Source organism: Neobacillus rhizosphaerae (genome assembly GCF_937468385.1).
GTDB classification, from domain to species: Bacteria; Bacillota; Bacilli; order Bacillales; family Cytobacillaceae; genus Neobacillus; species Neobacillus rhizosphaerae.
Genome location: NZ_CALBWS010000001.1, coordinates 403,701 through 461,371, shown reverse-complemented (window position 1 = coordinate 461,371; position 57,671 = coordinate 403,701). Strand labels below are relative to the sequence as shown.

The window sequence follows — 57,671 nt, the reverse complement described above, 5'->3', positions numbered from 1 at the left end:
CAGGAAGAATTAACGTTGATTGAAGGTCATGTTGGAGAATTGAAACGTTATAAACCAGAGAAAAATGAAACGGATATGGAACTTGCCTTAAATTGGGCATTAGGGCAGAATCCAAGTATAGTCCGATTGTTTGGAGCAACTGGAGGCAGACTCGATCATTTATTTGCCAATGTGCAGCTTTTGTATAACCCACTGAAAGCAAATAAATCAGCCGCCATTTATTTAATAGACCGTCATAATACTGTCTTTTTAAAAGAACCAGGTACCTATAACATAAAAAAAAATCTGGCTGAAAAATATATTTCCTTTGTTCCTTTAACGTTAAATGTTACCAATCTCACACTAGAAGGCTTTAAATTTCCTTTGAAAAATCGTCATATTTCACTCGGCTCTACACTATGTATTAGTAATGAACTTATTAGTGATTATGGTACTTTTTCATTTTCCGAAGGCATATTAATAGTGATAAGAAGTAACGATTAATAGGCATGACTTTTTTGGTACTGATTTCGTTCGGTGGAATAAAATGTAAAGTGTACGAAAAAAGTTAATTTGAATATGCAGTGGGAGATTTGTGAGGAGGGACAGTATGAAATTCTATACAATTAAACTGCCGAAATTTTTAGGTGGACTTGTCCGAGCGATGATTGGTGTGTTTAAGAAAAACGAATAGAACGTTTATCCGCTGGCACCCATTATATATTTGGGTGTTTTTTATTTTTTTGATTGGGAATGATAAAAAGTAAAAGAAAAAGCACCCTTATGTAGGATGCTTTGTTCTTAATTGTCAAGCTCTACCACCAAACTGCAAGTGAACAAGCGATTTGGCGCTACCGCTTTACTTATTATACGCGTTCAACTTTACCGGATCTTAACGCTCTTGCAGAAACCCAAACACGTTGAGGTTTTCCATCAACAAGAATACGTACTTTTTGTAAGTTAGCACCCCATGTACGTTTATTAGCGTTCATAGCGTGAGAACGTGCGTTACCAGTTGTTGTTTTTCTTCCAGTGATTACACATTTACGTGGCATAATGATTTCCCTCCTTAACTACCAAAAGCTTTATACAGCAATCTTTAAGATGCTTCATCTGGATATAGAAAATTGGCTTGACCAAATTTTCTAGTCTTGAGATACCTTAATAATTTATCATACAACTTATTTGAATGCAATAGTTGAATAAAAACCTTTCAAGAAAAATACCTTGACATAGGCAATATTAAAATACGCTTTTTTTATTCAGGTAGGAATGACTTTCAATATTTGAGTGACTATAGTAAAATGACTGTAGTCAAGGAGCAATAATCCAAAGGGGGAACGATTCATGTCCATCGAATTAAAAACAAAGTACGGACAAATTGATATATCAAACGAAGTAATCGCTACCATTGCCGGAGGAGCGGCAATCGAATGTTATGGAATCGTAGGTATGGCCTCTAAGAATCAAATTAAAGACGGAATTACGGAAATACTGCGAAGAGAAAATTTTACTCGAGGAGTAATTGTACGGCAGGAAAATGAGGCATTACATATTGATATGTACATAATTGTTAGTTATGGAACGAAAATTTCCGAAATTGCCCACAACGTGCAATCAAAAGTTAAATACACCCTCGATAAGACAGTTGGACTTGCCGTTGACTCGGTCAATATTTACGTTCAGGGAGTTCGTGTGACGAACCCGTAGTGAGGAGGAAGGTTTGTGTCAATAACAGCATTAGATGGAAAACGTTTTGCCGAGATGGTGATCCAAGGTGCCAACCATTTGGCTGCAAATGCAAAAATGGTGGATGCGCTCAACGTTTTTCCTGTGCCCGACGGTGATACTGGAACAAATATGAATTTATCAATGAGCTCCGGGGCAAAGGAAGTAAAAAATAATGTTCAGGAACATATTGGAAAAGTTGGAGTGGCTCTTTCCAAAGGCTTGTTGATGGGAGCACGCGGAAATTCAGGGGTCATTCTCTCCCAGTTATTCCGTGGATTTTCTAAGGCAGTTGAATCGAAGGAAAAAATTTCCGGTAAAGATTTTGCTCAGGCCTTTGAGGCTGGAGTGGAAACAGCTTATAAAGCTGTTATGAAGCCTGTAGAAGGAACGATTTTAACAGTCGCGAAGGATTCTGCAAAGAAAGGCGTTCAGGCTGCCCAAAATTCAAACGATATTATCGTGATTATGGAAGAAGTATTAAAGGAAGCAAAGGCTTCTTTAAAGCGTACCCCTGATTTACTACCGGTATTAAAAGAAGTTGGTGTCGTGGATAGCGGTGGACAGGGTCTTGTTATCGTTTATGAAGGCTTTCTCGCTGTCCTGAAGGGTGAAAATCTTCCAGAATCATCTGATTTACTACCTTCCATGTCTGAAATGGTAAGTGCTGAACATCATAAAAGTGTCCAAGGTCATATAAACACGGAAGATATTGAATTTGGATATTGTACGGAATTTATGGTGAGGTTTGAACAGAATAAAGTGGGCAAGCAGACATTCAATGAAGAAGTATTTCGAAATGACTTAAGCAAATTTGGTGATTCATTATTGGTTATTGCTGATGAAGATGTGGCCAAGGTACATATCCATTCCGAGCAGCCTGGCGAAGTATTAACCTACGGACAGCGTTACGGCAACTTAATTAATATGAAAATCGAAAACATGCGTCAGCAGCATTCTAATATTGTTGGTGAGACCCAAACTGCTTCAGAATCCCAACGCCCTGACTCTCTAAAGGAAGTTCAGGAATATGGGATTGTCACGGTTTCGATGGGGGCAGGGATTGCCGATTTATTTAAAAGTATTGGAGCACATGCCGTTATTGAAGGCGGACAGACGATGAATCCAAGTACGGAGGATATTGTCAAAGCAGTAAAACAAGTAAATGCTAAAAAGGTATTTATTTTGCCAAATAATAAAAACATCATTATGGCTGCTGAGCAGGCTGCCGATGTTTCAGATGAAGAAATATACGTGATACCGTCCAAAACAGTCCCACAAGGGCTTTCAGCGCTATTAGCGTTTAATCCTATCGCAGATGTGTTGGCAAATGAAGCGGCGATGAAGGATGCACTAAACCATGTTAAGACTGGTCAAATTACTTTTGCTGTAAGAGATACTCAAATTGATGGGTTAGAAATCGAAAAAGATGATTTCATGGGTATTGCCGAAGGGAAAATAATCGTTAAAAACAAGGATAAAGGAAAAGTGGCGGAAGACCTTCTGTCTAAATTGTTAGATGAGGATTCCGAAATTTTAACGATTATTTATGGTAATGACGTTACAGAAGAAGAAGTCAAACATCTAACTGATTTTGTAGAAGAAAAGTTTTCTGATGTTGAAATAGAAATCCATAATGGGCAACAGCCACTTTATTCTTTTATCTTTTCAATTGAATAAGGAACCGCTAAAATGAGAAGGGGACCCCTAAGGTCGGGACCCTTCTTTTTTTATCTGCTTAAGGGTTGGAGCTCTGCAAAAACGAATCATAATATCCATTTTGTGTGAAAAATGTACATTTCAATAAATTAAGTGAAGCTAAAGCTCTGCTCACACTTTCTTTATTATGTTGACTGAAGAATAATAGTAATTAATTACATACAATGCATAAATGGATAAATTTGCACAAAGGGGAGTATCTGAGTGAAATATAGAAGCGTGTTTGATATCATTGGACCGGTTATGATTGGTCCATCAAGTTCACATACAGCAGGGGCAGCAAGAATAGGGAGAGTGGCCAGAAGCTTATTTGGCAGGGAGCCAAAATGGGCAAATATCTCTTTATACGGTTCGTTTGCAAAAACCTATAAAGGGCATGGGACGGATGTAGCAATTGTTGGAGGATTATTGGATTTTGATACTGACGACGTAAGAATCATTCATGCGATTGATATTGCCAATGAAAAAGGGATTAAGCTTCGATTTATTGAGGAGGATGCGATAACAGATCATCCGAACACTGCTAGAATTATTGTTGGCGACCATCAAGGCGAGCTTGAATTAGTCGGAATTTCCATTGGCGGCGGGAAAATTGAAATTACTGAGCTTAATGGCTTTGAATTAAAGCTATCTGGAAATCATCCAGCAATCCTCGTTGTTCATAATGATCGGTTTGGAGCCATCGCAAGTGTTGCTAACACCTTGGCGAAAAACGAAATAAATATAGGGCATATGGAGGTTTCTCGTAAAGAAATCGGGAAACTAGCCTTAATGACGATTGAAGTGGATCAAAACATTGATGAACTAATTTTAGAAGAACTAGAAAAACTTCCTAATATATTAAAAGTTACCAAGATTGTTGATTAGTTTGAAAAGCGGATGCGCCTGAGCGCTGAAGCTCGCAATACTAAAGAGGGGGAAGGTTTGTGTTTCGTAATGTAGCTGAATTAGTTGGACTCGCAAATAGTCAAAATAAAAAAATATCTGAAATCATGATTGAGCAGGAAGTAACTGTAACAGGGCGTTCCAGGGAAGATATACTGTCTCTTATGAATCGAAATCTTACTGTGATGGAAGAAGCTGTTGAAAGAGGAATAAAAGGTGTTTCATCCCATTCGGGATTAACGGGTGGCGATGCGGTCCTTCTGCAAAAGTATATCGAAAAGGGCAATTTTTTAACAGGTGAAACGATTCTCGATGCCGTTAGTAAAGCAGTCGCAACAAATGAAGTAAATGCTGCGATGGGGACCATCTGTGCCACGCCGACGGCCGGGTCTGCCGGTGTCGTTCCAGGGACCTTGTTTGCAGTCCAAAAAAAGCTTAACCCATCGAGGGAGCAAATGATTTCATTTTTGTTTACGGCCGGGGCATTCGGATTTATTGTCGCCAATAACGCTTCAATCTCTGGTGCTGCCGGTGGCTGCCAGGCAGAGGTTGGTTCGGCAGCGGGAATGGCGGCGGCTGCAATTGTGGAAATGGCAGGCGGCACCCCCGACCAATGTGCGGAAGCGATGGCGATTACATTAAAAAACATGCTGGGATTAGTATGTGATCCTGTAGCCGGCCTTGTTGAGGTCCCGTGTGTGAAACGAAACGCCATGGGGGCAGCCAATGCCATGGTAGCAGCCGACATGGCGTTAGCAGGTATTACGAGCCGCATTCCATGTGATGAAGTCATTGATGCAATGTTTAAAATTGGCCAATCAATGCCAACAGCTCTAAAAGAAACAGCGCAAGGAGGGTTGGCGGCTACGCCGACAGGTCGTGAACTCCAAGCCAAGATCTTCGGTATACCGCTAAAAAATAGTGAATCCAAATCTTAATCAATCACTAACCGCTATCAGGGGAATTGGGGAAGAGACTGCTGAATCTTTCGCGGAAATGAAAATTTTTACGATTCATGATTTATTGGAGTATTTTCCATATCGATATGAAGATTATCGCATCCGCGAAATGACGGACGTACAGCATGATGAGAAAGTGACAATCGAAGGGAAGGTTCATAGTGAGCCTTCTCTTGTCTATTATGGAAAAAAGAAATCTAAGCTGACTATCAGGCTTTTCGTCGGGTCTTACCTTATTAAAGTAGTCTTTTTTAATCAGCCCTATTTAAAAAATAAAATGATCATAAATGAAACTATTACGGTAACAGGAAAATGGGATGCACATCGGCAAACCATTACGGCCAACGAAATGCAGGCAGGCCCTAACGCAAAAACTAATGATTTTGAACCAGTTTACTCATTAAGAGGCAAATTAACGACAAAAGGAATGAGGAAATTCATTAGTATTGCCTTTCAACAATATGGGCATTTCATAGAAGAAACACTTCCTGAAATCTTTTTAAAAAAATACCGGCTCTTAAACAAACATGATGCAGTGAAAGCGATGCATTTTCCTGGGAACCAAGAGGATGTGAAGCAAGCGAGACGCCGTTTTGTTTATGAGGAATTTTTGTTGTTTCAATTAAAAATGCAAGCCTTGAGGAAATTTGAACGGGAGCATTCCCCAGGAATCCAACAAAACTATGATTTGGCCAAATTGAATGAGTTTATCAATCGTCTGCCCTTTCCGTTAACAAATGCGCAAGAACGGGTGGTCAATGAAGTGTTAGCAGAACTTAAATCTCCGTTCCGCATGAATCGTCTTTTGCAAGGGGATGTTGGTTCCGGAAAAACAGTGGTGGCGGCAATTGGATTATATTCATCCGTGACTGCGGGTTTTCAAGGAGCTTTAATGGTACCAACAGAAATCTTAGCTGAGCAGCATGTCGAATCACTGAAAGTCTTACTTGAACCTTTTGGTGTAAAGTGTGAGCTTTTAACTAGTTCCATCAAAGGGAAACAGAGACGCGGAATCCTCCAAGAATTAGCAGAAGGAAAAGTTGATATATTAATTGGTACACATGCCTTGATTCAGGATGAGGTTACTTTTAAAAGACTCGGTTTTGTCATAACTGACGAGCAGCACAGATTCGGTGTTGAGCAGCGTCGAGTATTGAGGGAAAAGGGAGAAAACCCTGATGTACTGTTTATGACAGCAACACCAATTCCTAGGACATTGGCAATCACGGTTTTTGGTGAAATGGACGTCTCGATTATTGACGAGATGCCAGCTGGCAGAAAGTCGATTGAGACCTACTGGGCAAAGCCGGAAATGCTTGAGCGAGTGCTCGCCTTTGTCGAAAAAGAATTAGTCAAAGGGCATCAGGCCTATATCATTTGTCCACTCATTGAAGAATCGGACAAACTTGATGTGCAAAATGCAATTGATGTGCATACCACGTTAACGCATTATTTTCAAAATCGCTATAAGGTCGGTCTCATGCATGGCCGCTTAAGTTCCGATGAAAAGGATTCGGTCATGAAAGAGTTTAGTACAAATGAAGTGCAAGTGCTTGTATCGACCACAGTTGTTGAGGTCGGTGTGAATGTGCCTAATGCCACGATGATGGTCATCTATGATGCGGAACGATTTGGACTATCACAGCTACATCAGCTCCGCGGTCGTGTTGGCCGTGGGAGTGATCAATCCTATTGTATTTTACTGGCAAGCCCAAAGTCGGAAGTTGGTCAAGAACGAATGAGGATCATGACAGAAACGAACGATGGATTTATTTTAAGTGAAAAAGATTTAGAGTTAAGAGGACCGGGGGACTTTTTTGGAAAAAAACAAAGTGGAGTTCCAGAATTTAAGGTAGCCGATATGGTCCATGATTATCGAGCATTAGAAACTGCGAGGAATGATGCGGCTATGCTTATCCAGTCGGAAACTTTTTGGACAGCTCCCGACTATAAATACCTGAGAGAGCAACTAGAGGAATCGGGTGTTTTAGAGGGAGAGAAACTCGATTAATGAGGAAAAGCAGAGAAGAGGAGAGAAATTTATCCTTGCAATCTGCTTTTTTAAATTTTATACTACTCTTAGTACCTAGTCATAATATCTCGGACGGTGTGAAATATGAAAAGAAGTAAAAAAGAACGCCAACAGTTGTTAAACTTAACCATAAAAGAGAACCCTTTTATTACGGATGAAGACCTGGCAGAAAAATTTCAAGTGAGTGTCCAAACAATTCGTTTGGATCGGTTAGAATTATCGATTCCGGAACTCCGTGAACGGATAAAAACGGTGGCCGAGAAACGGTTCGAGGATGAAGTCCGCTCCTTACCATTAGAAGAAGTCATTGGTGAAATTATTGATATAGAATTAGATAGTAGTGCCATTTCAATTTTGGATGTAAAACAAGAGCATGTCTTTAAACGAAATAATATAGCCCGTGGTCATCATGTTTTTGCTCAGGCCAATTCCTTGGCTGTGGCCGTTATTAACGATGAATTAGCGCTGACTGCCAAAGCGAATATTCAATTTAAGCGTTCGGTAAAATTACATGAACGGGTTATCGCTAAAGCACGGGTAATCAAAATTGATGAGGTTGTTGACAGAACGTTTGTCGAAGTGACAAGTTTTGTGAATAATGAGCTTGTTTTTACCGGAGAATTTGAAATGTACCGTTCGAATAACCGTTAAAGGATGAGGCAAATTGAAACTAGCAATTGACGCAATGGGCGGCGACAATGCCCCGAAAGAAATCGTCTTAGGTGCGATGAAAGCCGTAAATGCATTTTCTGATATACATATCACCCTAGTCGGGGATGAAAATAAAATTAAAGAAACGTTAATAGGTCATGAGCGGATTTCGGTTGTCCATACAACTGAGATTATTCTTGGAACCGATGAACCTGTTAGAGCAGTTCGTCGTAAGAAAAATGCCTCGATGGTACTGGCAGCACAGCAAGTTGCAGATGGATTAGCGGATGCCTGTATCTCTGCAGGTAATACAGGAGCATTAATGGCAGCCGGTCTTTTCGTTGTTGGTAGAATTGAAGGGATTGACCGACCTGCTTTAGCACCTACACTTCCAACTATTGGTGGAGAAGGGTTTCTGCTCCTTGATGTAGGAGCAAATGCTGATGCCAAGCCTGAGCATTTGCTGCAAAATGCAATAATGGGCTCCATCTACAGCGAACAGGTAAGAGGTATAGAGAAACCAAGAGTCGGACTTTTAAATATCGGGACCGAAGAAAAAAAAGGCAATGAACTAACTAGGCACGCCTTTGACCTATTAAAAAATACAAATTTAAATTTTGTCGGTAATGTTGAGGCACGAGATTTACTTGAAGGAGTTGCTGATGTTGTCGTTACCGATGGATTTACTGGAAATATGGTCTTAAAAACAATTGAAGGTACCGCTCTTTCCATGTTTAAAATGCTAAAGTCAGCTTTAATGAGCAACTTTAAGAGTAAATTAGCTGCAGCAGTGTTGAAACCAAATCTCATGACCTTGAAAAACACCCTGGATTATTCAGAATATGGCGGTGCTGCCCTTTTTGGCTTAAAAGCACCAGTTATCAAGGCCCATGGATCTTCCAATGGTCAATCAATTTTCAGCGCCATCCGGCAAACAAGAGAAATGGTAAGTAATGATGTCGTTAGTTTAATAAAACAAACAGTTGAAAATGCAAATATTGTTAAAGTAGATCTTTAAAGGAGTGTTGAAATGAGTAAAATAGCATTTGTGTTTCCCGGACAAGGATCACAAGCGGTTGGAATGGGCAAAGAGTTAGCAGAAAAACACTCTGATGTAATGGATTATTTTACCAAAGCAGACAAAACACTAGATGTTCAGTTAAGTAAGCTTATTTTTGAAGGGCCAAAGGAAGAGTTGACATTAACCTTTAACACACAACCTGCGTTGTTAACGACAAGTATTGCTATTTTAGATTTCTTCCGGAAATCTGGAATTAATGCGGACTTTGTAGCGGGCCACAGTTTAGGTGAATATACCGCTCTTGTTGCTGCAGGCGCTCTTTCCTTTGAAGAAGGAGTATTTGCCGTTCGGAAGCGGGGAGAGTTCATGGAGAACGCCGTTCCTAATGGTGAAGGATCCATGGCTGCTGTTTTAGGTCTTGACCGTGATCCTCTTTCCGCAGTAACAAAGGAAGTAAATGACTCAGGTTTCCCTGTGTCTTTAGCTAATATAAATTGTCCTGGGCAGATAGTCATTTCCGGTTCGCGAAGTGGTGTTGAACTTGCTGGAGGAAAAGCAAAAGAAGTTGGGGCAAAAAGGGTCCTGCCTTTAGAAGTAAGTGGTCCATTCCATTCTCCATTAATGAAACCTGCCGCCGACCAGCTGCGAGAAGTGTTAGATGGTACAGATATGCAGGATGCCAAAATACCTGTTATTGCCAATGTAACGGCAGAGCCAATCAGCTCAGCTTCTGAAATAAAGGATAAATTAATTGAACAACTCTATTCCCCTGTCTTATGGGAAGATTCTGTCCAAAAAATGATTGCTTTGGGTGTCGACACGTTTATTGAAATTGGTCCGGGAAAAGTTCTTTCCGGCTTAATCAAGAAAGTCGATAAAACAGTTAAAACGTATTCTGTATCGGATGAGGAAAGTGCTCTTGCGGTAGTAGATGCGCTTAAGGAGGAAGAACGATGATTTTAGCTGGAAAAGCTGCCCTTGTTACGGGTGCATCAAGAGGTATTGGTAGGGAAATTGCCTTGGAGCTGGCAAGACAAGGTGCTGATGTGGCCGTGAATTTTGCCGGCAGTGAAGCAAAGGCTAATGAAGTAGTCGATGAAATCAAAGCTCTGGGAAGAGAAGCCTTCGCAGTCAAATGTGACGTATCGAATGTCGTAGAAGTGACAGAGATGGTTAGAGAAGCGATTGATCGCTTTGGCAAGCTTGATATCCTTGTTAACAACGCTGGTATTACCAAGGATAATTTATTAATGAGAATGAAGGAAGAAGAATGGGATGATGTAATCAACATTAACCTAAAAGGTGTTTTCCTTTGCACAAAAGCAGTAACAAGACAAATGATGAAGCAACGGGTTGGCCGCATCATTAATATCGCTTCAATTGTCGGGGTAAGTGGGAATCCGGGGCAAGCGAACTATGTCGCCGCAAAAGCTGGTGTCATCGGTTTAACCAAAACAACTGCTAAGGAGTTAGCTTCAAGAAATATTACTGTAAACGCGATTGCGCCAGGCTTTATTACCACTGATATGACAGATAAATTATCTGAAGATGTAAAAACGGAAATGCTAAAACAAATTCCTTTAGCAAGATTAGGAGAGCCAAAGGATATTGCGAAAATAACAGCATTTTTGGCATCAGATGACACATCGTATATTACAGGTCAGACGTTGCATGTTGACGGTGGCATGGTAATGTAATTTTAATTTTTCTTTCATTTATTAATTGAAAGAAATACTCTATAATAGCTTGAGGGGAGGTGAACAAGCATGGCAGAGGTATTAGAACGTGTTACAAAAATCATCGTTGACCGTTTAGGTGTAGATGAGTCTCAAGTTAAGCTTGAAGCTTCATTTAAGGATGATCTTGGCGCTGATTCCCTTGACGTAGTTGAACTAGTAATGGAATTAGAAGATGAGTTCGATATGGAAATTTCTGACGACGATGCTGAAAACATTAGCACTGTTGGTGACGCTGTTAATTACATAAATAGCAGTAAGTAGTCTCGTTAGATTTATTCAAAAAAAGCTCCGTTTTCAAACGGGGCTTTCTTCCTGTATGATAGAACTTGGTAGAACTAAACTATCTGCCAAGTTTCTTTGCGTTTTCTGAGAAACTTTTTTAAACTCTTATTAGGTAAGTGTGTAAATAAAATGCAAGGTGGAGACTTTATGCGCAAGAATAGTAAAGAAAAAGAATTGTACAATCGCGCTAAAGAAAATCAATTCAAGGATTTTCAAAACCAAATCGGAATTACGATTGAAAATGAGAAATTATTAAAACAAGCTTTTACTCATTCATCCTATGTGAATGAGCATCGCAGAAAGCCTTTCGAAGATAATGAAAGACTTGAATTTTTAGGAGATGCCGTACTAGAGCTGACTGTTTCACAATTCCTCTTTAAAAAATATCCAACCATGACGGAAGGAGAATTGACGAAGCTGCGAGCAGCGATTGTTTGCGAACCATCCCTTGTTTGTTTTGCCAACGAGCTAGACTTTGGAAAATTGATTTTGCTCGGCAAAGGGGAAGAGATGACGGGCGGAAGAGAGCGCCCGGCCTTACTTGCAGACGTATTTGAGGCGTTCATTGGGACTCTTTATTTAGATCAAGGAATTGAAAAAGTTATTGAATTCCTTGAAAAAGTAGTCTTTCCTAAAATAAATGCAGGTGCTTTTTCTCATGTGATGGATTTCAAAAGCCAATTACAGGAACTTATTCAAAGGGATGGAACAGGTCCACTTGAATATCGTGTTCTTCAAGAAAAAGGACCAGCACATAATAAGGAGTTTGTTTCCAAAGTTTCCTTAAACGGAAAAGAACTAGGAGTGGGAACGGGGAAATCAAAGAAAGAAGCGGAACAGCATGCTGCCCAAATGGCGTTGGGCGTATTAAAAGCAAAAACAACCTAGATTTACCAAATATTTTAAGAGGAGAAATCCCGGGCATTATAGGGAGGATAAATAAATGTTTTTAAAACGGTTGGACATTATTGGTTTTAAATCTTTCGCTGACCGCATCGGCGTTGATTTTGTTCCTGGAGTAACGGCCGTCGTTGGCCCAAATGGCAGCGGCAAAAGTAATATCACTGATGCAATCCGCTGGGTACTGGGGGAACAGTCGGCTAAATCTCTTAGAGGCAGTAAAATGGAAGATATCATTTTTGCCGGCAGTGATACCAGAAAAGCGCTTAACTTTGCCGAAGTAATACTCACATTGGACAATGAAGATCAAGGATTAGGAATCGATTACAATGAAGTAAGTGTAACAAGAAGGGTGTCACGTTCCGGTGATAGTGAATTTTTCATCAATAAACAGCCATGTCGACTCAAGGATATCATTGATTTATTTATGGATTCAGGGCTTGGCCGGGAAGCCTTTTCAATTATCAGTCAAGGTAAAGTAGAAGAAATTTTAAATAGTAAGGCTGAGGACCGGCGAACGATTTTCGAAGAGGCTGCAGGTGTATTAAAATATAAAAACCGCAAGAAAAAAGCGGAAATTAAATTGTTTGAATCACAGGACAATTTAAACCGTGTGAATGATATATTACATGAGCTTGAAAGCCAAGTAGAGCCGCTTAAAATTCAAGCATCTATGGCTAAGGACTATCTGGAGAAAAAAGAAGAACTTGAAAAAATAGAAGTTGCCTTAACGGTTTATGAAATCGAAGACCTGCATCAGAAATGGGAAAACTTCTCCCTCCAGCTAGAAGAACATCAGCAGGAAGAGCTGAAGCTTTCTTCAGATTTGCAGGTAAAAGAAGTGAAGATTGTCGAAACAAGGGATCAAATTTCTGCCTTAGACGAGTCCATTACGGACCTACAGAATGTTCTGCTTCATGCAAGTGAGGAGCTTGAAAAGTTAGAAGGCCGAAAAGAGGTTCTCAAGGAACGGAAGAAAAATGCTTCCCAAAATAAAGAGCAGCTTCAAGCAAATGTTTCGGAACTATCAGAACGAATCAGCCAGTTGAAAAAAAGTCGCGATATCCAGGCTGAGGCCGTAACAGACCTTGGTGAACAGGTGAAAATTTTACAAGCCAAGCTAAAAGAAAGACAAGAAAAACTACAATTATTTACTGAGAATATTGATCAAAAAATTGAAAGTTTAAAAAGTGAATATATCGAGCGCTTAAACAATCAAGCTGGTGCCAATAATGAAGTAAAATACATTGACCAACAGTTGGAGCAACAGGAGAGAAAAAGCTCCCGCCTTGATGCAGACAATGAGAAGTTCATTCAGGAACGAGAAAACGCGCAAAATAAAAAGAGAGAAATTCAATCTGCCCTAGAAGAAATTCAAGAAAAGTTAGCGAATCAGGTTGTTACGTTTCGTGATCAGCAGCGGATGCTTGAGACAGTAAAAAATAATTATCAAAAACAAGAAAAGACATTGTATCAAGCCTATCAGCTTCTTCAGCAGGCTAAATCAAGAAAAGAAATGCTGGAGGAAATGGAAGAGGATTACTCAGGTTTTTTTCAAGGTGTAAAAGAAGTCCTAAAGGCGCGAGGAAGTAAGCTTAAGGGAATTGAAGGGGCAGTGGCAGAGCTTGTAGCCGTTCCAAAAGAGTACGAAACAGCTCTTGAAATTGCCTTTGGTGGTGCACTTCAGCATATTGTTGTCGATACCGAACAAAATGCACGAACGGCTATACAATACTTAAAACAAAATTCTTTTGGGCGGGGAACCTTTTTACCGTTAAGTGTCATCAAAGGAAGGACATTATCTGCGGCACAGATTTCAGCGATTCAAAATCATCCTTCATTAATTGGGGTTGCTGTCACCCTTGTGAAATTTGATCAAAGGTATGCCGAGGTAATGAATAACCTTTTAGGGAATGTCGTAATTACTAAAGACCTACAGGGTGCCAATGAATTGGCGAAAATTCTTCAATACCGTGTTAGGATGGTAACACTTGATGGTGATATCGTTAATCCCGGCGGTGCAATGACTGGCGGTGCTGTAAAACAAAAGACATCTTCTTTATTAACACGAAAAGGTGAGCTTGAGCAGTTAAAAGAAAATCTTGCCATTATGGAGGAAAAAACAGCTGGATTAGAGCAGGCTGTTAAACTCTTAAAAGAAGAAGTTCAACAGTCAGAAGATCATCTTGAAGAAATGCGCAAAAATGGTGAAGCGTTACGGTTAAAAGAGCAGTCGATAAAAGGTGATCTGCGCGAAGCGGAGCTAGGAGAAAAAAATATCAATGACCGTTTAGCCATTTATGATCTTGAAAAAGGGCAATTTTCTGATGAAAAGAACACCTTATTGAAAAGAAAAACTGAATTAGTTGAAGCGATTGAGAATTACAAGGACTCAATTGCCGAACTTGATCGTTATATCATGAAACTTACGGAACAAAAGACAAATGATATGACATCGAAAGAAGCCTTAGCAAATGAATTAAATGACCTTAAAGTGGAGTTCGCATCTAAAAATGAGCAATTTACAAATAAGAAGGAACTCTTTGCACTATTAAACGCTGATTTAGAGGAAAGTGAACAAAAGCTGGCTATTTTTAGCGAGGATCTTAACTTGTTAACAGCGGAAATGACGAACAGTTCATCTGGAGAGGAACAATTAGAAGCAGCGGCAAAGAGAAAACAGCAAGATAAAGAAGCAACCTTACAATTAATTACTATAAGAAGACAAGAACGCCTACAGTTGCAGGGGGCATTGGAAGAAATAGAAATAGCAGCCAAAGAGCTTAAGAGACTCCACAAAGGAATGATTGTTGTATTAAAGGATGAGGAAGTCAAAATCAATCGCTTAGACGTGGAGCTTGAAAATCGATTGGAACATTTAAGGGAAGAATACCTTTTATCATTTGAAGGGGCAAAGGAGCAATATCCATTAACCATTCCTGTGGATGACGCTAGGAAAAAGGTCAAGCTGATTAAGCTAGCCATTGATGAACTTGGTAATGTTAATCTGGGCTCGATTGAAGAATATGAACGTGTCTCTGAGCGATTCGAGTTCTTAAATGAACAAAAGACAGATCTCCAGGAAGCAAAGGACACCCTTTTTCAGGTCATTGAAGAGATGGATATCGAAATGAAGAAACGCTTCGAACAAACCTTTAATGGGATTCGTGAGCATTTTGAACCGACATTCCGTGCCCTTTTCGGTGGGGGGAGAGCGGATCTTGTTCTCACAGTGCCAGAAGATTTATTAAATACAGGCGTTGAAATCGTGGCACAGCCGCCTGGGAAAAAGCTGCAGAATTTAGGCTTATTATCAGGAGGAGAGCGTGCCTTAACAGCTATTGCCTTATTATTTTCCATTCTAAAGGTTCGCCCTGTACCGTTCTGTATTCTGGATGAGGTTGAGGCTGCCCTTGATGATGCTAATGTCTACCGCTTCAGCCAATATTTAAAACGATACAGCTCCGAAACTCAATTTATCGTCATCACACATCGTAAAGGGACGATGGAGGAAGCAGATGTCCTCTACGGGGTAACTATGCAGGAATCAGGCGTTTCAAAGCTGGTTTCTGTCAGACTAGAGGAAACAAAGGAGCTTGTAGAATTATAAATTAAGGGAAGTGAAATCATGAGCTTTTTTAAAAAATTAAAAGAAAAAATTACGAAATCGACAGATACTGTGACGGAAAAGTTTAAGGAAGGTCTAACGAAAACAAGGGATAATTTCTCAGGAAAAGTCAATGACCTTGTTGCCCGATATCGAAAAGTCGATGAAGATTTTTTTGAAGAGTTAGAGGAAATTTTAATTCAGGCCGATGTCGGTTTTGACACAGTCATGCAACTGATTGAAGAGCTGAAGATGGAAGTCAAGCGTCGAAACATCCAAGACCCACAGGAAGTACAAAGTGTCATTTCTGAGAAGCTCGTCGAGATATATAATGCTGGAGAAGGACAGTCCTCAAAATTAAACCTCCAAGAGGATAGTCTGACCGTCATTCTATTTGTTGGGGTAAATGGGGTTGGGAAAACAACGACGATTGGCAAACTTGGACATAAGTTTAAGAGCGAAGGCAAGAAAGTATTGATGGCTGCCGGTGATACTTTCCGTGCCGGTGCTATTGAACAGCTTGAGGTTTGGGGTGAAAGAGTAGGCGTTGAGGTAATTAAACAGGCTGAAGGATCTGATCCTGCAGCGGTTATGTATGATGCCATTCAGGCTGCTAAATCCCGCCAGGCAGATATATTGTTGTGTGACACAGCTGGCCGTTTGCAAAATAAGGTGAACCTAATGAAGGAGCTTGAAAAAGTAAAGCGGGTCATTGAAAGAGAAATACCCGGTGCCCCGCATGAAGTGATCCTTGTCCTTGACGCCACAACTGGACAAAATGCCCTTATCCAGGCGAAAACCTTTAAAGAAGTGACTAATGTAAGTGGAATCGTCCTTTCCAAATTAGATGGAACAGCAAAAGGTGGTATTGTCCTTGCGATACGGAATGAATTAAAAATTCCGGTAAAATTCGTTGGTCTAGGTGAAAAAATGGATGATCTTCAAGAATTTGATGCAGAAAGATATGTATATGGTTTATTTGCCGATCAAGTTGAAAAAACAGAATAATAATTAGTAATGATAAAAAAAGCAGTTTAAAGCTGCTTTCAGGCTGTCGAAAAACCTTCGACAGCCTTTATTTTTTATGCCACTTTAGCATTTCACTGCGTTAATTCGTTTTGATAATATTCATGCAACATGTCTGTTGATTTGCGCTCAGGCGCTTCGCTTTCCGCGGGCGTGCCGGGGAGCCTCCTCGGCGCTAATGCGCCTGTGGTGTCTCCCCTGCCCCGTACTCCCGCAGGAGTCTTCGCGCCTTCCGCTTCAATCAACAGGTGCAAATTCAATAATGTCCACACACAACCAAAAAAATCTTCCCAAAGTGAATTTGAATTTGTGTCTATTGATGAATTATTTCCTGCTGATCACCTCCTTCGTTTGATTGATAAATAGATTGATTTTTCGTTTCTTCTTGAAAAAGTTCGCCCTTATTATAGTGATGATAACGGCCGCCCATCTGATCCCCTAATTTTGTTTAAAATGATCTTTATTGGTTATCTTTACGGTATAGGTAAGGTTAAATCGCTTATCTAAATCGGGGAAATTGCTTTATAAATTTAGAAAGGAAAAAATGGAGCGAAGCTTCGCAGACTCAAAAGAGCTGCATGGTCTTCGCTACTGCCGGTTAGGGGGATTAAAGAATGCAAGTGAACAGGCTCTCCTTACAGCAGCCTGCCAAAATTAAAAAAAAATTGCGACACACTTAGCCAGGTTAGAAAAAGTGTGTGGCAATTCTTTAGGTTGATTTGTCACCCTGTTGATTGGAGTGGAGGGCACTCGACTCCTGCGGGATAGAGAGGTCACGGGAGACCCCGCAGGCGCCAATAGCGCCGAGGAGGCTCCCGGACCTCCCCGCGGAAAGCGAGTGCCCGGAGCGGAAATCAACAGGCCAGTTAGCAGGGTCAATCCATTATTAAAAAATTGCCGAGAAAAATACTCTTTTTCGACAATCTGAGCAGTTTAAAACTGCTTTTTTTTGTCTTACAAGGAAAATATTCCATAACTGATTGCATTTTTTTGTCAAAGGTGTAAAAATACACTAAAGAGAACTGTTATTGGAAGTGATGTGGTTTTGAAAAATAGAAAATAAAAAACTTTAAACATTGTAGTGCAATAGAGAGTAATATTCGTCTATTTTATAGTCATGTATTTATAGGGGGAATTGATTTGTTAAAGAAGAAGGTATTATTTGTTTTTTTATTGTGTCTGGTTATATTAACCCAAGCAGTCCAACCCACAAAGGCTGAAGGAAGTTTTATTAAAATATCCGTTAAAGAAGGCTATGCAGGAAAGGTAAAAAGCGGCCGCGGCTTCCCAGTTCAAGTGACGGTTGAAAACAGCGGAGCAGATTTTACCGGCGATATCCTTTTCAACTTTGCATCATCCTATAATTCAAACGGAGCAAAAGTTTTATCAATAGATGTGCCGAAGGGGAGCAAAAAAACGTATTCGCTTTCATTACCTGCCTTTTCAGAAGAGTATTACAATAATAATACTCAGGTAAAACAATCAATCTTTTTATACAAAGGAAGCTGGAAGGACGATCATGAGCAAGCCTTTATCGGAGATAAAAAACTAAAGCCAAAATATATAGACCAGGGTAGCCGTACGCTTGGGATGTTAAGTGAGGATTCCGATCGTCTTAAAGAATTGAAAGTCATGGCAACGAGCAATCAAATCGAAACGATTGTTCTAACTGAAGAGATGATTCCTGATGATGAACTTGGCCTTGATTCACTAGATTACATAATGATTGATGAGTTTGGTATTTCCAAACTAAAAAACACAAAACAGCAAGCGATCCTGAAATGGGTTCAAAATGGCGGCAAATTAATTGCCGGTGCAGCCCCAAATGCAGCTGGTTCTTATGGAAGCCTGTACCAGGTATTGCCGATGAAACCAGATAAAGAGGTGCTCACGGATACAAAGTTTTTTCAAGCAACACCGACATTACCCCCTTTTAAAGACATTCCTGTCTTTGTTGGCCAGTTGGATAAGGGGGCAAATGTTGCCGTAAAAAGCGGAGATTTACCGATGGTTGTTCATAAAGGTTATGGTTCAGGTGAAATTTGGCAAACAGCCTTTTCACTTGGCGATGAACCACTCTCCTCGTGGAAGGATTATGGTCACTGGTTTGCCGTCAGCCCTATGCTAAAAGGTACTTCTACTTTTCAATTTCAAAAGGGTGGACCAAACCCCTTTGACATGTTGTTCAATGAATTTGCAGAAGTAAATGAATACTTTGCGTCATCACAATTTTCAATAGGGCAGATAAGTTTGTTCCTTTTGGTGTATCTTTTGCTGCTCGTTCCATTTCTATATTTCTTGTTAAAAAGGCTGGATAAACGCGAGCATGCATGGTGGATTATTATGGGTGTGGCATTCATTTCATCTGTGGGTATCTTTGTCATCGGAGCAAAAGACCGAATTGCTAAACCGCAAATGAACCAAACAGGAATTTATAAGACAGAAAATGGCCAGTTAAATGGTTTCGAGGCAGTTACCTTCCTTTCTAATACTGGCGGTGATTACCAGCTTGACTTTTCCAAGGGGAAGTTCTATGGGGTACCGGGTTCATCGATGATGCCAGTTAATGATGGAAAACGATATGCTGTTTTAGAAAATGGCAGAAAAACCAATAGTGTCACTTTTCCGAATGTGGAATATTGGTCAACTAGAACCTATTTTGGGCAGGCTTCCAAACAAAACGCCGGTCAATTTGATATCAATCTCTCCTATGAAAATAAAAAACTATCCGGAAAAATTGTCAATCATTTCCCATACGATTTTGAAGAATTATATATTTGGTCAGGCGGGAAAAAAATCAAGGTGGGACCAGTAAAAAGTGGGGAAAGTGTATCTGTTAACGAAACAATGCAACAGGATTATTTGGCTGGACCTTATAGCCAGGGGAATTCCTACAAACAGCCCACTTCCCAGCAGGAGGTGGATGAATTAAAAAGAGAAAAAATGGAATATGCTGCCATTGAATTTCTTTACAACAACTCGCAATCAGAAAATCAGCCGATTCTATATGGCTATACAAAAGATTCTGTCATCAAGGCAGATATAAAGGGAAAAAACGAGGCGAGAAAAGGCCTAAGTTTAATCTACCAAACACTAAATATACAAACGAAGCTATCCGGTTCATTCACCATAAAGGATGACATGCTCAAGAACCACATTAATACCATTCGTGGTGGGATTATCAATGATATGACAGGTAGACGCAACGAAATGGAGCTTGATGATGGCGAGTATGATTATGTCTTAGAACTCCCTAGTCAATTGGCGAAAATGAATCGTAAGCTCAAAGAATTAGAAATCACTTGGCAAGGTGCTAATGTCACCTACTCGCTTCTCAATCATAAAACGGGCACGTTTTTACCATTACCTAAATCACATACAACAATAAAAGAACATCTTGATCAATATATTTCCGAGGATGGAGCAATCATTATCAAATTAATAAAAGCAGGACAAGGTGACCCTCTCGTAAGGATGCCTGAGCTTTCAATAAAGGGGGAAATCAACTCATGATTGAAATCGTCGACTTAACCAAAAGGTATGGAAAATTTACTGCGCTTGATTCATTAAATCTTACCATTGAAAAAGGCTCCGTTTTTGGCTTTGTCGGACAAAATGGTGCTGGTAAATCTACCACTTTTTCCATTTTAGCCACATTGCTGTCTCCAACCTCGGGAACAGCATATATTAATGGTTATAATATATCTAAGGAACCTAAAGCAGTCCGCAGACAATTAGGGTATATGCCCGATTTCTTTGGCGTGTATGACCAGTTAAAGGCAGTAGAGTATTTGGATTTCTATGGGGCAAGCTATGGAATTAGCCAGAGCGAAAGAAGCAAATTGATTCCCCAACTTCTTGAATTAGTGAATTTAACGCACAAACAAGATTCCTATGTTGATGTGCTTTCAAGGGGAATGAAGCAGCGACTTTGCCTTGCAAGGTCATTGATTCATGATCCAGAGGTACTCATTCTTGATGAACCTGCATCCGGTCTTGACCCGAGAGCACGAGTGGAAATGAGAGAAATCTTAAAAGAATTAAAGAATATGGGAAAAACCATTTTAATCTCTTCACATATTCTTCCTGAACTTGCGGAAATGTGTGATTCTATCGGAATTATTGATCAGGGACGATTAGTAGCACAAGGATCAGTTGCCGAAATCCAACAACGTCTCCAAGGAGAAAAACTAATAATTGTCAAGCTGTTCCATGAATTAGACAGAGCGGTAGCTTTTTTCGAAGACCAACCGCTTGTGAGCCAATTAGCGAAAAGGGATGATGAAGAATCGCTCCAATTCATGTTCAAGGGTAGTGTGCAAGAACAGGTACAATTGTTAAAAAATGCTCTTTTGCATGAAATACCGATAATCAGTTTTTCTGAAATTGAAACGAATCTGGAAGATGTCTTTATGGAAATAACGAAAGGAGTGGAGCTATCTTGAGAAATTTTCTTCTTAATCCCGTTTTAAATAAGGAATTTAAGCTAAGGTTCCGCTCATTTAAAAGTTTTCTAGGTCTTGCTTGTTATTTACTGGCACTTTCCATTTTGATTATTGGGTTTATTTATTTAGTAACTCGGAGCTCTCCGCTGGGCTTATTTCGACCAGATCAAAGTAAAACGATGTTTATGCTGTTGTCTTTTATCCAAATGGGATTAATTCTTTTTATTACTCCAGGGTTAACCGCAGGAGTAATCAGCGGGGAACGGGAAAAGCAAACATTAAACATTTTATTAACAACGAATCAAAGTTCCACAAGTATTATCTTGGGAAAACTGATTTCGTCTGTTTCGTTTTTATTACTGATGATATTGGCAAGCATGCCTATTTATAGCATTGTCTTCCTGTTTGGCGGGATTTCCCCCGGACAAGTAATCACCATTCTTGGCTACTATATCTTTACCATACTAGCTTTTGGAAGCATTGGTATCTTTTTCTCCACCCTGGTCCGGAGAACCATTATTGCGATGATTAGTACGTACGGAGTAACCCTTTTCCTGACTGCGGGAACAGCCTTTTTGTTTTCGATTTCGTTGTCTGTCAATCAAATGGGCATTACCACTAATAATCCCGTTCCCTATTTCTTTGCTATGCTCAATCCGGCGATGATTTTATTCAGTTTTCTAGAACCGGATGCATTTAGAGAACTATCTAGTCAAACCGGGATGGGAATCGATTTTCCATTATGGGCAGCCTATTTGATTTCTTATACGATTATTTTTCTTGTTATGATGTTTATAAGTATCCGGAAACTACGTCCAAATATGAAAGTAAAGTCTAAAGGATAAGGATGAGGTAAATGGAGGAAAAAAGGCAGTTTTATCAATTGCTGAAGCCTGTTCGCAGACAGCTCCTAATCAAAAGGTCGTTCGTGCAGTTCCACTACTGGCTTCTAGCAGCCTCAGTCTTCACGGTGCTACTCCTTTTGGCAGCAAGGTTATTCGTAATCCCTTTCTACCATGAAATGGTTTGGTATGGTTGTTTCCTCCTCCTCATTCTATTTATCTTCCTAATTTGGAGGAGTAGACCGGGGTGGAGGGAAGCGGCTCAGCTTTTTAATACGTATATTCCTGAAGACCGTGTTATTACGGCCCTTTTCTTTATTGATGATGATGGAGTGCTGAAGAAATTGCAGCTTGCGGAAGCGATTACCCTAATGAAGAAGGAACAGCAGCATGTTTTAGCACGGAAAAAAGGCTATTTTTTGCCAAAGTGGCTATTCATAGCTGCTGTTTTTGCCTTTCTTTCCATACTCCTTAATTATTTTCCAAATCATAATCTTCAATTAGCGGCAAAAAAAGAAACGGAAATAGCGGTAATGAAGAAAGTCGAAAAGAAGCTGGAAGAAAAGGCAAAAAAAGAACAAAACCCTGAAGTGAAAAAAATGCTAGAAAAAGCAAAGGAAATAATGACTAAAAACCCCACAACTGAAGACGCATTATTAGACCTTGCAAAGCAAAAAAAGGAACTGGAATTAAAGGCACTGAAGGAACAAGAAAAACAAGAAAACCTTAAAGCATGGCAGCAGGAATTGAAAAACGCTGATTTAAATAAATTGGCAGCCGCACTGGAAGCGAAGGATAATAAAAAGATCAAAAAGGAACTGGAACAGTTAACTCAAAAATATGATTCATTAACTGAAAGCCAAAAGAAGGCACTCAGCAAGTTGAGTGGTTCAGATAAAAAACTTTCGGAAAAAGAATTAGCAGTGTTGGCTAAAAAGATTTCCGATGCACTAAACTCAGATAATGCAATGAAGGAGCTTGCAGATGCGCAGGCAGCACTAGGAGAGGCATCTGATAACCTGCAAAACGAAATGCTTGCAAGCGGATTACAGTCCAATCAACTAGCCCTAAATCCTCCCACCCAGTCTGCTGGGGGTAAGACGACCAGCCCAAATAGTAAAAATGAGAATCCCACGAGCACACCAAAAGGAAGCGATCAAGGAAAGCAATCATCTAAAAATGGTGCACAAGGGAATGCCGCAGGGAATGGAAACGGCGCAGGGAATGGTGCAGGGATTGGAAATGGAAATGGGTCTGGAAGTGGAACAGGGACTGGTTCCGGCAATGGAAATGGCCGTGGGGCCGGGTTAGGAGCGGGTTCTCGCCAACTTCTAACGATCCCAGAGAAATTAGCTGGTAAAAACAATCTTGAATCAGATTCCGGGACCATTGGTAAGGGAAGTCCGACAGAACAATTTGTAGGAAATGGACCAATTTTAAAAGGGCAGCTTCGTTCCTATCAAGAAGTATATGGGAATTATGCTGCCGCATATCGAAATAGTACCGACCGGGTAAAACTCCCATCAGATTTAGAAGCAATTGTTAAAAACTATTTTTTATTGCTAGATCCTAATAAGGAGTGACAAAATTGTCTCAATTAATAGAGAAAGAAAACCAATTTATCACAGCAGCTGAACAGTTTAAGATGGTAAAGCAAGAGTTAATGAATTTTATTGTCGGTCAGGAGGAAGTGATTGATCAAGTACTTTGGAGTATTTTCTCAGGAGGTCATGCGTTATTGGAGGGGTTACCGGGACTTGGGAAAACGATGCTGGTCCGGTCCATCTCAGCCTGCCTGGATTTATCCTTTAATCGTATTCAATTCACACCTGATTTAATGCCTTCTGATATTACCGGGACGATGATTCTTCAACCTGGAATAGACGGCAGGCAGGAGTTTGCTTTTCATGAGGGTCCGTTGTTTGGCAATATCATTTTAGCTGATGAAATAAATCGGGCAACGCCAAAAACACAAAGTTCACTTTTAGAGGCAATGGCGGAGCAAACAGTAACGGTTATGGGCAGTACTAAACAACTTTCCCAGCCCTTTTTTGTACTGGCAACACAGAATCCGATAGATATGGAAGGAACCTATCCGCTCCCTGAGGCACAAATGGACCGATTTATTTGTAAAATCCATGTGGACTATCCTACGAAAGCTGAATTGAAAGAGATTGCCCTACGAACGACAGGACTAGTGGTACCAAAACTAAATAAAATTTTAGGAACTGCAGACGTTATTGCCTTGCAGCAGCTTTCAAAGGAAATCTTAGTTTCAGATGATTTATTAAATGCTGCCGTGTCTATGATTGATGCTACCCATCCGGCTTCAGCGGATGCCCCAGATAGGATTAAACAATACGTCCAATTCGGAAGCGGGCCGCGGGGATTACAAAGTCTCATCCAAATGGCCAAAACGAGAGCATTATTTTCCGGTAGATACCATGTTTCAATGGGTGATCTAAAGAGGACAGCCATCCCAGTCTTGAGACACCGTTTGTTATTAAATTTTGAAGGAGAGGCAAACGGTATTACACCGGATGACCTGATCCATGATGTATTGGAGCAAGCTGGAAAGGATGTTAGTTAGCGATGACAGCCCATATGCATTCCATGCTTTCAAAGCTGCAAAAAATGAGATTAATGGCGAAAACCAGAAGGCGTGGGGCTCATAAAGGGGGAAGGACGGCGAATAAGTTTGGGACTTCCCTTGAATTTTCTGATTTTCGCCTGTATCAGCCTGGAGATGATGTTCGCCAGATAGACTGGAATATTTATGGCCGGACGCAAAAGCATTATATTAAAAGGTTTTTAGATGAACAGGAATTAGCGGTTACAATCTTTCTGGACGCTTCTAGTTCCATGCAGGCGATTGATTCAAAGTGGAATCGAGCAAAAGAGCTCACAGCCGCCTTTAGTTATATTACACTTACTGGCGAAGACCGCTTGTCGTTCATCCCGGTTTCTTCGGCTTCATACGCAAAGGTAAGCAGAAAAGGGTCCGTATATAGTAAACATGTATTTTTTGAAATCCTCCAGTTACCGAAGCAGGAGGCAGCCGGGACATTTACAGACAACTTTCAAAAAAACACCTTAAAAAATAATCAGCTGGTCATTCTCATCACCGACGGGCTTGAACCGCTTGAATCGTTTGAAGCGCTTTTTCGATTAATTGCTGCTGCTAAACAGGAGGTTAAACTAATCCAACTATTGAGCAGGGAAGAACTCGAACCAATTTATTCGGGTGATTTAAAATTAATTGATAGTGAATCGAATGAAAGTGTGAATGTTACGATGAATGAATCAACTCTCGTAAAATATCAAAAGCAAGTTCAAGAGCATAATTTCATGCTTGAAGCTTTATGCCGCCGTTTTGGCTTTAGTTATTTATTAACGACAGATGATGCTGATTTAAAGAATTTTTTATTTCTTGAGTGTTCCGCGAAAAGAATGCTTTATTAACCAGAGGTGATTAAGATGTACTTTACAAACACACTGTTTTTTATCCTCGTCATTTTGATCGCCTTGGTTGTGTTGTTATACTTTTTCCGTAAACAATACACAGCTGTCATTAATCCATCTAACCTTCTTTGGCAGCAGGCAATGAATGAATGGAATGCCTCGCCCTGGATTCAAAAATTACAGCATAATCTCTTATTTTGGCTGCAAATTGCTGCTCTCACTTTATTAATGCTTGCTTTGGCAAAACCAGTTTGGCTCTCGGAGGGAGTAAAGGGAGAACAGGTCATTTGGATTGTTGATACATCCGCAACCATGTCAGCGGTGAAGGCTGAAAAATCGCTCATTGAACAGTCAAAACAACAGATGAAGCAAATGGTTGATCGCTTAAATGGTCAGGAAGTAACCGTGATTATCGCCGGAGAGAAGCCAAAAATACTTTTGAATCGGGAAACCAATTCAAGCTTGATTCGAAGGACGATTGCGGGGCTTACTGTAACTTACGACCATGAAAATATCGAAAAGGCCGTAAAGCTCGCAGAATCTCTTGTGCAAAACAGCGAAACGGTGATTCATTTATTTTCTGATTCCGTGAAAAAGGAAGACATCCAGGCAGACCTTGATAATATTCCCTATGAAATTCATAATGCTGATGGCATCCAAGATAATGCTGCCATTTTGTCCTTTGGGGTTGCTGGTAAAGAAAAACGAATTTCTGGGCTGGCGGTTTTGGAAAATCAAGGAAAGAAATCGAAGACATTTCCCTTTGTTATTACAAGTGAGGATTCGATCGATTATCAACAGGAAGTAACGATTCCACCTGGAAAACAAGTGGTGATAAATGTTCCTGACTTGCCACAGCGCCGCTTTTATCAAGCTACAATAAAAGCAGGAGATCAGTATGCGGCTGATAATGAATTAACGGCCGTTTACACAGTCTTTAATCCAACCATTCATGCACTTGGTGGGGTGAATCCCTTTTTTATTAAGGGACTAGAAACCCTGGGATTCAAAACGGTACAGCTTGATCAAAACCGATCTTTAGGGTTAAAGGACAGTGGAATCATTCTGGTAGAAGGGCTGCCGCTTGATGACTTACCGAAAATGCCGACCATTTATATCAATAATAAGCAACCTGAGAGTGAACTCTTTGAACTAAAGGAACCGATAACGAGCACGGATTCACCGTTAACAGAATTTGTTGATTTCGACAAAACCTACATAAAGTATGCAACGAGCCCGATAAAGGGGAACTGGGAAAACGTTGTAACCAGTGGCAATCATCCATTGATTCAATCCGGAACACTAAATGGACAGCCGGTTATCCTCGTAAATTTTTCACTTGAAAACACGGATTGGCCGCTTCATCCGGGTTTTCCAATCTTTCTCTATAACAGCTATCAGTGGTTATCAAAGCAAACAGGCTTTCTTGGCTACTTTCAGCCTGGAGAGGAAAAATGGCTTCAGCTTGAAACTAAAAAATCTGTGTTGGAAATTTATAATACCGCTGGAAAAAGCTTATCGTCACTTCAGTTAAATAAGGAAAATTTTAAAGCCCCTTACAAACCGGGCATTTATCAAGCAGTAGCTGATGGTCAAGTCTATTATTTCTCTGTTCTTCTTGATGATCGTGAAAAAAAACCGGAGACTGCCCCATCCTTTATATTGAATAGTTCAAAGACATATGATTCTGAGCAGACGTTGAAGCCAAATGAATCACTATGGTTTTGGCTGACCCTCTGCGTGCTATTACTGCTTATGATGGAATGGGAGGTGTATAGAAGGTGGATTTAGAGCTTAAGTTTCCCATCTTTCTTGTTCTATTAATACCCGCTTTTTTCCTAATCTATCTATATTTTAAACAAATAACCACATCAAGAAGTCCAGAAAAAGTGGTGATTGGCTGCCTTAGAGCTGTTCTATTTTTATTGATTATATTTGCGCTAACTATGCCGCAAATTCTGTTGCCAATCAAAGAGGAAATGATCATTTTTCTTACAGACCGATCAGCAAGTTTTGAAGATGCGGAAAATGGAGTATTGGATTGGCTTGACGAGAGCATCCAATCTAAGAAAGGTAATCAAACATTTGCGGTAGCGTCGTTTGCCGATGGCGCGATTGTCGAACAATCTCTTTCAAATAAAAAAACAGTTTTAGATCAATTTAACGGAAAATTGAAAACTGATGAAACCAATCTCGAAGAGGGAATTAGTTTTGCTGCTTCTATATTGAAACCTGAGCAAAGCGGACGGATTGTCCTGTTATCTGACGGAAATGAGACCGTGGGCAATAGCAAAGAGGCCGCAAAATTATTAAAAAATCAGAACCTTGAGTTAGATTATGTTCAATTCAAGCAAAAATTCCGTGAGGATATGTCCATCACGAAGCTAGATGTCGCTCCTGCCCTTTACGAGGGAGAAAAAGCAAATCTAACTGTATCGATTGCAAGTAACGTTGAAAAAAGTGCTGAATTACGGATTTCAGTAAACAACCAAGATATTCTCCATAAACAAGTATTAGTAAAAGAAGGTCAAAATGAGTTTTCTTTTTCACATATAGCATCCGAACCGGGAATGTCCATTTTTAAGGCGGAATTAGCCGCAGAAGGGGATACTTTTATTGAGAATAATTCCCTGTATGCTGTAACGAATGTCAAGGGAACACCAAGAGTGCTCGTTGTTCAAGGTAATCAGGAGGACCCCTTAGTGAAGATATTACAATCCTCAGGACTAATCGTTGACAGGCTTATTCCTGAGAAGCTTCCAACGACCTTGGCGGGATTTTTACAATACCAATCGATTATTTTTAATAATGTCCCTGGAACGAAGGTCACTGAACAGCAAATGAACTTGATTGAAAAAGCAGTCAAAGAATTTGGGACAGGCTTTGTGATGCTCGGTGGTGAGGACAGCTTTGGCCTCGGCGGCTATTTTAAAACACCAATTGAAAAACTTTTGCCGGTTGATATGGACATTAAAGGGAAGAAAGAGATGCCCTCTCTTGGATTGGTGATTGTCATTGATCGATCCGGTAGTATGAGCGGTAATAAACTGACATTAGCAAAGGAAGCAGCAGCCAGGTCGGTGGAGTTATTGCGAGAAAAAGATACGCTTGGCTTTATTGCCTTTGATGACCGGCCATGGGTGATTGTTGAAACCGCGCCGCTCGAGAACAAGAAGAAAGTGATTGAAAAAATCCGTTCTGTTTCTGTTGGGGGTGGAACGAATATTTATCCTTCCCTTGAAAAGGCCTATCAAGAGTTAAAGGATTTAAAGCTACAACGAAAGCACATTATTTTATTGACGGATGGACAGTCTGCGGCTGGTGGCGATTATCATTCACTGATTGAGGAGGGTAAGAAAAATAATATTACCTTATCAACCGTTGCTTTAGGCTCTGACGCCGATCGAAACCTTTTGGAAGACCTTGCCGGGCAGGGAAAGGGAAGATTTTACGATGTGACAGATGCTTCGGTTATTCCGAGCATTCTTTCAAGGGAAACCGTGATGACAACGAGAACGTATATTGAAGATCATCCTTTTTATCCAGCTGTACAGCCCTACCCGGAATGGAAAACTATTTTTCAAAACGGCATTCCTAAAATGAATGCTTATATCGCTGTAACTGCGAAAACTAGAGCTGAGGTGCCACTCATTAGTGAAAAAAAGGATCCGATTCTTGCCCAGTGGCATTATGGTTTAGGAACGAGCCTTGCCTTTACTTCTGATATGACGGGAAAATGGTCTGGTGACTGGGCAAACTGGGCAAACTGGCCGAATTTTTTGAATCATATTGTTGCAAAGTCACTGCCACATTATGATAGTGAGCCGTTCCGTTTTACAATTGAAAAAGAAAATGGTAACACGGTGGTCCATTTAAAAGCGGAGGATGGGCAATTTCTTCCGCTTGATGTATCAGTTGTTTCGCAAAATGGGATCGTTATGGATACTAATTCTAAACCTACAGCTCCAGGAGAATTTGAAGTGATATTTCCTAATAAACCGGGGATGTATTTTTTGCGGGTGAAACAAACGACCGAGGGTGGACAAGATAAATTATTCCAAACAGGATTTTCGGTACCCTATTCTGATGAGTATTTGTTAAAAGGGACAAATCGTGAGTTATTAAGTGAGTTGGCGGTCCTTACTGGCGGAAAAGAACTTAAAACGGCAAAAGAAGCGTTCAGACCTCTAAAGCAAAAACCTAAAAAGAAAGAATCAATTAGTGAATGGCTCTTACTGGCGGCCTTTCTTCTACTAGTGTTCGAGATTCTGCTCAGGAGATTAGGTTTCCAGCCCTTCGGTTCATTGCTGCACCTGCTAAAGAAAACTTCAAAAAAAGGTGAGCAAGGAGGCACAGAAGTCCTGCAGCAGCTTTCAAGGGCGAAAGCAAAAATAAAAGCTAATGTTGAAAACAAGAGGGAATTTACAAAAGCAGAATCTAAGCAAGAAATAAAGAAGGAAAATCGGCAGGATCAGGAGCAGACCACTCCTGTTAAAAGGAAGCAAACCGTTGCGGTTGTGTCCCCTGAAGAAAAAGAAGAACGAATGAAACGTTTGCTTGAAGCTAAGAAAAGAAAGAAGTAATATAGGAAGGGGAGAATGAAAAGCAGGGGTTATGGGTTGCTAAACACATATATGTAAAGATATTTTCTTGACAGAAATAGTTAGACTGTGTAAACTACTTTTGTAAAGGCTTTTCACTTAACAATGGTATTGGAGGGAACCCTTGCATGATGCTTGAAAAGACAACACGAATGAATTATCTTTATGATTTTTACTATTCGTTGTTAACACCAAAGCAGCAAAGCTATATGTCTCTCTATTATTTAGATGATTACTCCCTTGGAGAAATTGCCGAAGAGTATGATGTAAGTCGTCAGGCCGTATATGATAATATTAAACGGACGGAAGCAATGCTTGAGGAGTATGAAGAAAAACTACAATTATTTCTGAAATTTCAAGAACGCGCGAAACTAATCAGGCACGTAAAAGAATTGCTTATTGAGGAGAACCCTTCAAAGCAGGCGATGTTAGAAACCGTTGCCGAGCTTGAGAAATTAGATTAGGAGGCGGCATGAATGGCATTTGAAGGATTAGCCGACCGACTGCAAAATACAATCCAAAAGATCCGTGGAAAAGGCAAGGTCTCTGAAGCGGATGTCAAAGAAATGATGCGTGAAGTCCGCCTTGCACTACTGGAAGCAGACGTAAATTTCAAAGTCGTTAAAGATTTTGTAAAAAAAGTTAGCGAACGTGCAGTAGGGCAAGAAGTACTAAAAAGCTTAACTCCAGGTCAGCAAATCGTTAAAATCGTTAATGAGGAATTGACTGCATTAATGGGGGGCGAGCAAAGCAAGATTGCTGCATCCAATCGTCCTCCGACTGTCATTATGATGGTTGGGTTGCAGGGTGCTGGTAAAACAACGACAACCGGGAAGCTTTCGCTCTTGCTTCGGAAAAAGTATAATCGCAAACCCTTGCTTGTTGCCGCCGATATTTACCGTCCAGCGGCGATAAAGCAGCTTCAAACTCTTGGCAAACAATTAGACATGCCAGTTTTCTCGCTCGGAGATCAAGTCAGTCCGGTAGAAATTGCCAAACAAGCAATTGAAAAGGCTAAAGAAGAGCATCATGATTATGTCTTGATTGATACTGCTGGTCGACTTCACGTTGATGAAGCGTTAATGGACGAGTTGAAGGACATTAAAGAATTAACTAAACCGGATGAAATTTTTCTTGTTGTTGATGCAATGACTGGTCAGGACGCTGTCAATGTTGCCCAAAGTTTTAATGAACAACTTGGACTCACTGGGGTTGTCTTAACAAAGCTCGATGGTGATACAAGGGGTGGGGCTGCACTTTCAATCCGTGCTGTCACACAAACGCCGATAAAATTTGTCGGACTGGGCGAGAAAATGGATGCGTTGGAACCATTTCACCCTGAACGAATGGCATCAAGAATTTTAGGTATGGGTGACGTGCTGACGCTGATTGAAAAAGCACAGGCAAATGTAGATGAACAAAAGGCAAAAGAGTTAGAACAGAAAATGCGGACCGCAACGTTTACGCTGGAGGATTTTTTGGAACAGCTCGGCCAGGTTCGCAATCTTGGTCCGCTTGATGAATTATTAAAGATGATGCCTGGTGCAAACAAAATCAAAGGTTTGAATAATCTTCAAATTGATGAAAAACAAATAGCCCATGTTGAAGCAATCATCAGGTCGATGACTAAGGCAGAAAAAAATAATCCTGAAATTTTGAACTCAAAACGTAAAACACGGATTGCCAAAGGTAGTGGTCGGACTGTTACTGAGGTCAACCGTTTGCTAAAGCAATTTGAAGATATGAAAAAAATGATGAAGCAAATGACAGGAATGCAACAAAAAGGCAAGAAAAAAGGCGGTTTTAAACTTCCTTTCAAACCGTTTTAAATTCCCTAAAATTGGCAATACTTACTGTAAAGAAAAAACACTTTACAAATGAAATAATAATTGATATTATACTATCTTGTGTGAAACTATTCGGAGGTGCTTATTTAAAATGGCAGTTAAAATTCGTTTAAAACGTATGGGAGCTAAAAAAACTCCTTTCTATCGTATCGTAGTAGCAGATTCTCGTTCTCCACGTGACGGACGTTACATTGAGATTGTTGGAACTTACAATCCAGTTACACAACCAGCAAAAGTAGAAATCAACGAAGAATTAGTTCTTAAATGGTTAAAAGATGGTGCGAAACCATCTGATACCGTTCGTAACCTTTTCTCAAACCAAGGCATCATGGAAAAATTCCATAATGCAAAATTAGGCAAGTAATCGTAATCACTATGAAACAATTAATCGAAACGATTGTGAAGCCCTTAGTTGATTTTCCAGAAGACGTTCGTGTGGATGTCGCGGAAGACAATTCACGTATAACCTATCAGTTATCTGTTAACAAAACAGACATGGGGAAAGTGATTGGTAAGCAGGGGCGTGTTGCAAAGGCCATTAGAACTGTTGTTTATGCAGCAGGATCATCACAACAAAAGAAAATTTTTCTAGAAATTGGTGAATAGCTTTTTGCATCTAGATGAAAGGGAGGGATAATTTCCTCCCTTTTTTGCTATAAGAAAAGCGGAAGTGTGAAGGAGGCTATCTTATGCAAATAATTCAAACAGTTGTAGTGAAGCAAATTTTAACAGAAAAGAGCAGACAACAGCTTTTTGATAACTACCATGAGCGAAATCTGCAGCTTCAGAAGGAATGTGATCAACTCCAGTTCGAACTGAAACGGGTCGAAAAGACAAAAACCTTTTCATCTGGGGCGTTGAAAACACATTTTGAAAAAGAAATTCAAATGCGCAAGGAAAAAACAAAGCTTCTTGAGTTTCAAATCGATCAATTACATATCCTACCATTAGGCAGTGAATTAAAAGAAAAGGAAGTTCAGGCCCTTGTCGAAATAAATATTGGAGATAAATGGGACGAACGGCTGGGACAACCTGTAATTATCATCAAAGACGGAATAATAGAAGATATACGTTAGAGGTGTATGCAAATGGAAAAATGGTTCAACGTTGGGAAAATCGTCAATACTCAAGGGATAAAAGGTGAAGTGCGAGTTATTTCAAAAACAGATTTCCCTGAGAAACGATATAAGGTCGGGAATGTATTATATTTATTTATGCCCAATTCAAATACTCCGATTGAACTAACAGTCAAAAGCCACCGAACCCATAAAAATTTTGAAATACTTTCATTTGAAGGCTTTCATAACATCAATGAAGTTGAAAAGTTTAGGGACGGAATTATAAAGGTACCTGAATCACAGTTGGGTGTCTTAGAAGATGACGAATTTTATTATCATGAAATTATCGGATGTCTCGTATCAACAACAGAAGAGGAGGAAATCGGAAAAGTTACTGAAATTCTCTCACCTGGTGCTAATGACGTTTGGGTTGTTAAGGGTAAAGATGGAAAAGAAGTGTTGATTCCTTATATTCATGATGTGGTCAAGAAGGTTGATGTAAAAGAAAAAACTATCATTATCGACCCGATGGAAGGGTTACTTTCATGATGCAGATTGATATTCTCACATTATTTCCGGAAATGTTTTCTGGGGTGCTGGGACAATCCATTTTGCAAAAAGCGGCAGAGAAGTCAGCCGTTACCTATAACGTCGTTAATTTCCGCGAGTATGCTGATAACAAACATGCAACCGTTGATGACTACCCATATGGCGGTGGTGCTGGCATGGTATTAATGCCGCAGCCAATTTTTGATGCTGTTGAAACCCTTAAAGAAAAAGCAAAAAGTAATCAACCTAGAGTGATTCTTTTATGCCCCCAGGGCGAACGATATGATCAGCGTAAAGCAGAGGAACTGGCAAAGGAAGAGCACCTTATTTTTATCTGCGGCCATTATGAGGGCTATGATGAGCGAATCCGTGAACATGTGGTAACAGATGAAATATCAATCGGAGATTATGTCCTGACTGGTGGCGAGCTTGGAGCGATGGTTGTGGTCGACAGTGTTGTCCGTCTTTTACCAGAGGTGTTAGGCAATCAAGAATCCCATATGAAAGATTCTTTTAGCACAGGTCTCTTAGAACATCCACACTACACTAGACCCGCCGAATTCCGGGGGATGAAGGTGCCCCATGTGCTACTTTCGGGGAACCATAAGTTAATTGAAGAATGGCGTAATAAAGAAGCGTTACGTCGTACGCTATTAAGAAGACCTGATCTATTCGATAAAATGGAGCTAACACCCGAGCAAGAAAAATGGCTACAAGAAGTAAAAAAAGATTACGAGTAGTGTTGCGAGTACGCAACAATTATGATATGATACTTCTTGTGACTTGAACTGATATTAATCAGATTATGGTCTTATAATGATGTTCCGCTGCAATGAAACAGTTAGTAGATGTGCATGAGCGTCTGTTGGAAGGAGTTGAAAACGATGCATAAAATTATCGAAGAAATCACAAAAGAACAACTTCGTTCTGATCTGCCTGCGTTCCGTCCTGGTGATACTGTACGTGTACACGTTAAAATTGTCGAGGGTACTCGCGAGCGTATTCAGTTATTTGAAGGTGTAGTGATTAAGCGTCGTGGTGGTGGAATTAGCGAAACTTTCACAGTTCGTAAAATTTCTTACGGAGTAGGCGTTGAGCGTACTTTCCCTGTTAACACACCAAAAATTGCGAAGCTAGAAGTAATTCGTCGCGGTAAAGTTCGCCGTGCTAAACTTTACTACTTGCGTAACCTTCGCGGTAAAAAAGCAAGAATTAAAGAGATCCGCTAATATGAAAAGGAAAGAGCTTGCTTTAGGAGCAGGCTCTTTTTTTATACATATCTTCTCAAACGATTGAAAGAATAATGATATGGGCTTGAATAAATTGTTGCTGTTTTTTAAACAAATTATTAAAGTTTTATTAAAAAACATTATCCCATCGTGTTAAATATGTTTAAGTTATGTAAAATAGTCTTTATAAAACATTTTTTTATTAGTGATTGGTGGGGATTGTATGACAAAAAAGAAAAATGAACTATGGGAATGGACGAAGGCCCTGGTGATTGCGGTAGCCCTAGCAGCAGTTATTCGGTACTTTCTTTTTGCTCCAATTGTAGTGGATGGCTTATCTATGATGCCGACATTGAAAGACCAAGATCGAATGATTGTCAATAAATTCAGCTATGATATTGGCACACCGAAGCGATTTGATATCATTGTCTTTCATGCCCCTGAGAAAAAGGATTACATAAAACGTGTGATTGGACTTCCAGGCGACACTATCGAGTATAAAGATGATATCTTATATGTGAATGGAAAAGCATATAAAGAGCCCTATTTGGATGAATATAAGAAAAAAGCTGAGGATGGACCATTAACGGAACCATTTACCTTGGAAGAAAAAATAGGTCGGAAAACAGTTCCAAAAGGGGAGTTGTTTGTCATGGGTGATAACCGGCGCTTCAGTAAGGACTCAAGGCATATCGGGACAGTCCCGATGAGTAAAGTAATCGGCAAAACAAATATGGTTTACTGGCCGATTAAGGATGCACATATTGTTACAGTGAAATAGAGTTTACTATCCAGCTCAGCGCCTAGCCCCTCGAGGTCAAGGCGCTTACGCTTTTATAGGAGGTGGCAGCTTTGACGATCCAATGGTTTCCTGGCCATATGGCCAAGGCTCGTAGAGAGGTCACGGAAAAATTAAAACTGGTTGATATTATTTTTGAATTGGTCGATTGCCGTATACCGTATTCCTCAAGAAATCCAATGATTGATGAAATTATTCAGCATAAACCAAGGTTAGTCCTACTCAATAAAGCAGATATGGCTGACAAAGTCGTGACTCGTGAGTGGATTGCCTACTTTGCAGTCAAGGGGATAAAAGCCCTTGCGATTAATTCTCATGCTGGAGAAGGAATGAAAAATATTGTCCAAGCCTCAAATGAAATTCTCAAAGAGAAATTTGATCGCGTAAGGGCAAAAGGTGTGAAGCCAAGAGCGATTCGTGCTATGATTGTTGGTATTCCGAACGCTGGAAAATCAACGCTTATTAATCGTCTTGCCAAAAAAAACATTGCAAAGACTGGTAATACCCCAGGGGTTACAAAATCACAACAATGGATAAAGGTTGGCAAGGAAATGGAATTATTGGATACCCCAGGGATTCTATGGCCGAAATTTGAGGATCAAGAGGTTGGGATGAAACTGGCCATTACCGGCGCGATTAAGGATACATTATTAAATCTCCAAGACCTAACCGTTTACTCGCTAAGATTTTTGGAACGTGCCTATCCTGATCGTTTAAAGGAACGATATAACCTTGAGGGACTACCTGAAAATGTGGTAGAAATGTTTGATCATATAGGAGTACTTCGTGGGTGTTTAATGGCTGGTGGTATCGTCGATTATGATAAAGTTTCGGAATTGGTGATAAGAGAAATTAGGTCGGAAAAATTTGGCCGACTTACATTTGAGCGACCAGCTGATTTCATGATTGAAAAAGAATAGTGTCTGAATGAATCGAGCTCTCCTAATGGGAGAGCTTATTTGTTGTCATGTCAGTCCACTCTCTTTTACCAGGATTTATCTCTAGTTACTTCGTAGTATTTCTCGTAAAATGAATTGAAAAGAAAGTTCTTGTTTGGTAACGGAAGATGACTCACAAGATTTAAAGGAGCGTTCTAAATGAAATATCGATCGGCTTTTGATATTATCGGTCCCGTTATGATTGGGCCGTCAAGCTCTCATACAGCGGGTGCAGCTCGTATTGGTAGGGTTGCAAGGACCTTGTTCGGAAAACTTCCAAAGAAAGCAATTATTTCACTATACGGGTCATTTGCCAAAACATATAAAGGACATGGAACAGATTTTGCCATTATTGCAGGCCTGTTAGATTTTGATACCTTTGATGAACGAATGCCAAAATCTTTGGAAATTGCACAGGAAAAGGGTATTGAGGTGATTTTTCGTACAGAAGAAGCAATAACGAATCATCCAAATACTGTTAAAATTAATTTATTTGATGGACAAGATAAACTAGAAATGGTTGGGATTTCCATTGGTGGAGGTACCATTGAAATTACGGAATTAAACTCTTTTCCGTTAAAATTATCTGGCGAACATCCTGCTGTCTTGGTTATTCATCAAGATCGATTTGGAATTATTTCCGCGGTGACAAGTATCTTATCAAGATGTGAAATTAACATTGGCCATATGGAGGTTTCAAGGTTGGAAAAAGGGGAAATGGCCTTAATGGTCATTGAAGTCGACCAGAAAATCGAGGATATGGTAATCGAGGAATTGAAAAATCTTGCAAATGTAACGCAAATCATTCGCATGGTTGAATAGAAAAATTGACAGAGATCAGGAGGTAAAATCATGTTTCGGAATGTTGCGGAGCTGATTGAACTTGCAGAGGGCAATCAAGTAAAAATTGCGGAGATCATGATCCGTCAAGAAATAGAAGTATCTGGTCTTTCTAGAGAAGAAGTAATCGCGAAAATGGATATGAATTTAATGATTATGGAACAAGCTGTCGAAAGAGGTCTTAATGGTGTTCATTCACATACAGGCCTAACTGGTGGAGACGCTGTGCTGCTCCAAAACTATATTAAAAGTGGTAAAGCACTTGGCGGAACCATATTATTAGATGCGGTTAGTAAAGCAGTGGCCACCAACGAAGTGAATGCCGCAATGGGAGTGATTTGTGCAACTCCAACTGCAGGTTCAGCAGGTGTTGTTCCAGGAACATTATTTGCGGTCAAAGAAAAATTGAATCCGACCCGCGAGGAAATGATTGAATTTTTGTTTACAGCAGCAGCTTTTGGTTTTGTGGTCGCTAATAACGCTTCCATTTCTGGTGCAGCAGGAGGTTGTCAAGCAGAAGTAGGCTCTGCTAGCGGGATGGCGGCAGCTTCCATTGTTGAATTGGCTGGCGGCTCACCAAAGCAGGCTGCAGAGGCGATGGCCATAACGTTAAAGAATATGCTTGGACTAGTATGTGATCCTGTAGCGGGATTAGTTGAAGTTCCTTGTGTGAAACGGAATGCAATGGGCGCATCCAATGCCATCACTGCAGCGGATATGGCACTTGCCGGAGTAACAAGCAGAATCCCATGTGATGAGGTCATTCACGCTATGTTCTTAATAGGTCAATCGATGCCGTCAACGTTAAGGGAAACCGCTGAGGGTGGACTTGCTGCGACTCCTACAGGTAGAAGATTAGAACAGGAAATTTTCGGCAGTGGTAACACTGTTAAACTCAAAGACCTAGTTATTTCCTAAAGGAATTTTCAATGATGGAGAAGCACACGAATTTTGTGTGCTTTTCTTGTAATATAAGAATTTATATATAACAGCGGGTGAAAAAAATGAAGATGCAAACAATCACAGAAATTAATAGACAATTAGAAAAAATTAAAGCAGAGAATGATCCGTATTTGTTAAATATTCTTCAAGATGAACGTAAGGGTGTTCAACAATTGATACACAAATGGCGTAAGAAAATGGCGGAGGAACGTCGGTTAGAAGAAAAATTCCTTGAAATGAGCGCATATGAAAATAAATGGCGTACTCAAGGATTTGAATTGATTGCTGGTGTCGACGAAGTGGGGAGAGGTCCGCTTGCAGGTCCGGTTGTTGCGGCGGCTGTCATTTTACCGAAGGATTTTTTCTTAGCCGGTATCGATGATTCCAAAAAGCTTTCCGAAAAAAAACGGCAGGAGTATGATGAACTCATTAGACAGGAAGCGCTCGCTGTGAGTATTTCGATGGTTGATGCCAAGGAAATTGATGTCGTTAATATTTATGAAGCAACAAAAAAGGCAATGAAGTCTGCAATAGTTTCGTTAAATATAAAGCCGGATTTTTTACTGATTGATGCGATGAAACTTGAAACCCCATATCCATCAGAATCGATTATTAAAGGGGATGCAAAAAGTATTTCGATTGCTGCAGCTTCGATAGTCGCAAAGGTAGCTAGAGATAGGCTGATGAAGGAGATATCGCTAACGTTTCCTGGCTATGGTTTTCAGCAAAATATGGGCTACGGTACAAAGGAGCATCTACAAGCTATCGAACAACACGGAATTACACCCTATCATCGGAAAAGCTTCGCGCCCGTCAAAGATTATTTCAACCAATAATTTTTTTAGACTAGACGAGATTTACGATTCGGTCAGTTTTTTATTATAGTAAAAAATAAAAAGAATAGAAAAATCCTATTGTAATGCTGAAAATAAGGGTTTATTAGTCAGAATTTTTTAAAGATGAATATAATTTTTTGCTTATTGGTGGACAAGGTATGTGTCATTATATAAAATGAAAACGGAGTCAATTTTTTGAAGAGTTTGTTAGGAGGATGGGAAATGAATATCCATGAGTATCAAGGGAAAGAGATCCTCAGAAAATACGGGGTAGCGGTTCCAAACGGAACAGTCGCATTCACGGTTGAAGAGGCAGTGGAAGCAGCGAAAGAATTAGGTACACAGGTTTGTGTAGTAAAAGCACAAATCCATGCAGGCGGACGGGGGAAAGCCGGTGGTGTTAAAGTTGCAAAAAACCTTGAAGAGGTTCGTACATATGCTAACGAAATCTTAGGGAAAACATTGGTCACACACCAAACAGGCCCTGAAGGTAAAGAAGTAAAGCGCCTCCTAATTGAAGAAGGCTGCGACATTAAAAAAGAATATTATGTTGGCTTGGTGTTAGATCGTGCCACTTCTCGGGTTGTCCTGATGGCTTCTGAAGAAGGCGGTACTGAAATTGAAGAAGTAGCTGCAAAAACTCCAGAGAAAATTTTCAAAGAAGAAATTGATCCAGCAATTGGCTTGCAGCCATTCCAAGCACGCCGTATTGCCTTCAATATCAACATTCCAAAAGAGCTTGTTAATCAAGCTGTTAAGTTTATGATGGGCTTATATAATGCTTATATCGAAAAGGATTGCTCAATTGCTGAAATTAACCCACTCGTTGTTACGGGAGATGGTAAGGTTATGGCACTTGATGCAAAATTAAACTTCGACTCTAATGCATTATATCGTCAAAAAGACGTATTAGCGTATCGTGATCTTGAAGAAGAAGATGCTAAGGAAATCGAAGCATCTAAATATGATTTAAGTTATGTTGCATTAGATGGAAATATCGGCTGTATGGTGAATGGTGCCGGACTTGCTATGTCAACGATGGATATCATTAAACATTACGGTGGCGATCCCGCTAACTTCCTTGATGTTGGGGGCGGTGCGACAGCTGAAAAGGTAACAGAAGCATTTAAAATTATCCTTTCTGATCCAAATGTAAAAGGTATTTTTGTCAATATCTTTGGTGGAATCATGAAGTGTGATGTCATTGCTGAGGGTGTTGTAGAAGCAGCTAAGCAAGTTGGACTTAGTGTTCCACTTGTTGTTCGCTTAGAAGGAACAAATGTTGACTTAGGTAAGAAAATCCTAGCAGAGTCAAGCGTAGACATTATTGCTGCTGAATCCATGGCCGATGGTGCACAAAAAATCGTTTCATTAGTGAAATAGGATCGAAAGAAAGGGGAATTAACGTGAGCGTTTTTATTAATAAAGATACAAAGGTTATTGTCCAAGGGATTACGGGTTCAACTGCCCTTTTTCATACAAAACAAATGCTAGAATATGGTACACAAATTGTTGGCGGTACGACTCCAGGTAAAGGCGGCATGGAAGTAGAAGGTGTTCCTGTTTTTAACACAGTGAAAGATGCTGTTGAAACAACAGGTGCAACCGCGTCTGTTATTTATGTTCCTGCACCCTTTGCAGCAGATGCGATTATCGAAGCTGTAGATGCAGAATTAGATATTGCCATTTGTATCACAGAGCATATTCCAGTATTGGATATGGTAAAAGTAAAACGTTACATGGAAGGCAAGAAGACTCGCCTAGTTGGTCCTAACTGTCCAGGTGTTATTACTGCCGATGAATGTAAGATTGGGATCATGCCTGGGTATATTCATACTAAAGGACATGTTGGCGTTGTTTCCCGGTCTGGAACATTAACATATGAAGCGGTCCATCAACTAACACAAGCAGGTCTTGGTCAAACAACTGCAGTTGGTATTGGTGGGGACCCTGTAAACGGGACAAACTTCATCGATGTTTTAATGGCATTTAACGAAGACCCTGAAACATATGCGGTCATTATGATTGGTGAAATCGGCGGTACCGCTGAAGAAGAAGCTGCAGAATGGGTGAAAGCAAATATGACTAAACCAGTAGTCGGCTTCATCGGCGGACGTACAGCGCCTCCAGGGAAGCGTATGGGACACGCTGGTGCCATCATTTCCGGCGGAAAAGGTACAGCAGATGAAAAGATCCGTGTCATGAACGAATGTGGTATTAAAGTTGCGGATACACCATCTGTAATGGGAGAAACATTGATAGAAGTATTAAAAGAGCAAGGTCTATACGAAAAGTGTAAAACACATTAATAAATAAATTGAACTTCTAGATTCTGAACAGATAGTCCCTCATAATTTGAGGGGCTATTTCTCGTATAATAAAAAAATAAAAAGGAGAAATAAAAATGGATGACTTTAAAGAAAAACTGATTCATTTGCTTCATTACCCAAATATCTCATGGAATACTGTTTTTCAACTGTTAAAAAAGGACCCGACACTGCAGTCTTTATATAGGCTCCAAACGCAAACACCCCACCAGATTTCCTTATTTCCACCAATTAGCCACGACAACTCCTTTACCAGTTCTTCGATCCTCTCACTTCATCCTGATATTATTCACGAACGAATCCGTCAATACGAAACCAATGATATTACCGTCATTACTATTTTGGATAAAGAATACCCAAGGTACTTAAAAGAAATCTACCAGCCACCATGGGCATTATTTGCGAAGGGTGATATATCTCTTCTTGAAAAAGAACCAAAGCTCGCTGTCGTTGGCTCACGTCAGGCTACACAATACGGAAGAAATGCGATTCGGTTAATCTTTCCTGAATTAATTGACAATGGTGTGCTCATTGTCAGTGGTTTGGCCAATGGGATTGATACGCTTGCACATGAATACGCGATGAAAAATGGCGGGAAAACAATCGCTGTTATTGCAGGTGGTTTATATCATATCTACCCGAAAGAAAATATGGGGCTCGCAATAGAAATGATGCAAACACAACTTATCTTATCCGAATATCCTCCTGATTCAAAGCCGCTTAGATGGCATTTTCCTGCACGGAATCGAATCATAAGTGGTCTATCCAATGGGACCTTTATTATAGAAGCAAAACGAAAAAGCGGTTCGCTCATTACAGCCAATTATGCGGTTAACGAAGGGCGTGAAGTGTTTTCGCTGCCGGGAAGCATATTTAATCCCTATTCCATTGGTGCAAATGAACTAATTCAACAAGGTGCAAAGCTTGTAACAAATGCTAAGGATATTTTAGAAGAAATTAGATAAAAATCTAGTTTAAATAAGAATCTTTAGAATAAATCAGGTTTTTTTGCAGGTTTTTTTCGATTAAGTGGAGAAATTAGCTAAAAAAGGTTGCAATAATTTCTAATATGTTATACATTTTCCAACAGAAGTTCGAAAAAAAGAATATATCTATTAAGAAAAAATAATATTGTAAATAACATATATTTTTGGAAATTTTGGGATAGGCAGTTTTGTAAAGTATTTTCTCTTCTCCAAGTTGTAGAAACTAGGATTTAGGAAAACTTCTCAAATGGTAAGCAACTTAGAAACAGGCTTTTGCCGGATTCGGGACGCTTTCACACTTTCCCTCTTAAGGAGGATTTAAATGGCAGATTTTCTTGTAATCGTCGAATCGCCAGCAAAAGCGAAAACGATTGAACGGTATTTAGGGAATAAATATAAAGTAAAAGCATCGATGGGGCATGTGCGAGACCTTCCGCGGAGTCAAATGGGCGTCAACGTTGAGGATAACTTCGAACCAAAATATATTACGATTCGTGGTAAAGGACCTGTATTAAAGGAATTAAAAACAGCCGCCAAAAAAGCTAAAAAAGTTTATCTCGCAGCTGACCCTGATCGTGAAGGTGAAGCAATTGCTTGGCATTTAGCGCACAGTCTAGATGTTGATATTACGTCAGATTGCCGCGTTGTTTTTAATGAAATCACGAAAGATGCGATAAAAGAATCGTTTAAGCATCCTCGCCCGATTAATATGGATCTTGTTGATGCGCAGCAGGCGAGAAGGATTCTAGACCGTCTTGTCGGCTATAATATCAGCCCGCTACTATGGAAAAAGGTGAAAAAAGGGTTAAGTGCAGGGCGGGTCCAATCCGTTGCAGTCCGTTTAATCATTGATCGGGAAAAAGAGATTAAAGCATTTATCCCCGAAGAGTATTGGACGATTGATGGGGAATTTTTAAAAGGAAAAGATCATTTTAGTGGCGTTTTTCATTCTATTGTTGGTCAAGAAAAAACAGTGCTGACGACTGAGCAAGACGTTCAATCGATTCTAAAGCTAATGGATGACAATAAGTTCAAAGTCATCTCGGTAACAAAAAAAGAACGGAGACGAAACCCGGCGCCTCCTTTTATCACTTCTTCCTTACAGCAGGAAGCAGCTAGAAAGCTAAATTTCCGTGCGAAAAAAACAATGATGATCGCTCAGCAGCTTTATGAAGGAATTGAGCTGGGGAAAGAAGGAACAGTTGGTCTCATTACTTATATGAGAACAGATTCCACTCGTATTTCTGAAGTTGCTCAAAATGAGGCAGCGAATTATATAAAAGCAGAATATGGTGAAAATTATTTAAAAGAAGAGCAAAGAAAAGAAAAAAAACAAGCGAACGCTCAGGATGCACATGAAGCGATTCGCCCAACCAGTACGTTAAGAGATCCGAACAGCTTAAAGGCTTTTCTTTCTCGGGATCAATTTCGTTTATACAAACTCATTTGGGAGCGTTTCCTTGCAAGTCAAATGGCGCAGGCCATCATGGATACGATGAGTGTAGATTTGCAAAATGGAAAAGTTATGTACCGTGCTACAGGTTCAAAAATTAAGTTTCCAGGCTTTATGAAGCTTTATGTTGAGGGATCAGATGACCAGATAGATGGACCGGATAAAATGCTTCCAGATCTTAAAGAAGGAGATGAAGTGTTCAAGAAGGATATTGAACCTAAGCAGCACTTCACACAGCCGCCGCCAAGATATACAGAAGCACGACTTGTAAAAACACTGGAAGAACTTAGAATTGGTCGCCCTTCCACCTATGCCCCAACTTTGGATACCATTCAAAAGCGGGGGTATGTTGCACTTGATAATAAACGGTTTGTACCTACTGAGCTGGGTGAAATTATCCATGAGTTAATTCTTGAATTTTTCCCTGACATACTTGATGTGGAGTTTACAGCAAAAATGGAACAGGGATTGGATAATATCGAAGACGGAAAAGTTCGCTGGGTTCAAATTATCGATGGATTTTACCGAGATTTCGAAACACATTTAAAAATAGCTGAAAAAGAGATGGAGTCAGTAGAAATTAAAGATGAGCCTGCCGGTGAAGATTGTGAACTCTGCGGTAACCCAATGGTGTTTAAAATGGGCAGATACGGAAAATTCATGGCATGCAGCAACTTCCCGGATTGCCGAAATACAAAACCAATTGTGAAAGAAATCGGAGTTACCTGTCCTACATGTAAGGAAGGACAAATAATCGAGCGGAAGAGTAAGAAAAAAAGGCTATTTTATGGATGCACCAGATATCCGGCATGTGAATTTATCTCTTGGGATAAACCATTACCGAGATTCTGCCCTAAATGTGAAGGCCTGCTTGTAGAAAAGAAATTAAAAAAAGGTGTCCAGGTTCAATGTACGGCATGTGATTACAAAGAAGAGCAACAGAGTTAAAAGAGTGGTGAACTCCACTCTTTTTAATTTTGTGAAATAAAAAACTTTTTTGTTTTTCATTCGTATAGTACAATGCAAGATGGACTTGAAAGAGGGAAAGGTATATTTATAGTGCTTTTTTATGCAAAATGTAAATAAACGCATGTTTCAAGAAGATATTCAGGAGGTAAATAAATGAAGGAAGTAACAATAAACGTTGTCGGTGCTGGCTTGGCAGGAAGTGAAGCAGCCTGGCAGATTGCTAAACGCGGGATTAAGGTACGTCTATATGAAATGCGGCCGGTAAAGCAAACACCTGCCCACCATACAGATAAATTTGCGGAATTAGTTTGTAGTAATTCACTCAGGGCTAATACGTTAACAAATGCTGTTGGAGTGTTAAAGGAAGAAATGAGAATGCTTGATTCTGTGATTATCGCGGCAGCTGATGCTTGTTCCGTTCCTGCTGGCGGAGCCTTAGCAGTCGATCGTCATGAATTTGCCGCTAAAGTAACGTCCATGGTTAAAAACCATGAAAATGTTACTGTAGTAAATGAGGAGGTAACTAGTATCCCTGAAGGGCCAACCATTATTGCTACAGGCCCACTCACAAGCCCAGATCTCTCGGCACAACTTAAAACCTTAACGGGTGAAGATTATCTTTATTTTTATGATGCAGCAGCACCGATTCTAGAGAAAGAAAGCATCAACATGGATAAAGTATATTTGAAGTCCCGCTATGATAAAGGTGAGGCTGCCTATTTAAATTGTCCGATGACGGAGGAAGAGTTTGATCGATTTTATGATGCACTTATTACTGCAGAAATAGTTCCGTTGAAAGAATTTGAAAAAGAAGTCTTTTTCGAAGGCTGTATGCCAATCGAAGTCATGGCGGCAAGGGGAAAGAAAACAATGCTTTTCGGTCCGTTAAAACCAGTTGGACTAGAGGACCCGAAAACGGGGAAAAGGCCATATGCGGTTGTCCAGCTACGTCAAGATGATGCGGCTGGAACCTTATTTAATATTGTCGGTTTTCAGACACATTTAAAATGGGGAGCGCAAAAAGACGTTATTCAGTTAATACCTGGTCTTGAAAATGCGGAAATTATTCGATATGGAGTGATGCACCGTAATACCTTTATTAATTCACCAAAGGTTCTAAATGCCACCTACCAGTTTCGGAACCGTGAGGACTTATTTTTCGCTGGTCAAATGACCGGTGTTGAGGGATATGTAGAATCGGCTGCCAGTGGTTTAATGGCTGGCATCAATGCAGCCCGGTTAGTTCAGGGGATGGAAGCATTGGAGTTTCCAATTGAGACAGCAATCGGAGGTATGGCACGTTATATCACAACCGCAAGCCCTGATAATTTCCAGCCGATGAATGCGAATTTTGGTCTGTTTCCTGAATTACCTGTTAGAATTAAAGGAAAGCAGGAAAGAAATTTGCAGCATGCAAATCGAGCATTGGAAACAATTCAGAACTTTGTGAAAGTTTTGTAAAGTTTATTGCATGGGTTATAGAAGTATGATACTATTTAGTAGCCCTTGTAGGTGAATATTATGATAAATGTGAATTTTTTATTAAAGTTATTTATCGAGTATTTACAAATGAAAAGGAATTACGCAAAATATACAATTGAACATAATCAACATGCTATCAGTAGATTTCTTTTTATTTATGGCTGTACTAGAGAAAAAACACTTAAGAAAAGAGTATATTGCCAATCATCTAAGGGCATATATGAATACAGTTTTCATAATATTATGTACGGGATATTTTTATTTTGTTACATATCATATCCGTGCTATAAAGGGAAAATACTCCAAAAGGAGGATCATCTAAATGGGCCAATTTCATGCAACAACAATATTTGCCATCCATCATAACGGTGAGTGCTCAATGTCAGGTGATGGTCAAGTAACATTTGGCAATGCGGTAGTGATGAAGCACACAGCAAAAAAAGTTAGAAAGATATTTAATGGAAAAGTGATAGCTGGATTTGCTGGTTCGGTTGCTGATGCATTTACTCTTTTTGAACTTTTCGAAGGAAAACTGGAGGAATTTAACGGTAACCTTCAAAGAGCAGCAGTTGAACTTGCGAAAGAGTGGAGAAGTGATAAGGTACTCAGAAAACTTGAGGCTATGTTAATTGTTATGAATCATGACTATTTGCTACTCATATCTGGAACAGGTGAAGTAATCGAACCTGATGACGGTATTCTCGCGATTGGTTCAGGGGGAAGCTACGCATTAGCTGCGGGGCGTTCGTTGAAGAAATATGCAGGGGAACACTTATCTGCGAAAGAAATTGCAAAAGCTTCTTTAGAAATAGCTGCGGAAATATGTGTTTATACGAACCACAACATTATTGTTGAAGAGCTATAACGGGAAGGAGATATTAATTACCATGGAAAGAACAACTAATTTAACCCCCCGCCAAATTGTAGAAAGACTTGATCAATATATAATTGGTCAGAAGGACGCGAAGAAAGCGGTAGCTGTGGCTCTCAGGAACCGATATCGAAGGGGCTTATTAAATGACAAGCTTCGGGAAGAAATTATTCCGAAAAATATTTTGATGATTGGACCTACTGGCGTTGGTAAAACAGAAATTGCTAGAAGGATTGCAAAGCTTGTCGGTGCCCCATTTATAAAGGTTGAAGCTACTAAATTCACAGAAGTTGGTTATGTTGGCCGAGATGTGGAATCAATGGTTCGAGATCTTGCAGAGACATCTGTCCGTTTAGTGAAAGAGGATCGCATGCAAAGTGTGAAGGAACGGGCTGAAGAGAATGCAAATAGCAGGCTCGTTGATTTACTTGTACCATCTGCTAAAAAATCGACTAACTATAAAAACCCTTTGGAAATGTTGTTTGGTGGTGGTGGGAATTCCTCATCTGAGCAAGAAACACAACAAGAAGATTACTCTATCCATGAAAAACGGAAGATTGTCAAAGAAAAATTAGCACTTGGTCAATTAGAGGAAGAAATCGTTACCGTAGAGGTAGAGGAGCAGGCTCCTTCGATGTTTGACATGCTGCAGGGCTCAGGAATTGAACAAATGGGAATGAATATGCAGGACGCTCTTAGCAGCTTTATGCCGAAAAAACAAAAAAAGAGAAAATTAACTGTTCGAGAGGCAAGAAAGGTTTTAACAAGCGAAGAAGCTGCTAAACTCATCGATATGGATGAAGTTACGTCTGAAGCCGTCTATCGTGCTGAACAAACCGGAATAATTTTTATCGATGAAATCGATAAGATTGCCAGCAAAAATTCTGGCGGTTCCTCTGCAGATGTATCCCGTGAAGGTGTTCAAAGAGATATCCTACCAGTTGTAGAAGGTTCAACAGTGGTAACGAAATATGGTTCCATTAAAACTGATCATATTTTATTTATTGCAGCAGGGGCGTTCCATATGGCTAAACCATCAGATTTAATTCCGGAACTTCAAGGACGTTTCCCAATCCGGGTTGAACTAACAAAGCTGACAATTGACGATTTCTTTAGAATCTTGATTGAACCAGATAATGCCTTAATTAAACAATATCAGGCATTATTAGAAACAGAAGGTATACAAATTGAATTTTCTGACGATGCTATTCGTAGAATTGCTGAAGTAGCATTTGAAGTGAATCAAAATACCGATAATATTGGCGCGAGACGTCTTCATACGATTTTAGAAAAGCTTTTGGAAGACTTATCTTTTGAAGCTCCAGATATTTCGATGGAGAAAATCACGATTACACCGAAGTATGTTGATGATAAACTTGGTGCTATTTCTAAAAATAAAGATTTGAGTCAATTTATTCTTTAGGAATGGGTGTTATTTTTTATTTCATTCATTCGTAGGATACCTAATACGTTATAATGGATGTATTACCAAATAAATTTAATAATGGTTGTAGTTAATTAGGAGGAAGAAACAGATGGATTTACTTACAAAAACTAGAAGAATTAATGTTTTATTGCAAAAAGCAGCAGGAAAGCCAGTTAATTTTAAGGAAATGTCTGAGACGTTGAGTGAAACCATTGAAGCGAACGTTTATATTGTTAGCCGTCGCGGTAAACTTTTAGGATTTTCAATTTATCAACAAATTGAAAATGAAAGAATGAAAAAGATGTTTGAAGATCGCCAATTCCCTGAAGAGTATACAAAAGGTTTATTTAGTATTCAAGAAACTTCGTCCAATCTTGATATAGAAAGCAAATATACTGCTTTTCCAGTGGAAAACAGAGATTTATTTAGTGAAGGTTTAACAACAATTGTTCCTATTATCGGCGGTGGAGAACGTCTTGGTACTTTAATTCTTGCAAGACTGCAAGAAAAGTTTCATGATGATGAACTCATCCTTGCAGAGTATGGTGCAACTGTAGTAGGTATGGAAATTTTACGTGAAAAAGCAGAAGAAATTGAAGAGGAAGCAAGAAGCAAAGCAGTTGTTCAAATGGCCATTAGTTCATTATCTTATAGTGAGCTTGAAGCTATTGAGCATATTTTTGAAGAGCTTAATGGTCATGAAGGTTTATTAGTTGCTTCAAAAATTGCAGATCGCGTTGGTATTACTCGTTCAGTTATTGTTAATGCATTGAGAAAACTTGAAAGTGCAGGGGTAATCGAATCTCGTTCCCTTGGGATGAAAGGTACGTATATCAAAGTCTTAAACAATAAGTTTCTTATTGAACTTGATAAATTAAGATCTAAATAATGACTACCAATCCTCAGGCTTCCCTGGGGATTTTTAATTTTTTGTATAAGTTCACCTTGATTGTTTAAAGCACTTGTGCTATATTATTTCATGGTGTTAATACACACGCTCATCGATTTAAACAGACGGTGCTGTTATCAACAGTTCTGTTTAAAAATGACTTGAGCGGAGGAAAACAAACCATTAGGAGGAAAAAAACATGTCAGTCATTTCTATGAAGCAATTGCTTGAAGCTGGTGTACATTTCGGACACCAAACTCGCCGCTGGAACCCTAAGATGAAGAAGTATATCTTCACAGAGCGTAACGGTATCTATATTATCGACCTTCAAAAAACAGTTAAAAAAGTTGAAGAAGCTTATAACTGGGTTAAGGAACTTGCCGGTAATGGTGGAACAGTTCTTTTTGTTGGTACAAAGAAACAAGCTCAAGATTCTGTTAAAGAAGAAGCGGGCCGTTCTGGTATGTACTATGTTAACCAACGTTGGTTAGGTGGTACTTTAACTAACTTTGAAACAATTCAAAAGCGTATTGGTCGCTTAAAAGATATTGAAAGAATGTCTGAAGACGGTACATTCGAAGTTTTACCGAAAAAAGAAGTTGTTCAATTAAAGAAACAACAAGAACGTCTTGAAAAATTCTTAGGCGGCATCAAAGATATGAAGCAGCTTCCAGATGCATTATTCATTATCGACCCTCGTAAAGAGCGTATCGCAGTTGCAGAAGCTAAGAAATTAAACATTCCTATCGTAGGAATTGTTGATACAAACTGTGATCCAGACGAAATCGACGTAGTTATTCCTGCGAATGATGACGCGATTCGTGCGGTTAAGCTTTTAACTGGTAAAATGGCAGATGCCATCCTTGAAGCTAAACAAGGCGAAGAGGTTCAAGCTTAATTCAATGTTCGGATTAAACAAAAAGGTGATAAGAGGGAGACCCTTTATCACCTTTTTTTGGAGAAATATGAGTTTTATCTTAGCTGTACTTGGCTAAGATAGGTGTACATAGTTAAATAAAAGGAGGAATATATATTATGGCAGTAACTGCTCAAATGGTTAAAGAACTTCGTGAAAAAACTGGCGCAGGGATGATGGATTGTAAAAAGGCTCTAACAGAAACGAATGGTGACATGGAAAAGGCCATTGATTTCTTACGTGAAAAAGGGATCGCAAAAGCAGCAAATAAAGCAGACCGCATTGCGGCAGAAGGATTGACTTCTATTTTAACAGAAGGCAACGAAGCTGTTATTCTTGAAGTAAACTCAGAAACTGACTTCGTTGCGAAAAACGAAGGTTTCCAAACTCTTGTTAAGGAACTAGCAGCACATCTTCTCAGTAACAAACCAGCAACTGTTGAAGAAGCCTTAGCGCAAACGCTTGAAAACGGAGCAACTGTTGCAGATTATATCAATACTGCAATTGCTAAAATTGGAGAAAAACTTACATTACGTCGTTTTGAAGTAGTGTCTAAAACTGATAATGATGCATTTGGTGCCTACCTTCATATGGGTGGACGTATTAGCGTGTTAACAGTTCTTGAAGGTACTACTGAAGCAGATGCGGCTAAAGATGTGTCTATGCACATTGCTGCGTTAAAACCGAAATATGTTTCTCGTGATCAAGTATCACAAGAAGAAGTTGAGCGCGAGCGTCAAGTATTAACACAACAAGCTCTTAACGAAGGAAAGCCTGAAAACATCGTTGCTAAAATGGTAGAAGGCCGTCTTGGAAAATATTTTGAAGATGTTTGTGTCCTTGACCAGACTTTTGTTAAAAACCCTGATCAAAAGGTACGTCAGTTTGTTGAATCTAAAGGTGCAACAGTTCGCGAATTCGTCCGCTATGAAGTAGGGGAAGGAATCGAAAAACGTGAAGATAACTTCGCAGAAGAAGTTATGAATCAAGTTAATAAACAATAGTCAAATATTCTCGTGCTTTTAAACAAAGCAAGCAAAAAGGGAATGTTACTGAAATAGGTTTTGAATAGGGGACACGGCGTGTTCCCTATTTTTGAAGGTAATAATCTACATAAAAAATGGAGGTTTATATGAGCGGTCCTAAGTACAAACGCGTGGTTTTAAAATTAAGCGGGGAAGCACTTGCTGGTGAGTCGAGCTTTGGTATTAAACCTTCTGTCATAAAATCGATAGCCATTCAGGTAAAAGAAATAGCCGAACTTGGCGTAGAGGTAGCAGTCGTTGTCGGTGGCGGCAATATCTGGCGTGGGAAAATCGGCAGTGAAATGGGTATGGATCGAGCGACTGCTGATTATATGGGAATGCTTGCTACAGTTATGAATTCATTAGCACTTCAAGATAGTTTGGAGCACTTAGGAATTGAATCACGGGTGCAAACCTCGATTGAAATGCGTCAGGTTGCTGAACCATACATTAGACGTCGTGCTATAAGGCATCTAGAGAAGAAACGGGTTGTAATTTTTGCGGCTGGTACAGGTAATCCTTATTTTTCTACAGATACAACGGCTGCTTTAAGAGCAGCAGAAATTGATGCGGAAGTCATTTTAATGGCAAAAAATAATGTGGATGGTGTATATTCTGCAGATCCGCGTATTGATGCAAATGCCACTAAATACGAAGACTTATCGTTCCTAGATGTACTAAAGGAAGGATTGGCAGTCATGGACTCTACGGCCTCTTCCTTATGTATGGATAATGATATTCCACTTATTGTTTTCTCGATTATGGACCAGGGCAATATTAAAAAGGCGGTAATGGGTGAAAAAATAGGAACAATTGTTAGGGGGAAAAATTAATGCCAAAACAAGTCCTTTCAACTACAAAAGATCGGATGACAAAAGCGATTCAGTCATATTCACGTGAGCTTGCCAGCATTCGTGCCGGAAGAGCAAGTGCTTCACTTTTAGACAGAATTACCGTTGATTATTATGGTTCACCTACTCCTGTAAATCAAATGGCAGGTATCACCACACCTGAAGCTAGACTTCTTGTTATTCAACCGTACGATAAATCGATTCTTGGAGATATTGAAAAAGCTATCTTGAAGTCTGATTTAGGGTTGAATCCGAGTAATGATGGGACGATAATTAGAATTGCTATTCCACAACTGACTGAAGAACGCCGTCGGGACCTTGTGAAATTAGTCAAAAAAGAATCAGAGGAAGCTAAAGTAGCGGTCCGTAATATTCGCCGTGATGCCAATGATGATTTGAAAAAGCTAGAAAAAAATGGTGAAATTACTGAAGACGCACTTCGCGGTTATTCTGATGATATTCAAAAGCTGACGGATGAATTTATTCAAAAAATTGATCAAATCACGAAAGATAAAGAAAAAGAAATTTTAGAAGTGTAAATATTCCCCTATTTCTATTAAGAACCCTCTTTTTAGGGGGTTTTTTTCACTATTTTCAGGATTTATTAACAGTGGAGTATGTTTTTGGAGTTATCTGAATATTATTCTTAATTCCGTTTATTTTACATAAGTTATTTATTAGAGATATCTTTTTGCTTTTTTGGTATGATAAAAGCATGCTACCCTGAAATATCCTTCAAATAACAACACACCGGGTTCGATTGAAATGCAGATTTATTATCGGAGGAAATGATTAACTAATTGAGGAGCAATGTTATGTTAAATAAATTTAGACTTAGGAAGAAACAAAATACTTCTTCCACACTCCGAGATAAAATAGAGCAAGTAAAAAAAGCAGCTGTTCCTGAGCATGTGGCGATTATTATGGATGGCAACGGGCGGTGGGCTAAAAAACGGGCATTACCACGTATTGCAGGCCATCATGAGGGAATGAAAGTTGTTCGTAAAACAACGAAGTTGGCAAATGAGCTGGGAATTAAAACGTTGACCTTATATGCTTTTTCGACGGAGAATTGGAAAAGACCAAAAAATGAAGTGGAATATATTATGAAGCTGCCTGATGAATTTTTAGGTACCTTCCTTCCTGAATTGATTAAGGAAAATGTGCAAGTGAAAATGATGGGATACAAAGATCAGCTCCCAATACATACACTTCGCGCAATAGAAAAAGCTATAGAAGAAACCAAAAATAATAATGGCTTGGTTTTAAATTTTGCCTTGAATTATGGGAGCAGATCAGAAATTCTCGATGCTGTTAAACAAGTCTTAAACGATTGCAATAAAGGTATAATAAAGGAGACAGAGCTAGACGAAAAAGCTTTTTCCTCCTACCTAATGACGGCAAATTTTACTGACCCGGATCTTTTAATCCGAACTAGCGGTGAAATGCGTTTAAGCAATTTTATGCTTTGGCAATTGGCTTACTCAGAGTTTTGGTTTTCTGATGTATTATGGCCAGATTTTAGTGAGGATCATTTGTTAGAAGCGATTGAAGCATTCCAAAAACGCCAGCGTCGATATGGTGGAATATAATGTAGTGTTCTGCATTTATCATATAAAGGCTGGTTGAGAAATGGTTCTTTTTTTAATAAGGGTTAGCTGTATGAACCTTTAATAGAACATAGAAGGTGTTGAAATATCTGATGAAGCAAAGAGTCATAACAGGAGTAGTTGCTGCGGCGTTGTTTTTGCCAATTGTTTACTTTGGTGGATTTCCACTTGTACTATTAACGTATTTTTTAGCGACCATTGGGCTATATGAGTTATTTAAAATGAAGAATCTTAACATCTTTTCTGGGTACGGACTGCTAACGGTTTTGTTTCTTTGGGCTCTTCTTTTCCCAGCGGAATATAACCACGTGTTGGATTCCTTTTATTATTCAAAAATAGAACTGTGTATAGTATTTATCCTTTTATTATTTACGTATACAGTTATAACTAAGAATCGTTTTACATTTGAAGATGCATCATTTTCCCTCTTGTCTGCTGTCTATGTTGGTATAGGCTTTTACTTTTTATTTGAAACTAGAGTGGATGGAGGACTTGTCTATATTTTATATTCCTTATTTATGATTTGGGCGACAGATTCAGGTGCATACTTTATTGGAAAAGCACTGGGGAAGAGAAAGCTTTGGCCTGAAATCAGTCCCAATAAAACCATTGAAGGATCATTAGGCGGTGTTGTTTGTGCCGTAATTGTTGCCATTTTATTTGTATTATTCACGGATATAAAAGGCTCAATCATCGGAATTACTGTTGTATTGTCTGTTTTTGGACAAATTGGTGATCTTGTTGAATCTGCATTTAAGCGTCATTTTAATGTAAAAGACTCGGGTAAAATTTTACCAGGTCACGGAGGAATCCTTGACCGCTTTGATAGCCTAATATTTGTTTGGCCCATATTACATCTTTTCCACCTTTGGTAAAAAGCGCTTGCGCTTTTCTTTTTAGGAGTTGAAATTATTGAAAGTCATTAGTTTATTAGGTGCCACGGGTTCAATTGGCACGCAAACGTTAGATATTATTCGCGAACATCCTACAGAATTTAAAGTAGCTGCATTTTCAGTTGGTAAAAATATCGATTTGGCTCGGAAATTGATTGTTGAATTTCAGCCGGAGTTTGTATCTGTACAAACGAAAAGTGATTGTAATACATTAAAAGCCGAATTTCCGACTACTAAGTTCACTTATGGTGAGGATGGATTAGTTGAAATAGCGGTTTATGAAAAAACGGACATTCTTGTCAATGCAGTTTTGGGAAGTGTTGGGCTAAATTCTACATTACAAGCGATTGAATGTGGGAAGATAATTGCCATTGCCAATAAAGAGACACTCGTTACCGCAGGCCATTTAGTCATGGAGGCAGCCAAAAGGAATCATGTTTCTCTGCTGCCAGTAGATAGTGAGCATTCTGCCATTTTTCAGGCGCTGCAAGGGGAAAAGGAAAAAAATATTGAACGCTTAATTCTAACAGCATCTGGCGGAAGCTTTCGTGAACGCTCTCGTAAGGAGTTAGAAAATGTTACTGTCGAAGAGGCGCTAAACCACCCTAATTGGTCAATGGGAGCTAAAATCACGGTTGATTCAGCTACAATGATGAATAAAGGGTTGGAAGTGATTGAGGCCCATTGGTTGTTTAACATGCCTTATAAAAAAATTGATGTACTGCTCCATAAGGAAAGTATCATTCATTCGATGGTTGAATTTCATGACAGCAGTATCATTGCTCAACTTGGATCACCGGATATGAGAGTCCCAATCCAATATGCCCTTACCTATCCTGATCGCCTGCCGCGTTTAGCTGCAAATCGTTTGGATTTGGCGAGTATTGGAAAATTAAATTTTCAGGAAATGGATGTTGAAAGGTTTCGGTGTCTGCACTTTGCTTACTGGGCGGGGGAAAAAGGCGGGACAATGCCAACTGTATTGAATGCTGCCAACGAGGCTGCAGTAGCGGCATTTTTGGCGGGGAAAATTCGTTTCCTTCAAATTGAAGATTTGATTGAGAAGGCACTAAATACCCATCAAACAATGGAGCACCCTAGCTTAGCAACAATTCAAGAGGTAGATAAAGAAACGAGACAGTATGTACATTCACTTCTATAAATAAGCAGAAGCGTTCGATTTTGGCCCGTTCGCAAGACAAGTATCGAAGTTAAGGAGATTTTTCCTATCTTAAAAAAAGGTGGTTTTATTTTTGAGTACAGTTATAGCCTTTATTGTCATTTTTGGCGCACTCGTCTTCTTCCATGAATTAGGACATTTCATCTTCGCAAAAAGGGCAGGAATCCTCTGCCGCGAGTTTGCTATCGGTATGGGTCCTAAAGTGTTTACTCATAAAAAAGGAGAAACTACCTATACCATTCGCTTATTACCAATTGGTGGATTTGTCCGAATGGCAGGCGAAGATCCAGAGATGGTTGAAATTAAGCCAGGATATCGAATTGGACTTTTACTTGATAAGGAAGATAAAGTAGACAAAATAATCCTAAATAATAAAGAAAAATATCCAAACTGTCGAATTGTTGAAGTGGAGTATGCTGATATTGAACAGGAATTAGTCATTAAGGGATTTCCAGAAGATGAAAATGAAAACTTACGAACATTTTCTATAAATCCAAAGGCAGTCATCATTGAAAATGGGGTTGAATCACAAATTGCCCCAATTGACCGTCAATTTGGCTCCAAGACATTACCACAAAGATTCATGGCCATTTTTGCCGGACCAATGATGAACTTTGTGCTTGCTTTTGTTTTATTTCTAATCATTGCCCTTTTACAGGGTGTGCCTTCAAATGAACCGAAACTGGGTGAAATTACTCCTGATGGTGCTGCAAAAGTCGCTGGTTTAAAAAAGGGTGATATCGTTCAGAGTATTAATGGTTCGGAAATTTCGAACTGGTCTGATGTTGTTGAAATCATTCGAAAAAACCCAAATGAAAAACTTAATTTTTCGGTGGTTCGTGATAACAAAGAAAAGGAAATCCCAGTAACACCGCTTGAAAAAACAGTTGATGGTAAGAAAATGGGAATCATCGGTGTTTACAGTCCTGTTGAAAAATCACCAGTCCAAGCAGTTAAATCTGGTTTCACAGAAACCTATTTCTGGACAAAGCAAATATTTGTAATGGTTGGCAAGCTTGTTACCGGACAGTTTTCAATTGATGCGTTATCCGGTCCTGTTGGAATTTACAATTCAACTGCTGAAGTTGCCAAATCAGGAATTTATTACTTAATGAAATGGGCAGGGATTTTAAGTATTAACTTAGGGATCATGAATTTATTACCAATTCCAGCGCTTGATGGTGGTCGATTAATGTTTTTTGCAGTTGAAGCAGTAAGAGGAAAGCCAATTGATCGCCAGAAGGAAGGAATGGTCCATTTTATTGGATTCGCCCTTCTGATGTTACTGATGCTCGTTGTAACCTGGAATGATATTCAGAGATTCTTCTTGAAATGAGGAGAGAGACCGTGATTGCGGTCTCTTTTTGTTTTTACTGAATTAGTTTCAAAAATGGATAAAGATTTCTGTCGAATAAAGCCGAATCATCTCGGGTCATATGGTATAATTATTTTTTGACATAGATAAAAAATTTTTGATTTTATATAGATGGGAGAGAGACGATGAGCGAACCTGCCCTAGGCAATAAAGAGCGATTCCAACTCTTGCTCCAGCAGCTGCAATTGGTAGAGGATGCTGTAGTAGTGCATTTCAACAATGCGCAAATTGAACGATTATTAGTTGAAAAGAAAGCTAGAAAGTGGAATTTTCAATTCTTATTTGAAAAAATCCTTCCTTACAATGTTTATCTCCGATTTACAACTCAGTTAGAGAGAACATTTTCGAATATCGCAGCAATTTCTTACAGTATCCAAGTATCCAATCAATTATTTACACCGGAATTAATCCAAGAATATTGGAGTTACTCCATTCAGCAAATTGATGGAATATCTCCGCCGCTTTTGAAGCTATTAAATGAGCAATTACCAGAAGTTAGCGG

Annotated in this window: 54 protein-coding genes and 1 pseudogene (2 of these 55 cut by a window edge); 54 read left to right on the top strand and 1 reads right to left on the bottom strand. The window is 39.5% G+C overall.

What is annotated here, in order from left to right; all coding sequences use genetic code 11:
- Positions 1–483 carry the 3' portion of a thiamine diphosphokinase gene (locus M5A78_RS02205; protein WP_248733629.1) on the top strand. The gene continues 165 nt to the left of window position 1, outside the view, so 483 of the gene's 648 nt are visible here — the last part of the coding sequence; the start codon falls outside the window, past its left edge; it ends in the stop codon at positions 481–483.
- Positions 484–589: 106 nt separating this feature from the next.
- Complete coding sequence (gene spoVM / locus M5A78_RS02200) at positions 590–673, top strand: stage V sporulation protein SpoVM (protein ID WP_248733748.1); 84 nt, start codon at positions 590–592, stop codon at positions 671–673.
- Between the two features lie 172 nt (positions 674–845).
- Here the strand turns inward: spoVM and rpmB are convergent, their stop codons facing one another.
- Complete coding sequence (gene rpmB, locus M5A78_RS02195) at positions 846–1,034, bottom strand: 50S ribosomal protein L28 (protein WP_248733628.1); 189 nt, start codon at positions 1,032–1,034, stop codon at positions 846–848.
- A 292-nt stretch (positions 1,035–1,326) separates the two neighbouring features.
- Here rpmB and M5A78_RS02190 point away from each other — a divergent pair, with 292 nt between their 5' ends.
- The 52 genes and pseudogenes from M5A78_RS02190 to M5A78_RS01930 form a co-directional block, all read left to right on the top strand.
- Positions 1,327–1,689, top strand: a complete 363-nt coding sequence (locus M5A78_RS02190; protein WP_024030202.1) for an Asp23/Gls24 family envelope stress response protein — start codon at positions 1,327–1,329, stop codon at positions 1,687–1,689.
- A 15-nt stretch (positions 1,690–1,704) separates the two neighbouring features.
- On the top strand, positions 1,705–3,387 hold the full coding sequence (locus M5A78_RS02185; RefSeq protein WP_248733627.1) for a DAK2 domain-containing protein: 1,683 nt from the start codon (positions 1,705–1,707) through the stop codon (positions 3,385–3,387).
- 243 nt (positions 3,388–3,630) lie between these two features.
- Positions 3,631–4,293: an L-serine ammonia-lyase, iron-sulfur-dependent subunit beta gene (sdaAB, locus tag M5A78_RS02180; protein ID WP_248733626.1), complete on the top strand. Its 663-nt coding sequence runs from the start codon at positions 3,631–3,633 to the stop codon at positions 4,291–4,293.
- A 59-nt stretch (positions 4,294–4,352) separates the two neighbouring features.
- The gene (gene sdaAA / locus M5A78_RS02175; protein ID WP_248733625.1) at positions 4,353–5,249 is read left to right on the top strand and encodes an L-serine ammonia-lyase, iron-sulfur-dependent, subunit alpha; all 897 of its coding nucleotides are present in this window, start codon (positions 4,353–4,355) and stop codon (positions 5,247–5,249) included.
- Entirely contained in the window at positions 5,233–7,281 is a 2,049-nt protein-coding gene (gene recG, locus M5A78_RS02170) for an ATP-dependent DNA helicase RecG (RefSeq protein ID WP_248733624.1), read from the top strand. The genes sdaAA (M5A78_RS02175) and recG overlap by 17 nt, the downstream gene beginning before the upstream one ends.
- 105 nt (positions 7,282–7,386) lie before the next feature.
- On the top strand, positions 7,387–7,953 hold the full coding sequence (gene fapR, locus M5A78_RS02165) for a transcription factor FapR (protein ID WP_248733623.1): 567 nt from the start codon (positions 7,387–7,389) through the stop codon (positions 7,951–7,953).
- Between the two features lie 13 nt (positions 7,954–7,966).
- On the top strand, positions 7,967–8,971 hold the full coding sequence (gene plsX, locus M5A78_RS02160) for a phosphate acyltransferase PlsX (protein WP_248733622.1): 1,005 nt from the start codon (positions 7,967–7,969) through the stop codon (positions 8,969–8,971).
- A 12-nt stretch (positions 8,972–8,983) separates the two neighbouring features.
- Positions 8,984–9,931, top strand: coding sequence for an ACP S-malonyltransferase (fabD, locus tag M5A78_RS02155; RefSeq protein WP_248733621.1), 948 nt, complete (start codon positions 8,984–8,986; stop codon positions 9,929–9,931).
- Positions 9,928–10,671, top strand: a complete 744-nt coding sequence (gene fabG, locus M5A78_RS02150; protein WP_248733620.1) for a 3-oxoacyl-[acyl-carrier-protein] reductase — start codon at positions 9,928–9,930, stop codon at positions 10,669–10,671. The genes fabD and fabG overlap by 4 nt, the downstream gene beginning before the upstream one ends.
- Positions 10,672–10,740: 69 nt before the next feature.
- The gene (locus tag M5A78_RS02145) at positions 10,741–10,974 is read left to right on the top strand and encodes an acyl carrier protein (protein WP_248733619.1); all 234 of its coding nucleotides are present in this window, start codon (positions 10,741–10,743) and stop codon (positions 10,972–10,974) included.
- A 168-nt stretch (positions 10,975–11,142) separates the two neighbouring features.
- Complete coding sequence (rnc, locus tag M5A78_RS02140) at positions 11,143–11,883, top strand: ribonuclease III (RefSeq protein ID WP_248733618.1); 741 nt, start codon at positions 11,143–11,145, stop codon at positions 11,881–11,883.
- A gap of 55 nt (positions 11,884–11,938) precedes the next feature.
- The gene (gene smc, locus M5A78_RS02135; protein WP_248733617.1) at positions 11,939–15,505 is read left to right on the top strand and encodes a chromosome segregation protein SMC; all 3,567 of its coding nucleotides are present in this window, start codon (positions 11,939–11,941) and stop codon (positions 15,503–15,505) included.
- A gap of 18 nt (positions 15,506–15,523) precedes the next feature.
- Positions 15,524–16,510, top strand: a complete 987-nt coding sequence (ftsY, locus tag M5A78_RS02130; RefSeq protein ID WP_248733616.1) for a signal recognition particle-docking protein FtsY — start codon at positions 15,524–15,526, stop codon at positions 16,508–16,510.
- A gap of 502 nt (positions 16,511–17,012) precedes the next feature.
- Positions 17,013–17,186, top strand: a pseudogene (locus tag M5A78_RS02120) (transposase); the annotation flags it as partial.
- Between the two features lie 482 nt (positions 17,187–17,668).
- Positions 17,669–20,041, top strand: a complete 2,373-nt coding sequence (locus M5A78_RS02115; RefSeq protein ID WP_248733615.1) for an acyl carrier protein — start codon at positions 17,669–17,671, stop codon at positions 20,039–20,041.
- Entirely contained in the window at positions 20,038–20,973 is a 936-nt protein-coding gene (locus M5A78_RS02110; RefSeq protein ID WP_248733614.1) for an ABC transporter ATP-binding protein, read from the top strand. The genes M5A78_RS02115 and M5A78_RS02110 overlap by 4 nt, the downstream gene beginning before the upstream one ends.
- On the top strand, positions 20,970–21,818 hold the full coding sequence (locus M5A78_RS02105) for an ABC transporter permease (protein WP_248733613.1): 849 nt from the start codon (positions 20,970–20,972) through the stop codon (positions 21,816–21,818). The genes M5A78_RS02110 and M5A78_RS02105 overlap by 4 nt, the downstream gene beginning before the upstream one ends.
- Before the next feature lie 11 nt (positions 21,819–21,829).
- The gene (locus M5A78_RS02100; protein ID WP_248733612.1) at positions 21,830–23,398 is read left to right on the top strand and encodes a hypothetical protein; all 1,569 of its coding nucleotides are present in this window, start codon (positions 21,830–21,832) and stop codon (positions 23,396–23,398) included.
- A 5-nt stretch (positions 23,399–23,403) separates the two neighbouring features.
- On the top strand, positions 23,404–24,405 hold the full coding sequence (locus tag M5A78_RS02095) for an AAA family ATPase (protein ID WP_248733611.1): 1,002 nt from the start codon (positions 23,404–23,406) through the stop codon (positions 24,403–24,405).
- 2 nt (positions 24,406–24,407) lie between these two features.
- Entirely contained in the window at positions 24,408–25,277 is an 870-nt protein-coding gene (locus tag M5A78_RS02090) for a DUF58 domain-containing protein (protein WP_248733610.1), read from the top strand.
- A gap of 15 nt (positions 25,278–25,292) precedes the next feature.
- Positions 25,293–27,068 (top strand): vWA domain-containing protein, encoded by a 1,776-nt coding sequence (locus M5A78_RS02085; protein WP_248733609.1) that lies wholly within the window; start codon positions 25,293–25,295, stop codon positions 27,066–27,068.
- Complete coding sequence (locus M5A78_RS02080; RefSeq protein WP_248733608.1) at positions 27,059–29,860, top strand: VWA domain-containing protein; 2,802 nt, start codon at positions 27,059–27,061, stop codon at positions 29,858–29,860. The genes M5A78_RS02085 and M5A78_RS02080 overlap by 10 nt, the downstream gene beginning before the upstream one ends.
- 149 nt (positions 29,861–30,009) lie before the next feature.
- A complete protein-coding gene (locus M5A78_RS02075; RefSeq protein ID WP_248733747.1) occupies positions 30,010–30,342 on the top strand; it encodes a putative DNA-binding protein in 333 nt (110 codons plus the stop codon).
- 12 nt (positions 30,343–30,354) lie between these two features.
- Positions 30,355–31,707, top strand: coding sequence for a signal recognition particle protein (gene ffh / locus M5A78_RS02070; RefSeq protein WP_248733607.1), 1,353 nt, complete (start codon positions 30,355–30,357; stop codon positions 31,705–31,707).
- 109 nt (positions 31,708–31,816) lie between these two features.
- Complete coding sequence (rpsP, locus tag M5A78_RS02065) at positions 31,817–32,089, top strand: 30S ribosomal protein S16 (protein ID WP_007087771.1); 273 nt, start codon at positions 31,817–31,819, stop codon at positions 32,087–32,089.
- An 11-nt stretch (positions 32,090–32,100) separates the two neighbouring features.
- Positions 32,101–32,331: a KH domain-containing protein gene (locus tag M5A78_RS02060; RefSeq protein ID WP_248733606.1), complete on the top strand. Its 231-nt coding sequence runs from the start codon at positions 32,101–32,103 to the stop codon at positions 32,329–32,331.
- Between the two features lie 83 nt (positions 32,332–32,414).
- Complete coding sequence (locus M5A78_RS02055; protein ID WP_248733605.1) at positions 32,415–32,801, top strand: YlqD family protein; 387 nt, start codon at positions 32,415–32,417, stop codon at positions 32,799–32,801.
- A 12-nt stretch (positions 32,802–32,813) separates the two neighbouring features.
- Positions 32,814–33,332, top strand: a complete 519-nt coding sequence (gene rimM / locus M5A78_RS02050) for a ribosome maturation factor RimM (protein WP_248733604.1) — start codon at positions 32,814–32,816, stop codon at positions 33,330–33,332.
- A complete protein-coding gene (gene trmD / locus M5A78_RS02045) occupies positions 33,332–34,072 on the top strand; it encodes a tRNA (guanosine(37)-N1)-methyltransferase TrmD (RefSeq protein WP_248733746.1) in 741 nt (246 codons plus the stop codon). Before rimM ends, trmD begins: the two co-directional genes overlap by 1 nt.
- Positions 34,073–34,216: 144 nt before the next feature.
- Positions 34,217–34,561, top strand: coding sequence for a 50S ribosomal protein L19 (gene rplS, locus M5A78_RS02040; RefSeq protein ID WP_248733603.1), 345 nt, complete (start codon positions 34,217–34,219; stop codon positions 34,559–34,561).
- Between the two features lie 223 nt (positions 34,562–34,784).
- Entirely contained in the window at positions 34,785–35,342 is a 558-nt protein-coding gene (gene lepB, locus M5A78_RS02035) for a signal peptidase I (protein WP_248733602.1), read from the top strand.
- Between the two features lie 71 nt (positions 35,343–35,413).
- A complete protein-coding gene (gene ylqF / locus M5A78_RS02030; RefSeq protein WP_248733601.1) occupies positions 35,414–36,280 on the top strand; it encodes a ribosome biogenesis GTPase YlqF in 867 nt (288 codons plus the stop codon).
- 177 nt (positions 36,281–36,457) lie between these two features.
- Complete coding sequence (gene sdaAB / locus M5A78_RS02025) at positions 36,458–37,120, top strand: L-serine ammonia-lyase, iron-sulfur-dependent subunit beta (protein ID WP_248733600.1); 663 nt, start codon at positions 36,458–36,460, stop codon at positions 37,118–37,120.
- Positions 37,121–37,150: 30 nt separating this feature from the next.
- The gene (gene sdaAA / locus M5A78_RS02020; RefSeq protein WP_248733599.1) at positions 37,151–38,056 is read left to right on the top strand and encodes an L-serine ammonia-lyase, iron-sulfur-dependent, subunit alpha; all 906 of its coding nucleotides are present in this window, start codon (positions 37,151–37,153) and stop codon (positions 38,054–38,056) included.
- 86 nt (positions 38,057–38,142) lie between these two features.
- A complete protein-coding gene (locus tag M5A78_RS02015; protein WP_248733598.1) occupies positions 38,143–38,916 on the top strand; it encodes a ribonuclease HII in 774 nt (257 codons plus the stop codon).
- A gap of 222 nt (positions 38,917–39,138) precedes the next feature.
- Positions 39,139–40,299, top strand: coding sequence for an ADP-forming succinate--CoA ligase subunit beta (gene sucC / locus M5A78_RS02010; protein ID WP_248733597.1), 1,161 nt, complete (start codon positions 39,139–39,141; stop codon positions 40,297–40,299).
- Positions 40,300–40,322: 23 nt separating this feature from the next.
- The gene (sucD, locus tag M5A78_RS02005) at positions 40,323–41,225 is read left to right on the top strand and encodes a succinate--CoA ligase subunit alpha (protein ID WP_248733596.1); all 903 of its coding nucleotides are present in this window, start codon (positions 40,323–40,325) and stop codon (positions 41,223–41,225) included.
- 95 nt (positions 41,226–41,320) lie between these two features.
- Complete coding sequence (gene dprA / locus M5A78_RS02000; RefSeq protein ID WP_248733595.1) at positions 41,321–42,208, top strand: DNA-processing protein DprA; 888 nt, start codon at positions 41,321–41,323, stop codon at positions 42,206–42,208.
- A gap of 343 nt (positions 42,209–42,551) precedes the next feature.
- Complete coding sequence (gene topA / locus M5A78_RS01995; RefSeq protein WP_248733594.1) at positions 42,552–44,630, top strand: type I DNA topoisomerase; 2,079 nt, start codon at positions 42,552–42,554, stop codon at positions 44,628–44,630.
- 174 nt (positions 44,631–44,804) lie between these two features.
- Positions 44,805–46,112 carry an FADH(2)-oxidizing methylenetetrahydrofolate--tRNA-(uracil(54)-C(5))-methyltransferase TrmFO gene (gene trmFO / locus M5A78_RS01990; RefSeq protein WP_248733593.1) on the top strand — a complete coding sequence of 436 codons (1,308 nt, stop codon included), beginning with the start codon at positions 44,805–44,807 and terminating at the stop codon, positions 46,110–46,112.
- A 343-nt stretch (positions 46,113–46,455) separates the two neighbouring features.
- Positions 46,456–46,998: an ATP-dependent protease subunit HslV gene (hslV, locus tag M5A78_RS01985; protein WP_248733592.1), complete on the top strand. Its 543-nt coding sequence runs from the start codon at positions 46,456–46,458 to the stop codon at positions 46,996–46,998.
- Between the two features lie 22 nt (positions 46,999–47,020).
- A complete protein-coding gene (hslU, locus tag M5A78_RS01980; RefSeq protein ID WP_248733591.1) occupies positions 47,021–48,427 on the top strand; it encodes an HslU--HslV peptidase ATPase subunit in 1,407 nt (468 codons plus the stop codon).
- A 112-nt stretch (positions 48,428–48,539) separates the two neighbouring features.
- On the top strand, positions 48,540–49,319 hold the full coding sequence (gene codY, locus M5A78_RS01975) for a GTP-sensing pleiotropic transcriptional regulator CodY (protein ID WP_248733590.1): 780 nt from the start codon (positions 48,540–48,542) through the stop codon (positions 49,317–49,319).
- Positions 49,320–49,518: 199 nt separating this feature from the next.
- Positions 49,519–50,217, top strand: coding sequence for a 30S ribosomal protein S2 (gene rpsB / locus M5A78_RS01970; RefSeq protein WP_248733589.1), 699 nt, complete (start codon positions 49,519–49,521; stop codon positions 50,215–50,217).
- A gap of 137 nt (positions 50,218–50,354) precedes the next feature.
- Positions 50,355–51,239: a translation elongation factor Ts gene (gene tsf / locus M5A78_RS01965; protein WP_248733588.1), complete on the top strand. Its 885-nt coding sequence runs from the start codon at positions 50,355–50,357 to the stop codon at positions 51,237–51,239.
- Positions 51,240–51,367: 128 nt separating this feature from the next.
- Entirely contained in the window at positions 51,368–52,093 is a 726-nt protein-coding gene (gene pyrH, locus M5A78_RS01960) for a UMP kinase (RefSeq protein ID WP_248733587.1), read from the top strand.
- Positions 52,093–52,650: a ribosome recycling factor gene (gene frr / locus M5A78_RS01955; RefSeq protein WP_248733586.1), complete on the top strand. Its 558-nt coding sequence runs from the start codon at positions 52,093–52,095 to the stop codon at positions 52,648–52,650. Before pyrH ends, frr begins: the two co-directional genes overlap by 1 nt.
- A gap of 276 nt (positions 52,651–52,926) precedes the next feature.
- Positions 52,927–53,703: an isoprenyl transferase gene (locus M5A78_RS01950; RefSeq protein WP_248733585.1), complete on the top strand. Its 777-nt coding sequence runs from the start codon at positions 52,927–52,929 to the stop codon at positions 53,701–53,703.
- Between the two features lie 110 nt (positions 53,704–53,813).
- A complete protein-coding gene (locus M5A78_RS01945; RefSeq protein ID WP_248733584.1) occupies positions 53,814–54,596 on the top strand; it encodes a phosphatidate cytidylyltransferase in 783 nt (260 codons plus the stop codon).
- Between the two features lie 37 nt (positions 54,597–54,633).
- Positions 54,634–55,776: a 1-deoxy-D-xylulose-5-phosphate reductoisomerase gene (gene dxr, locus M5A78_RS01940; RefSeq protein WP_248733583.1), complete on the top strand. Its 1,143-nt coding sequence runs from the start codon at positions 54,634–54,636 to the stop codon at positions 55,774–55,776.
- A 91-nt stretch (positions 55,777–55,867) separates the two neighbouring features.
- Positions 55,868–57,130, top strand: a complete 1,263-nt coding sequence (gene rseP, locus M5A78_RS01935) for an RIP metalloprotease RseP (protein ID WP_248733582.1) — start codon at positions 55,868–55,870, stop codon at positions 57,128–57,130.
- Between the two features lie 164 nt (positions 57,131–57,294).
- Positions 57,295–57,671: the beginning of a PolC-type DNA polymerase III gene (locus M5A78_RS01930; RefSeq protein ID WP_248733581.1), read on the top strand. Its footprint extends 3,949 nt past the window's final position; 377 of the gene's 4,326 nt are visible here — the first part of the coding sequence; the start codon lies at positions 57,295–57,297; its stop codon lies off the right edge, out of view.

Coding starts and splice junctions, on each gene's coding strand:
- spoVM (WP_248733748.1), top strand. CDS start 590: ATGAAATTCTATACAATTAAACTGCCGAAATTTTTAGGTGGACTTGTC.
- rpmB (WP_248733628.1), bottom strand. CDS start 1,034: ATGCCACGTAAATGTGTAATCACTGGAAGAAAAACAACAACTGGTAAC.
- M5A78_RS02190 (WP_024030202.1), top strand. CDS start 1,327: ATGTCCATCGAATTAAAAACAAAGTACGGACAAATTGATATATCAAAC.
- fapR (WP_248733623.1), top strand. CDS start 7,387: ATGAAAAGAAGTAAAAAAGAACGCCAACAGTTGTTAAACTTAACCATA.
- fabD (WP_248733621.1), top strand. CDS start 8,984: ATGAGTAAAATAGCATTTGTGTTTCCCGGACAAGGATCACAAGCGGTT.
- fabG (WP_248733620.1), top strand. CDS start 9,928: ATGATTTTAGCTGGAAAAGCTGCCCTTGTTACGGGTGCATCAAGAGGT.
- M5A78_RS02145 (WP_248733619.1), top strand. CDS start 10,741: ATGGCAGAGGTATTAGAACGTGTTACAAAAATCATCGTTGACCGTTTA.
- rnc (WP_248733618.1), top strand. CDS start 11,143: ATGCGCAAGAATAGTAAAGAAAAAGAATTGTACAATCGCGCTAAAGAA.
- smc (WP_248733617.1), top strand. CDS start 11,939: ATGTTTTTAAAACGGTTGGACATTATTGGTTTTAAATCTTTCGCTGAC.
- ftsY (WP_248733616.1), top strand. CDS start 15,524: ATGAGCTTTTTTAAAAAATTAAAAGAAAAAATTACGAAATCGACAGAT.
- M5A78_RS02110 (WP_248733614.1), top strand. CDS start 20,038: ATGATTGAAATCGTCGACTTAACCAAAAGGTATGGAAAATTTACTGCG.
- M5A78_RS02100 (WP_248733612.1), top strand. CDS start 21,830: ATGGAGGAAAAAAGGCAGTTTTATCAATTGCTGAAGCCTGTTCGCAGA.
- M5A78_RS02090 (WP_248733610.1), top strand. CDS start 24,408: ATGACAGCCCATATGCATTCCATGCTTTCAAAGCTGCAAAAAATGAGA.
- M5A78_RS02085 (WP_248733609.1), top strand. CDS start 25,293: ATGTACTTTACAAACACACTGTTTTTTATCCTCGTCATTTTGATCGCC.
- M5A78_RS02075 (WP_248733747.1), top strand. CDS start 30,010: ATGCTTGAAAAGACAACACGAATGAATTATCTTTATGATTTTTACTAT.
- ffh (WP_248733607.1), top strand. CDS start 30,355: ATGGCATTTGAAGGATTAGCCGACCGACTGCAAAATACAATCCAAAAG.
- rpsP (WP_007087771.1), top strand. CDS start 31,817: ATGGCAGTTAAAATTCGTTTAAAACGTATGGGAGCTAAAAAAACTCCT.
- M5A78_RS02060 (WP_248733606.1), top strand. CDS start 32,101: ATGAAACAATTAATCGAAACGATTGTGAAGCCCTTAGTTGATTTTCCA.
- M5A78_RS02055 (WP_248733605.1), top strand. CDS start 32,415: ATGCAAATAATTCAAACAGTTGTAGTGAAGCAAATTTTAACAGAAAAG.
- rimM (WP_248733604.1), top strand. CDS start 32,814: ATGGAAAAATGGTTCAACGTTGGGAAAATCGTCAATACTCAAGGGATA.
- trmD (WP_248733746.1), top strand. CDS start 33,332: ATGCAGATTGATATTCTCACATTATTTCCGGAAATGTTTTCTGGGGTG.
- rplS (WP_248733603.1), top strand. CDS start 34,217: ATGCATAAAATTATCGAAGAAATCACAAAAGAACAACTTCGTTCTGAT.
- lepB (WP_248733602.1), top strand. CDS start 34,785: ATGACAAAAAAGAAAAATGAACTATGGGAATGGACGAAGGCCCTGGTG.
- sdaAB (WP_248733600.1), top strand. CDS start 36,458: ATGAAATATCGATCGGCTTTTGATATTATCGGTCCCGTTATGATTGGG.
- sdaAA (WP_248733599.1), top strand. CDS start 37,151: ATGTTTCGGAATGTTGCGGAGCTGATTGAACTTGCAGAGGGCAATCAA.
- M5A78_RS02015 (WP_248733598.1), top strand. CDS start 38,143: ATGAAGATGCAAACAATCACAGAAATTAATAGACAATTAGAAAAAATT.
- sucC (WP_248733597.1), top strand. CDS start 39,139: ATGAATATCCATGAGTATCAAGGGAAAGAGATCCTCAGAAAATACGGG.
- dprA (WP_248733595.1), top strand. CDS start 41,321: ATGGATGACTTTAAAGAAAAACTGATTCATTTGCTTCATTACCCAAAT.
- topA (WP_248733594.1), top strand. CDS start 42,552: ATGGCAGATTTTCTTGTAATCGTCGAATCGCCAGCAAAAGCGAAAACG.
- trmFO (WP_248733593.1), top strand. CDS start 44,805: ATGAAGGAAGTAACAATAAACGTTGTCGGTGCTGGCTTGGCAGGAAGT.
- hslV (WP_248733592.1), top strand. CDS start 46,456: ATGGGCCAATTTCATGCAACAACAATATTTGCCATCCATCATAACGGT.
- hslU (WP_248733591.1), top strand. CDS start 47,021: ATGGAAAGAACAACTAATTTAACCCCCCGCCAAATTGTAGAAAGACTT.
- codY (WP_248733590.1), top strand. CDS start 48,540: ATGGATTTACTTACAAAAACTAGAAGAATTAATGTTTTATTGCAAAAA.
- rpsB (WP_248733589.1), top strand. CDS start 49,519: ATGTCAGTCATTTCTATGAAGCAATTGCTTGAAGCTGGTGTACATTTC.
- tsf (WP_248733588.1), top strand. CDS start 50,355: ATGGCAGTAACTGCTCAAATGGTTAAAGAACTTCGTGAAAAAACTGGC.
- pyrH (WP_248733587.1), top strand. CDS start 51,368: ATGAGCGGTCCTAAGTACAAACGCGTGGTTTTAAAATTAAGCGGGGAA.
- frr (WP_248733586.1), top strand. CDS start 52,093: ATGCCAAAACAAGTCCTTTCAACTACAAAAGATCGGATGACAAAAGCG.
- M5A78_RS01950 (WP_248733585.1), top strand. CDS start 52,927: ATGTTAAATAAATTTAGACTTAGGAAGAAACAAAATACTTCTTCCACA.
- M5A78_RS01945 (WP_248733584.1), top strand. CDS start 53,814: ATGAAGCAAAGAGTCATAACAGGAGTAGTTGCTGCGGCGTTGTTTTTG.